Genomic DNA, 57,671 nt, shown 5'->3' on the forward strand with positions numbered 1-57,671 from the left:
GCGGTGCAATGCCCTTCGGTTATTGCACCCTACGCAAAAAGACCGCCAATCCGACAATAAAATTACCGCCAATCCGATGCCAAAATGACCGCCAACCCGACACATCGTAGGGTGCAATAACCGCAGGGCATTGCACCAACGACCAAACGAAGCGACGCATTTTTTCTTAGTCGGCCATTTTCGCCGCCCGCTGCTGCACGTCTCCCAGATTGCCACTGACAGCTGCCGTCAAGCGTGTTCCGAAGATCGGATCGGCCTTGTAGAAATGCGTCAGCATGATCTGCTTGATCTCGCTGTTACTCACTTTGCCCAAGTCCGACGCGAGGTTGCCGATCAGGTTGGTTTGCTGCTGGCTGTTCAGTCCACGGAAAAACGCGCCGGCCTGCGTGAAGTTATCTGTCTTCTTGATGGCAGCCTGGATGGTCGTACCCGTCAACGGTGTTTCGACATACTTGTAGTCCGGGTTGTCATTGGCCGTGCCGGCCTGACGGGACGGCTGGTAATTGACTTCACCGGAGCGTCCGCCCCGATTCCCCTGGCCATCCGAGTTGCCGTTGCTGACTTTGACCAGCGGGGCATTGATCGGCAAGGTTTTGCTGTTGGCACTAAGACGATGGTGTTGCGTATCGGCGTACGAGAACAAGCGTCCTTGCAGCATCTTGTCTTCCGACGGTTCGATGCCAGGCACCAGATTCGAGGGTGCAAAAGCGGCCGATTCGGTGGTTTCAAAAAAGTTGTCTGGCATCTTGTTCAGGGTCATTGTCCCCAGCAAGGTTTCGGGCAGGCCGGGCCATATCTTGGTGGCATCAAGCGGGTTGTAGGCGTACTTGTCGAGGTCCGCTGGCAGCATCGTTTGAACATACAAATCCCACTTTGGCAGGTCGCCTTTGCGGATCGCGCCGTACAGGTCCGTGGTCAGGTTGTTGAAGTCCTCGCCTTGCACACGCGCTGCCTCGGTACGAGTCAGGTTCTGTTCGCCTTGCCGGCTCTTCCAGTGGAATTTCACATAGGTCACGACACCGGCCTGATTGACCATCTTGAATGCATGCACGCCGTGGCCATCCATTTTCCGGTAGGACGCCGGAATACCCATGTCCGAGTACAGACGGGTCAGCTGGCTGGTGCTTTCCGGCACATGGCTGAAGAAATCAAAGAAGCGATTCGGGTCCTGCACATTGGTCACCGGGGAGGGTTTGAGAGCGTGAATCATGTCCGGAAACTTGATCGCATCACGGATAAAAAAGATCGGCAGATGGATACCGGCCAGATCCCAGTTACCTTCCTGGGTGTAAAACTTGGTGGCGAATCCACGCGGATCGCGCAAGGTTTCGGGCGAGCCTTTCGGATGGATCACTGTCGAGAAACGCACGAAGACCGGCGTCTTCTTGCCGGCGGCCGAAAACACATCAGCACGCGTCAACGCCGATGCATTGCCGGACGAAACAAACTCGCCGAACGCACCGGTGCCGCGCGCATGCACCACGCGCTCCGGAATCCGCTCGCGGTCAAAGCGCTGAAGTTTTTCTATCAGGTGGGAATCTTGCAGTAACGAAGGACCGTTCGGTCCGGCAGTTTGCGAATTCTGGTTGTCGCCGACAGGCGATCCGTTGTCGCGGGTCATGGTCTGGGCCTGGGCGCTACTGGCCAGTAAAGAGATGAGGCCAAGAACGGCTAGCCGGGATGCGGACAAGCGGGGGGATGCAAACATCATGTGACTCCAGGTGAACTGCGCAATGCTGCGCGATGGAATCTTTATAGCCTCATAGGGGGAAACTATATATTTGCAATTAGTGATTGGGTTTAAAGATTATGGCTATGAGTGGCAATCGGCGAGTAACTTTTGCGGTCACTGTTGCGTAAAAAGAAGTGTCTCGGGGCAGGCACGATACCGCCGGGTCGCCAGAAATGGCTACGCTACGATGCTTCAGGTGCCGCTTTTTTTATGCTCCATCGTCATTGGCATGACGGTGAGGCACGCGGTGCAATGCCCTTCGGTTATTGCACCCTACGCAAAAAGACCGCCAATCCGACAATAAAATTACCGCCAATCCGACACATCGTAGGGTGCAATAACCGCAGGGCATTGCACCGACGATCAAACGAAGCGCCGCATTCGCCAAGACATCATGCATCGCATTTTTTCACGATCCATCGCCGTCGGCATGACGGTGAGGCGCGCGGTGCAATGCCCTGCGGTTATTGCACCCTACGACCGAGCGTTTTTCAGATTCGCGAGCACAAATTTGCAACCGTTGTGAGGTCAGCCCTGCACGCCAAACTGCAACGCAGCCAGACTCGCATACAAGCCATCGAGTGCGACCAGTTCGGCATGCGTGCCCATCTCGACTATTTGTCCGTGTTCAAGCACGACGATGCGGTCGGCCCGTTTGACGGTGGCCAGTCGATGTGCAATCACGACCGTGGTACGCCCGACCATCGCGGCTTCAAGAGCGCTTTGGACCAGCCGTTCGGATTCGGCATCGAGTGCGCTGGTGGCTTCGTCGAGCAATAGCAGCGGCGGATTTTTCAGCATCGCGCGGGCAATCGCGATGCGTTGGCGCTGACCGCCTGACAGACGCACGCCGCGTTCGCCGAGGAAGGATTGATAGCCTTCCGGCAGGCTCTCGATGAACTCATGTGCGGCCGCCATCTTGGCAGCGGCAATGACCTCGTCATCACTGGCACCGGCACGGCCGTAGCGGATGTTTTCCATCGCGTTGGCCGAGAACACCACCGTGTCTTGCGGCACGATGCCGATGGCGCCGCGCAAGGTATGCAGATCGAGTTCGGTAATGTCGACGCCATCAAGCAGGACGCTGCCTTGTTGCGGATCGTACAGACGCAGCAGCATCTGGAACAGCGTGGTCTTGCCTGCACCGGACGGACCAACGATAGCCACTGTTTCACCGGCCGGGATCGTCAGCGACAAGTGCGACAGCGCGGGGCTGTCCGGGCGCGACGGATAATGGAACGTGATGTCGCTCAAGGTCAGCGTGGCACCGCCTGCACTTTGTGGCGGCAAGGGTTTCGGATGCGCGGGCGACTGGATCGGGGACTCTTCGGCCAGCAATTCAAGCAAACGTTCGGTCGCACCAGCGGCGCGTTGCGCCTCGCCCAGCACTTCGGATAACGCTCCGATCGATCCGGCGACGATGGCCGCATACAGGATGAACTGGCCGAGCGAGCCGCCGGTCATCGTGCCCTGAATGACCGCATGGGCACCCAGCCACAGCACGAACACGATCGCGCCAAACACCAGCAGGATGGCGATCATTGTCAGCAGCGAGCGGGCGCGAATGCGCCGCATCGCGGTCACGAAAGCGTTTTCAACCAGGCTGGTGAAGCGGCTGGATTCGATTTTTTCATGCGTGAAGGCTTGCACGGTCGGCATCGCATTGAGGATTTCGCCCGCCATCGCCGAGGCGTCGGCAATGCGGTCCTGCGTATCGCGTGAGAGCTTGCGTACACGCCGGCCAAAGATCACGATCGGCGCGACCACCAGAATCAGCGCGCCGAAAATGATGGCGGTCAGTTTCACGCTGGTGATGAACAGCATCACCATGCCGCCGATAAACAGCAGCACGTTGCGCAAGGCCATCGAGATGCTGGTGCCGACGACCGACTGGATCAGCGTGGTGTCGGTGGTCAGGCGCGAGAGCACTTCGCCGCTCTGGGTGGTCTCGAAAAATTGCGGGCTTTGCGTCACGACATGCGCATAAACGGCGCTGCGGATGTCGGCCGTCACGCGTTCGCCCAGCCACGACACCATGTAAAAACGCGCCGCTGTCGCGATGGCCAGCACGCTGGCGACACCGAACAGCGCCAGAAAATACAGGTCGATATGATCGGCACTCTTGGTGCCGTTGCCGCCAAAACCGAGATCGATCATCTGCTTGAACGCATACGGCACCGCCAGCGTGGCGCAGGCAGCGACCAGCAATGCGACACCGGCCAGCAGGAACTGGCGCAAATAAGGTTTCAGGAAAGGCAGCAGTTCGGCCAGCGTAGCGAGGCTGGCTTTTTTGGCAGCGGGTGCGATGGTCGCGGAATCGGTGGCGTTCGTGGTGGTCGTGGTCATAGTTTCAAAGGTTTTACGTAGCCGGTCATTTCCAGGTAACCGCGGCCTGCGGGTTGTCCTGCGCGCAGGATCGTCACACCACCTTCCCAATACACCGAACCGGTCGACAGGCGCGAATCAAGTTCCTGATCATCTTGCAGCGGAATCAGTTGCCAGATCGTGTCACCGGTCGTGATCCGTGTCGCCACTGGGTACGATGCGTTGGTACGCGGTGATCGCCACTGGCGATCCGGCGCGAAGTGTACTTGGTCCGGTGCGAATTGCGTGACGACGCCGGATTTATCGCGCAATGCCGCATGGGCCCAGAGTTTATCACCCTGCTTGTTGCGAATCTGAAAAGCCATCAGCGCCGCGCCATCGTCGAGGTTGGCACCAAGCCAGTCCCAGCCACTGGCATCGGCATCAAGCACGCTGGTCGACCATTCATGATCGAGCCATGCGGTGCCGGTGATGGCCACCGGCGATCCGTTGCGCGACAGTTGGCCGCTGACCTGCAATTGCGGCTGGCTGTAGTAATAGCTGGCCTGTTCGATGCGCGGTCCCTTGCGCGAATAGCCACCTTCGCCTTGGACTAGTGGCGGCTGGGTCGGCACCAGCGACAGCTTGAGTGTGAAGTCGCGCGCGCTGATGCTGGCTTCGTAACTGCCGTCGGCGTGCCGCAGCAAATGCCAGTCATCGAGCAGGATGTCGGTGTTGCCCTCGCGTGCGTAGGCCAGCCCGAGCCCGGCGCGTGCCGTGCGCTGATCGTGCACCAGTTTGCCCACCGCGGGATCGGACAACGCCGCATGCGCGATGATCAGTTGCGAGGGTGCGAACGCACTCGGATTGGCGCGGTCATGGTCGGTGGCCGAGCGGAAGAAGGTGATCTGGAAGCCGAGCGGCTTTTTATCCGGTGTCTCGATCCAGCCGGTGGCGTACCACCATTCGGTAAGGAAGTCCGGATGCGATCCGAAGTCGGCCGGGAATTGCAGCGGCACGTTGGGCTTGACGGTGGAGAACACCGGCGCGGCCGCGTGGCTCCAGCCACAGAAGGCGAGCAGGACAAGGAGCCAGCGCATCACCAGTCCTCCCGCACGGCGCGAATGGCGTCACCGGCCACCGCGCGCGAACCGGCGAAGACGGCCGTCGCGGCCGACGAGACCAGCAGCAAACTGGCCACCGACACCAGCATGATCCAGGGCATGTGCAATTGCATACTCCAGTGAAAAGATTGCGGATTGACGATAAAGATCAGCACCAGGCTGATGACCCAGCCGAGCACGAATCCGACGGCGATGCCGACGCCGGTCAGCAGTCCGCCTTCGATCCCCAGCACCAGCAGGATCTGGCGGCGCGTAACACCGACATGGCGCAACATGCCGAACTCCTTGGCGCGCGCCAGCGTCTGTGCCGAAAACGTCGCTGCCACGCCGAACAGCCCGATGACGATGGCGACGACTTCCAGCAAATACGTGACGGCGAAACTGCGGTCGAAAATTTTCAGGCTGAGGGCGCGGATTTCGCCGGGGTCGGAAAATTCGAGGGCGCTGCCGAAGGGCAGTGCGCGCACGTCGCGAATCACCGCATCCGTCTTCACGCCGGGCTTGAAAAACAGCGCCGCGTCGCTGACATCGCGGTCACCTGTAAGGCGCTGGTAATCGGCCAGCCGGATCTGCACGGCACCCGACTGACGCGCGTAATCGCGCCAGACACCGACCACCTTGAACGGTGGCGCGTTGGCACCGAGCGGCAGCATCACTTGCTGGCCGACCCGATAACCGTACAAGTCGAGCATCGCTTCCGAAGCCCACAGCGGCAGCACGCCGGGAGGCAGTTGCGTCGCGTCGATGACATCGTCGGTCAGCGGCAAGGTGCGTTCCGGTGCAGCGGCATCGATAGGGCGTGCCAGCAAAACCACGGCCGGACGCGTGGGCTCCAGCGTCAGCGGCAGCGTGCGTAAAAATTCAGCACGCTGCACGCCCGGTAGCGCGCTGAGCAAACGCTGTTCGGCGGGCTTGAGTGCGCCGGTGTCGCCACTTGATGCAGAGCGCACATACAGATTGGCCGACAATAATTGCACCAGCCAGTCATCGACCGAGACCCGAAAACTCGACACCATGATGGCCATCGCCACCATCAGGCTAAAGCTCGACAGCACGCCGCCCAATGCAATCGAGGCCTGGTTTGGCGCATTGGCCAGACGCGCCAGCGCCAGCATCGTGACGGGCTGTTGTTGTCCGTGCCGGCTCAGCGCCGCAAACACCAGCGCCGCGCAACGTGGCATCAGCGCGATTCCGCCGACCAGCAGCAAGGCCACTGCCAGATACCCGAACAGCGGCAATTCAAATACCGGCGGAAAAGTCGTCAACAGCGCCGCCAGCAGCAGGCATGCCAGCGCCGGCCACGGTGTCGACAGGCGCGCCAGCGCCACATCTTCGCTGCCGGACTTGAGTGCCGGTGCCGGTTGCGCGCGTGCTGCTTCGAGCGCCGGTGCCAGACTGCCGAGCAGTGCAATGCCGGTGCCAAGCACAAAGAAAATAATCGCTGTGACCCAATTTAATTGCACACTCGGCCGGATGCCGGGGAAGTAGCCACCCCCGAGATCGCCACCAAAAAACTGCAGTGCCAGCGCTGCCAGGACGTAGCCGCCGACCAGTCCGACCAGCGATCCGAGCGCGCCCAGCAAACCGCCTTCGAGCAGCACTTGTCGCAGCAGCAGACCGCGGGTCAGGCCGATCACGCGCAGCAGCGCGAATTGCGCGCGCCGTCTCAGCACCGACAAAGCCTGCGTCGAAAATACGAGGAAGGCACCGGTGAACAACGCTACCAGCGCCAGCACATTCAGATTGACCCGGTAAGCGCGTGACATGTTGGCGCTGCGCGCTTGCTGGTCGGCGCTCTCGGTTACCAGCAGCGCCGGGAAGTCGGCCGACAGCTTGCTGCGAAAGGTCGCACGCGTGACGCCGGTCGCGAGCTTGAGATCGATGCGCGACAACTTGCCGAGCCGCTCGAAGCGCCACTGTGCCGCCGCGATATCCATCACAGCAATGCGCTGGCCGGGTCGTGCCCGGACAATGCCGCCGGCCACGCGCAGGTCGACCAGTGCCGTGCCATTTTGCAGTTGCAGCTTGTCGCCAACCTTGACCTTGAGCCAATCCTGCGCCGCCGGCGACAGGAAGATCGCGTCATCGGCCAGCGTGTCGAACGGATGGTCTGCGGAGGGCACGCCGAGCAGGTCCGGGGCGAGGGCGGAGGCGCGGAACATATCGATGCCGAGGATTTTCAGCGCACCGCGCTGACCCGAAGTCTTGTCTGGAAGCGTCGCATCGATTTCCAGCACCGGATTGGCCAGCACGACACCGTCACGGTGTACCAGTTGCGGATAGACTTTTTCATCGAACAGCGGTTGCGCGCCGCGCACCTGCAGATCCGATTGACCCGTCAGGCTGCGCGCTGCCGCCGAAAATTCATTGAAGGCCGCGCCATTGATGAGGTCGATGGCGAAGCCAAGCCCGACCCCCAGCGCAATGGCCGCAATTGCTGCCAGTGCGCGCCACGGATGAGCGCGCCACTCTCCAAATACCAGCCAGCGCGTCAGCAGCGCGATCATGCTGCAGCAGTGACGGGTAACGGATGCAGGCCGGCGCTGGTCAGGATCAGCGTGCGGTCGGCGGTGGCCGCCGCCGCCAGCGAATGCGTCACCATGATGGCCGAGGCACCGTTGGCCTTGATCTCGCTGCGCAGCAAATGCAGCACGTCCGCAGCGGTGTCGGGGTCGAGGTTGCCGGTCGGTTCATCGGCCAGGATGAGCGTGGGGCGATGCACCAGCGCACGCGCAATGGCGACGCGCTGCATTTCGCCGCCTGACAGTTGACGCGGAAAATCATTGCCGCGACCAGCCAGACCAACCTTGTCGAGCATCTCGGTAGCGCGCGCGAGCGAGCTGCCGTTCAACAGCAGCGGCAAGCCAACATTTTGCGCCAGCGTCAGATGCGGCAACACGTGGAAGGCCTGAAAAATGAAGCCGAGTTTTTCACGTCGCAGACGGGTCGCGTCATCGTCACTCAAGCCCGAGATCGGCACGCCATCGATGAGCACGCTGCCACTGTCGGGCATGTCGAGTCCGGCGATCAGGTTCAGCAGCGTCGATTTGCCGACGCCGGATTCGCCCATGATCGCGATGTATTCGCCCGGTTGCAGCACGAAGTCCAGTTGCGCCAGCACGACGCGGCCATTGCCGTAGGCTTTGCGCACCGCGCGGCATTGCAGTGCGGGGTGGGTCGCGGGGAGGCTCACTTCCATCCGATCACCCAGACGGCGGCATCTTCGAGGTCGCGCCATGCAATGGTTTCAGTGCGTTGGGAATGGACAGCTTGCAAGTCGACGTGGGTCATTGGCGAACCATCCTCGGGAATGATCACACGCGAAACCAGAAAATGTTTTTCGCGATTGATCGGTGTCAAGGCAGTCCACTTTGAAAGAAGCAGTTTTTTGGGCGAGATCGGCATGCGGTGATTTATTGGTGGTTAGGCTAAACTCTCGCCAGTTTAGTGTGGATTGCAAAATAAGGTTGCTGCCCCCGGTGGCACCGCATTCGGCGACAGCCTAGTCAATATTTTCGTCAGGGAACATCATGGATCGCCGTACCTTTCTCAAAACTACTGCCATTGCTTCTGCTGTGTCCGTCGTGCCATTCGGTCGGGCTGCGTTTGCCACCGAAGGTCCGTGGCGCACGTTCGACGTGACGACCCGCGTCGAACTTAACAGCACCGGTGCGGCGAGCATCTGGTTGCCTATCCCGACCGTCAATACCGATTACCAGAAGGTCATGGAAACTACTTTCAAGACCGACGGTGGCAAAGCCCAGATCGTGCAAGACACGACTTATGGTGCCGGCATCCTGGTGGCCGAATTCACTGGCAGCGACAAGCCGGTCGTTGAAGTCACCACCCGCATCATGACGCGTGACCGCCTTGTCGATCTGAACGCCGCACCGAATAACGAACAACTTGATCCCGCCGAACGCAAGCTGGCGCTGGCACCGACCGACCTGCTGCCAACCGACGGCATCGTGCTCAAGACGGCCAAAGAGATTACCAAGGGTGCGAAGACGGACGTCGCCAAGTCACAAGCCATTTATGACTGGATCGTCGACAACACCCGTCGCGATGCCAAGGTGCGCGGTTGTGGTGTCGGCGATATCAAGTCCATGCTCGAATCGAACAACCTCGGCGGCAAGTGTGGCGACCTCAATGCGTTATTCGTCGGCCTGGCCCGTTCGGTCGGCGTGCCGGCACGTGATGTCTACGGCGTACGAGTAGCGGATTCGAAGCTCGGCTACAAGTCGCTCGGTAAAGCCGGTGACATCACCAAAGCCCAGCATTGCCGCGCTGAAGTGTATCTGGCCGGTTACGGCTGGGTGCCGGTCGATCCGGCCGACGTGCGCAAGGTCGTGCTTGAAGAAGACGGCGGCTTGCCACTGACCGACGCGAAGGTCGAGGCAGCCCGCAAGCGGTTGTTCGGTTCGTGGGAAATGAACTGGATGGCCTACAACTACGCGCATGACGTGCAACTGCCGGGCGACAAAAAAGGCAAGATCGGCTTCTTCATGTATCCGAACGCGATGATCATCGAAGACGGCAACGCCACGCGCGTGGACAGCCTCGATCCCGACAATTTCAAGTACAAGATCACCTCGCTTGAAATCACGGGCTGACCGGTTTTGATGCGCGCTTTGCTCCAAGTTTCGTTCCGGGTTTCGCTCCACATGTTGCTGTTGGCGGCGACGACCTTGCTGGCTCTGGCTGCGACACCGGCAGTACAGGCGCAGGCAGCCTGGGTGGCGTTTTCCGGCCAGGGCCAGCCGCCGATGCCGATGCTGCTCAACGATCTCGATGGCAAGCCGGTCGATCTCGCGAGTTTCAAGGGTCAGGTGGTACTGGTCAATTTCTGGGCCACCTGGTGCGAAGGCTGCCGGGCCGAAATTCCGGCGCTCAACCGCTTGCAGCAACGCTTCAAGCCGCCGAAGCTGCAGATCCTTGGCGTCAACATTGGCGAAGGCAAGGCGCGCATCGGTCAGTTCACGCAGCGCATTCCGATCCAGTACACCATCTTGCGTGATGCCGATTCGGTAGCCATGAAAGCCTGGCGCGTGCGCATCATGCCGTCCACCTTCCTTATCGACAAGCAAGGCCGGCTGCGTTACGAGCTGGTCGGTGAAGCCGACTGGGACGATCCCACCATTCAGGCACCTGTCCTCGACCTCTTGAAATAGGAGACTGACCTTGGCCCAATTCATTCAGCGTTTTCACGCCGACAAATCCGCCATTCGTGACGAACTGCTAATCGGCTTGCAAGCGCCGCAAGCCAGCACGTCGCCCAAATACCTGTACGACGCATTGGGCTCGAAATTATTCGAGGCTATTTGCGAACTGCCCGAGTACTATCCGACTCGCACCGAAGCGGCAATCTTCGACGCGCATGCCGATGAGATCGCTGCCTCGGTCGGGCGCGGCCGCACGCTGGTCGACCTCGGTGCCGGCAATTGTGCCAAGGCAGGGCGGCTATTTCCGGTGCTGCAACCAGCGCATTACGTACCGATCGATATCTCAGTCGACTTCCTGCGTGATTCGGTCGACACCTTGCAGCAGCGTTTTCCCGAGATGGAAATCACCGCGCTCGGCGTCGATTTTTCAGCGCCTTTTGCGTTACCCGACAACGTCGGTCCGGCCCAGCGCTTGTTCTTTTATCCGGGCTCGTCGATCGGTAATTTTTCTCCTGACGACGCGGTGGCGTTCCTGTCGCGACTGGCCCAGGCCGGCGACAACGATGGCGCTCTGTTGATCAGCGTCGACCTTGTCAAGGCCAAACCGGTGCTCGATGCGGCATATGACGACGCGCTCGGTGTCACGGCATCGTTCAACCTGAATCTGCTCAATCACCTCAACGAAGTGCTCGAGGCCGACTTTAATGTGCGTGGCTGGCAGCATGTCGGATTTTTTAATGCCGAACTCAGTCGCATCGAAATGCACCTCGAAGCCAAGACCGCACAGACCGTGCGCTGGCGCGGTGGTCACCGCGACTTCGCTGCCGGCGAGCGCATTCACACCGAGAACAGCTACAAGTACACGGCCAAGGGATTCACCGCATTGCTGGAACGGGCCGGCTACACGCTGCAACAGGCGTGGATCGATCCGCTGGGCTGGTTCATGGTCTGCCACGCGAAGGTCAGCGGAAACCAATCGTGAACGCGCCAGCCGAATTGCGCTGGCAACTGGCGACCGACTTTGTACTCACGCGTGAGCGCACCGTCGCGCTGGCCGCCCCGCTGTCGGTCGAAGACGCCTGTGTGCAATCGATGCCGGACGCCAGTCCGGTGAAATGGCATCTGGCCCATACCACCTGGTTTTTCGAGACCTTCATTCTCGAGCGTTTTGAAGCTGGCTTTCAGCCCCATCACCGGGCCTTCCGGGTTCTGTTCAATTCGTATTACAACGGCGTCGGCGAGAAGCATGCACGCGCGCAGCGCGGCATGATCACGCGGCCATCGCTGGCCGAAGTGCTGGCCTACCGCGCGGCAGTTGATGCACGCATCATGGCATTGCTGGAGACGGCCTCGCCAGAGCTGGCAGCGCTGATCCGTCTCGGTGTGCAGCACGAGCAGCAGCATCAGGAATTGCTGCTGACCGACCTCAAGCATTTGCTGTCGTTGAATCCGCTTTCTCCGGTTTATGCACACGATGCGACGTTGCCGTCAGTGCGGCATTCACTGCCGGGCTGGCATCGCATTGAGGCGGGCATTGTCGAGATCGGTGTCGATGATGAGGGATTTTGCTTTGACAATGAACGGCCGCGTCACCGGCAATTTGTCGAATCCTTTGCGCTGGCCACGACACTGGTAAGCAATGGCGACTATCTGGCATTTATCGATGCCGGTGGGTATGGTGATGCGGCGTTGTGGCTTTCCGAAGGCTGGGACTGGGTCTGCAACAACGCACTCACGCAACCGCTGTACTGGCGCCGTGATGCTGCGGGCCGGCAGGAATTCACCTTGCGCGGTTTGCAGCCACTGGACTTGCAGCGTCCCGTCATCCATCTGTCGTACTTTGAAGCCGATGCCTATGCGCGCTGGGCTGGCGCGCGCTTGCCGACCGAAGCGCAGTGGGAATCGGCGGTGCTATCGGCCAGCCCCGGTACCTTCGACGATCTGTTCGGCGCGTGCTGGCAATGGACCTCGAGCAGCTACGCACCGTATCCGGGTTTCGCCGCCGCCGACGGCGCGCTGGGCGAGTACAACGGCAAGTTCATGGTCAACCAGTACGTGCTGCGTGGCGGTTCATGCGCCACGCCGGATGGCCACACCCGAGCGACGTACCGGAATTTTTTTCCGGCGACGGCGCGATGGCAGTTCACGGGTATTCGGCTGGCGCAGTAGTTCGGTGCAATGCCCACGGTAGCTGATTCTGTATGCGCTCCGTCATGACCTAGCCGGGGGCGGCCCGGCAGCCGGTCACTTCTTTTTGCTTCGCCAAAAAGAAGTAACCAAGAAAAAGGCGACCGCGAAGCGGCTGCCCTTCGGGTTCCCAAAAGCCGGAGCCAGTCAGGGGGAGGGCCGCAAACTCGCTTCGCTCAGACATGCGTCCCTCTGATCCCCTGCCTGACTCCGACTTTTGGCAGCTGCTTCAATGCGGAACAGGTCAACGTCAACTGCCACGTCAACATCAACATCAACATCAACATCAACATCAACGGTCGGTTGTAGGGTGCAATAACCGAAGGGCATTGCACCGAATGCACTGAATGCGATCGCCAAAATCGAGCAGTAAAGTTACATGAAACGAAGGCATTAGGATACCGTTGTCGTGTCTATCGTGATGCATCACTGCCCCCGCAACTTCCGCCACAACGTCGTCCTGCTGACCCCCAGATACTTCGCCGCCGCTTCCCGGTTGCCGTCAAACCGCGCCAGCACTTCCGTCAACGACTCCGTCGGCGCTGTGCTCATCACCATCGGTGCGACGGCTCCTGCGCGCATTAATTCCGGCGCGACTGCCAGCAACAATCCCGGTGACAGGGCCTGCAGCGGTTCGGCTGCCAGATACAGCGCAACGCGTTCCATCATGTTGCGCAGTTCACGTACGTTGCCCGGCCAGCCATAACCGGCCAGCAGGGTCGAGCAGGCCAGCAGTTCTGCATGCAGGTTTGCATGCGGACGTAAACCCATCGCAGCCAGCGCATTTTTGAGGCACCAGGCGGCCAGGTCGACCTGGTCATCGGGCCGCTCGCGCAGCGGCGGCAAGGTCATGCGCAAGACGCCCAGCCGGTAAAAAAGATCGGGCCGGAAGCGGCCTTCCTGCACGCGCAAGTCGAGGTCGCAATGGGTGGCGCTGACGATGCGTACATCGACCGGGATCGGCCGGGTGCCGCCGACGCGCACGACTTCGCGTTCTTCGAGCACGCGTAATAAACGCGTTTGCAGTGGCAGCGCCATCTCGCCGATTTCATCTAGAAATAGCGTGCCGTGCTGCGCCGCTTCAAACAATCCCGCGTGACCGCCGCGACGTGAACCGGTGAACGCGCCTTCTTCATGGCCGAAGAGTTCTGCTTCCAGCAACGACTCGGCCAGCGCACCGCAATTCAAGGCCACAAACGGTTGGCGCGCGCGCGTGCTTTCGCGGTGGATGGCTTGCGCGGCCAGTTCCTTGCCGGTGCCGGTTTCGCCCTGGATCAGCACGGTCGCCGGGGAGCGGGCGAACAGCGTGATGGCTTGCCGGGCGCGCTGCATCGCCGCCGATTCACCGCGCAAATCATTGAGGCCGTGACGCGCGCGCAAGGTGTCGGCGGGCGGTGCAGGGCGACGCCGGTTACTGTCGATGCGGGTGAAGCGGGCGATGTCGAGTGCGTCGTCGAACGCATGCCGGATCGACGCCGCCGAATAGACGAACACGCCGGCCAGCCCGGCTTCTTCGGCCAGGTCGGTGATGAGACCGGCACCGACGATGGCCTGGATGCCGGCGGCTTTCAATTCGCTGATTTGCGCACGCGCATCTTCTTCGGTGACGTAGCTGCGCTGGACGATGTCGAGGCCGAAGGTGGCCTGAAACTCGGTGAGCTCCGACATCGTCTGCTGGTAGCTGATCAGCCCGATCCGCGGCGTGATCTTGCGGGCCCGGGCCAGCGCCTGCAGGACGTCGAAGCCGCTGGCCTTGGCGATGATGACTGGCACCGACAAGCGGCTTTTGAGGTAGGCCGCATTCGAGCCGGCGGCGATGACGGCGTCGCAGCGTTCCGTCACAAGGCGCTCGCGGATATGGCGCACCGCATCTTCAAAGCCGAGATGGATCGGTTCGATGGTCGCGGCGTCGCCGTACTCAAGCATGATGTCGCGGAACAGGTCGAACAGGCGCGAGATCGAGACTGTCCAGATGACCGGCTTGTCGTTCGGGTCAATGGAGGCAGGGAGGTTGGGACGGTGCATGTTTCACCTTGGCGTTTCAGTGTTGCGAGTGTAACGCAGTTTGAAACGATTCCTGGCGAATGCAAAAGCCCAGGCGAATGCGCCCCTTGTTGCACTGCAAGGGTTGGCAGCGATGCGTCGCAAGGTGGCACGGCGATTGCACTAGTGGGCGCAAGCAATTCCGATGAAACACACTCGAAAGTGACCCTCCCATGTCCCAGTATTCCGCAGGTGCTGCGTTCCGCAAGGCGATGCAAGAAGAATCCCCGTTGCAAGTCGTTGGTGCCATCAATGCCAATCATGCGTTGCTGGCAAAACGTGCCGGCTTCAAGGCCATCTACCTGTCGGGTGGCGGCGTGGCAGCCGGTTCGCTGGGCTTGCCGGACCTGGGCATTACCACGCTTGATGATGTGCTCACCGACGTGCGCCGCATCACCGATGTCTGCGACCTGCCGCTGCTGGTCGATGTCGATACCGGCTTCGGTTCGTCGGCTTTCAATGTAGCCCGTACCGTCAAGTCGATGATCAAGTTCGGTGCCGCTGCGATGCACATCGAAGACCAGGTCGGCGCCAAGCGCTGCGGTCATCGTCCGAACAAGGAAATCGTCACGCTGCAGGAAATGGTTGATCGCATCAAGGCTGCCGTCGATGCCCGTACCGATGAGAACTTCGTGATCATGGCGCGTACCGATGCACTCGCCGTCGAAGGACTGGACGCCGCGCTCGAACGCGCGATCGCTTGTGTCGAAGCCGGTGCCGACATGATCTTCCCGGAAGCCATTACCGAACTGGCGATGTACAAGCAGTTCGCCGCCGCCGTCAAGGTGCCGGTGCTGGCCAATATCACCGAGTTCGGTGCCACACCGTTGTTCACCGTGGATGAACTCAAGTCGGCTGATGTCGGGCTGGTGCTGTATCCGCTGTCGGCTTTCCGCGCCATGAACAAGGCCGCCGAAAACGTCTACACCGCGATCCGCCGCGACGGCTCGCAGCAAGCCGTGGTCGACACGATGCAGACCCGCAAGGAGCTTTACGACCGCATCGATTACTACTCGTACGAAGACAAGCTCGACGCGCTGTTCGCTGCACAGAACGCCAAAAAATAATTCAGACATCATTCAAGAAGAGAGACCCGCCATGACCGAATCCGTACCTGCTTTCAAGCCGAAAAAATCCGTTGCATTGTCCGGTGTCACCGCTGGCAATACCGCACTGTGCACGGTCGGCAAGACCGGTAATGATCTGCACTATCGCGGCTACGACATTCTCGATATCGCTGACACCTGCGAATTTGAAGAGATCGCGCATTTGCTGGTACACGGCAAACTGCCGACCAGCGCCGAACTGCATGCTTACAAGACCAAACTGAAAGCCCTGCGCGGCTTGCCTGCCAATGTGAAGCTGGTGCTCGAAGCGTTGCCGGCGTCGTCGCATCCGATGGATGTGATGCGCACCGGCGTCTCGGCGATGGGTTGCATGCTGCCGGAAAAAGACGATCACAACACGCCGGGTGCACGCGATATCGCGGACCGCCTGATGGCGTCGCTTGGCTCGATGCTGCTGTACTGGCATCACTACAGCAGCAACGGCAAACGCATCGAAACGCAGACCGAAGACGAATCTATTGGCGCGCATTTCCTGCATCTGCTGCACGGCAAGAAGCCATCCGAAGCGTGGGAAAAAGCGATGCACACGTCGCTGATCCTGTACGCCGAACACGAATTCAATGCCTCGACGTTTGCTGCCCGCGTGGTCGCTGGCACAGGCTCGGACATGTTCTCTGCGATCACCGGCGGCATCGGTGCGTTGCGCGGACCCAAGCATGGTGGTGCCAATGAAGTCGCCTTTGAAATCCAGAAACGCTACGACAATCCCGATGAAGCCGAAGCCGACATCCGTCGCCGCGTCGACAACAAGGAAGTCGTGATCGGTTTTGGTCATCCGGTCTATACCGTTTCGGACCCGCGCAACAAGGTCATCAAGGATGTTGCCCGAGCGCTGTCGATCGAAGAAGGCTCGACCAAGATGTTCGATATCGCCGAGCGTCTCGAAACCGTGATGTGGGAAGCCAAGCGGATGTTCCCTAACCTCGACTGGTTCTCGGCGGTGTCGTACCACATGATGGGCGTGCCGACCGCGATGTTCACGCCACTGTTCGTCATCGCACGGACGTCAGGCTGGGCCGCGCATATCATCGAGCAACGCATCGACAACAAGATCATTCGCCCGAGCGCCAACTATGTCGGTCCTGATGATCTGGCTTTTGTGCCGATCAGCAAGCGCAAGTAAGAACGCGTTAGCGCCTCCACACCTTCTCTAAAGGACGCCATGAATAGCGAATACCGCAAGCCCCTGCCGGGCACCAAGCTCGATTATTTTGACACCCGCGCCGCAGTCGATGCCATCACCCCCGGCGCATACGCCACGCTGCCCTACACCTCGCGTGTACTGGCCGAAAACCTGGTCCGTCGCTGCGATCCGGCGACGCTCAAGGCGTCGCTGTTGCAACTCATTGAGCGCAAGCAGGACCTGGATTTTCCGTGGTTCCCGGCCCGCGTGGTCTGCCATGACATCCTCGGTCAGACCGCGCTGGTCGACCTGGCTGGCCTGCGTGATGCGATTGCTGCCGAGGGCGGCGATCCTGCGCTGGTCAATCCGGTGGTGCCGACCCAGCTGGTGGTGGACCACTCGCTGGCGGTGGAATTCGGTGGCTTCGACAAGGATGCGTTCGAAAAAAATCGCGCCATCGAAGACCGTCGTAACGATGACCGTTTTCATTTCATCGACTGGACCAAGAAGGCGTTCAAGAACGTCGACGTGATCCCGTCAGGTAATGGCATCCTGCATCAGATCAACCTCGAAAGCATGAGCCCGGTGATCCAGGTCAAGGACAACGTGGCCTTCCCGGATACGCTGGTCGGGACCGACTCGCATACTCCGATGGTCGATGCGCTGGGCGTGCTGGCCATTGGTGTCGGTGGCCTCGAAGCCGAAAGCGTGATGCTGGGACGCGCCTCCTACATGCGTCTGCCGGACATCATCGGCGTCGAGCTGACCGGCAAGCCGCAGCCCGGTATCACGGCCACCGATACGGTGCTGGCGCTGACCGAGTTCTTGCGCAACGCCAAAGTCGTGTCGTCGTACCTCGAATTCTTCGGTGCCGGTGCGGCCCACTTGACGCTGGGTGACCGCGCCACGATTTCAAACATGGCACCGGAATACGGCTCCACCGCAGCGATGTTCTACATCGATGCGCAAACCATCACGTACCTGAAGCTGACTGGCCGCGACGACGAACTGGTCAAGCTGGTCGAAATTTATGCGCGCGAAACCGGCCTGTGGGCCGAGACGCTGACCGAGGTGAAGTACGAACGTGTCTTGCACTTTGACCTCAGCACTGTCGTGCGCAACATGGCCGGACCATCGAATCCGCACAAGCGCGTGCCGACCTCGGAACTGGCTGCACGCGGTATCGCCGGCAAGGTCGAGAACGAGCCGGGGTTGTTGCCCGATGGTGCCGTGATCATTGCCGCCATCACCAGTTGCACCAACACCAGCAATCCGCGCAACATGATTGCCGCCGGCCTGCTGGCACGCAATGCCAACCGGCGCGGCCTGACCCGCAAGCCGTGGGTAAAAAGCTCGCTGGCCCCCGGCTCGAAAACGGTTGCGCTGTATCTGGAAGAAGCCAAGCTGTTGCCCGAACTGGAAACCCTCGGCTTCGGTGTGGTCGCCTTTGCCTGCACGACCTGCAACGGCATGAGCGGCGCGCTCGATCCGGTGATTCAGGAGGAGCTGATTGCACGCGACCTGTACGCCACCGCCGTGTTGTCGGGCAACCGCAATTTCGACGGTCGTATTCATCCGTATGCGAAGCAGGCATTCCTGGCGTCGCCGCCATTGGTGGTGGCCTATGCGATTGCCGGCACCATCCGGTTTGACATCGAAAAAGATGTACTCGGTCTGGATCAGGAGGGCAAGCCGGTACTGCTGGCCGATATCTGGCCGCTTGATGAAGAGATCGACGCCATCGTTGCTGCCAGCGTCAAGCCGGAACAGTTCCGCAAGGTCTACACACCGATGTTCGCGCGCCAGGCCGACGATGGCGTGAAGGTCAGTCCGCTGTATGACTGGCGCCCGACCACCACCTACATCCGCCGTCCGCCGTATTGGGAAGGCGCGCTGGCAGGAGAGCGTACGTTGAAGGGCATGCGTCCGCTGGCGGTCCTCGGTGACAACATCACGACCGACCACTTGTCGCCCTCGAACGCGATCATGCTCGACAGCGCAGCCGGTGCGTATCTGGCAAAAATGGGTTTGCCGGAAGTCGACTTCAATTCGTACGCCACGCATCGCGGCGATCACCTCACAGCGCAGCGTGCGACCTTTGCCAATCCGACGCTGAAGAATGAAATGGTCCTGGAGAATGGCAAAGTCAAGGCCGGTTCGCTGGCCCGTATCGAACCCGAAGGCCAGGTCACCCGCATGTGGGAAGCGATCGAAACCTACATGGAACGCAAGCAGCCGCTTATCATCATTGCCGGTGCCGACTATGGCCAGGGCTCGTCGCGTGACTGGGCGGCCAAAGGCGTGCGGTTGGCTGGTGTGGAAGCGATTGCGGCCGAAGGCTTCGAGCGGATTCACCGGACCAATCTGGTCGGCATGGGCGTGTTGCCGCTGGAGTTCAAGGCGGGCGTGAATCGTCTGACGCTGGCCATTGACGGCACCGAAACTTTTGATGTGATCGGTGACCGTACGCCGCGTACCACGATGACGCTGGTCATCACGCGCAAGAATGGCGAGTGCGTCGAGGTGCCGGTGACCTGCCGTCTCGATACGTTTGAAGAGGTGGCCATTTACGAAGCCGGCGGCGTGTTGCAGCGCTTCGCACAGGACTTTCTTGAATCGACCAAAGCGGCGTAATTTGCGCTGACCCTTCGTATCCGGCATCAGCCTCGCGGGGTGGCGCAGCACTGTGCCACCCCGTTATTTTTTAGGAGAACCATTCATGTATTACCCACCCCAGATCAAGATTGCTGCCACCTACATGCGTGGCGGCACCAGCAAAGGCGTGTTCTTCCGTTTGCAGGATTTGCCGGTTGCCGCCCAGGTCCCCGGCGCGGCACGCGATGCGCTGCTGCTGCGCGTCATCGGCAGTCCCGACCCGTACGGCAAGCAGATCGACGGCATGGGTGCGGCCACGTCCAGCACCAGCAAAACCGTCATCCTGTCCAAGAGCAGCAAGCCCGAACATGATGTCGATTACCTGTTCGGTCAGGTCGCCATCGACAAGGCCTTTGTTGACTGGAGCGGCAACTGCGGCAACCTGTCAGCCGCTGTCGGCGCGTTCGCGATCAGCAGCGGCTTGGTGCATGCGAGTCGTGTGCCCCGGGACGGCATCGCCATCGTCCGCATCTGGCAAGCCAATATCGGCAAGAGCATCATCGCGCACGTGCCCGTCACTAACGGCGAAGTGCAGGAAACCGGTGACTTTGAACTCGATGGCGTGACCTTTCCGGCAGCCGAAGTGCAGCTCGAATTCATGGACCCGGCCGCCGACGAAGAAGGCGGTAGCGGCGCGATGTTCCCGACCGGGAACGTGATTGATCAACTGGAAGTGCCCGGCTTCGGCACGTTCACAGTGACGATGATCAACGCCGGCATTCCCACCATTTTTGTCAATGCCGACGCGCTCGGCTACACCGGCACCGAACTGCAGGGCGCGATCAATGGCGACGCCAAGGCGCTGGCCATGTTCGAGACCATCCGCGCCTACGGTGCTGTGCGCATGGGCCTGATCCAGCACATCGACGATGCGGCCAAGCGCCAGCACACGCCGAAGGTGGCATTCGTGGCGAAGCCGGCGGCCTATGTGTCGTCGAGCGGCAAAGCGGTTGCAGTAGCTGACATCGACTTACTGGTGCGCGCGCTGTCGATGGGGCAGTTGCATCACGCGATGATGGGCACGGCAGCAGTCGCCATCGGTACGGCGGCAGCGATTCCGGGCACGCTGGTCAATCTGGCAGCGGGTGGCGGGGCGCGCAATGCAGTGCGCTTCGGCCATCCGTCAGGCACCTTGCGGGTCGGTGCGGAAGCCAGTCAGGTCGATGGCGTGTGGCGCGTCGCGAAGGCGATCATGAGTCGTAGTGCGCGGGTGCTGATGGAGGGGATGGTGCGGGTGCCGGGGTAAAGTGCATTGCGGATGGCTTGCCTAGGAGCCTGTCGGACTTAGGGAATCGAAGCGAAAAAATAGCTGGGCGAGGACAGATTTTGCCGGTTTCGCAGTGCCAATAGCGAGCTATTGGCCAAGAAAGTGGTGAAATATGGACCGTCCAGGTATTTTTGCAGCCGATTCTCCCTAAGTCCGACAGGCTCCTAGTGTGCATAGTGCGTCTCGTTGTTGATCAAGAGACTAAGTGCACAGTCTTTACCAAATGGGGTAACTATGTAGAGCATTACCCCGATACAAATGAGAACCTGCGCCTGTGTGTACCACGGCGTTCCTGACCATCGCCGCACTCATAAGCCGCCACTTTCCGGACCGGTTTTCTTGCTGCGGATGCGTTGCGGCAGTTGCTGGTCCATCAGTGCCAGTCCCAGTTCGTCCTCTCCGGTATCGAGCAGCGTAGTGATCCTGGTCAGTTCGCCCATCACTTGCATGGCGCGCACAACGGTGCCCCATGCTACGGTGCCATCGCCTTTTTCCAGACGGCGCAATGTCGCCACCGAAATGCCGACACGTTCCGCCATCGAGACTTGTGAATAGCGCCGGCGGCGGCGGGCGAGAGCGAGATCGTGGCCGAACTCGACGAGGGCGCGGCGGACAGGTAATGGCTGCGGCAGTGCTCCGAGTTTGGCGCTCGTATTTGATCGGTTAATTGGTTTAATCGCTTTCATACAAGCGATTGTCGTGCAAGCGATCCGCCATTGCAAGTACGCTGATGCCCCCGCGTCACCTTCCCGCTCACCCTATGCCAGAATGGTGCCCCCATCACCGCACCCCGGAGTTCCCTTGAGATCAACCCGCGCCACTGCCGCCGTCGAACGCCTGAAAGCGCGCAGCGGCAATCCCGATTACGCGATGATGCGTACCTCCGCCGGCCTGTTTTGTCTGCTGCTTGGGCCGGCTGCGGACCCGGCGTCGCGCTTGTCCGACTTGCTTGAACTCGACGCGTTCGTGGCATTCGTCAATACCTTCGGCCCGCAGATTCCACGTCGCATGACAAAAAACGATGCCGCGTTCGAGAAGCAACTGGTTGGAAAAAAGCCACTGGTCTAAGTCGCTCTACGGCGTTGACCGCCGGGTAAGTGAGTCGCCGCACATAAGCGAGCGATTAAGTGCCGCAACTTGCGCAATATCGGGACTGACGTGCGTGGTGCCCGTCATACTGGCGGTTGGGCCACGGCCCGGCTATCCGCGCCGCTGGCCTTTCTCAAGCACTACTGACCCATTCAGCTTACGGAGAACACATGAACAAACTTTCCCTTGTCATCCTGATGACCCTCGCCGGCCTTGCCGGAACCGCCAACGCTCAGAGCTCCAGCGGAATCACCGAGAGCACCGACCCGGCAAAGATCGCCGCCATCGAGCAGCGTGCGCAGGCACTCGGCCACCAGGCATCGGCACCTGCGTCCGGGGCGATGATGAACGACGGTAAACACCACGGCGACATGCAGCACGACAAAATGCACGATGGTAAAAAACATCACGGCAAGAAGCACCACCGCATGATGCGTGGAGATAAGGCAGCGGCAGCGCCGATGCCTATGCCACCCGCAAAGCCGTAACCACGAATGCCGGAGCAACGCGTGCATTGCTGCGTGCGTTGCTCCGGCTTTAGCGTAGTAGACAAAAAAATTGTTTCGATGAAAAAGAAGGGTCGGAGAAATATTTTCCGTAAGGCTCCTTTGGAACCTGTTCAGTTTTCCAAGGATGAAGCCGTCTAAGAATCCTATTCTCTCCCTGCAAAACAAAGTATTATTCAACGATAAAAAAATGGGATACAAAAAGACTGCATTGTTCGAGAAACAAATGATCTGTCTTTATCACGTTGGAATAACCCTGAGGCATCTCGGCCCCAACTCGCCAGTAAATCCACGGCAACGTGCAGCCATCAGAGCCACCAATCAGCCCAACTCAATCGTCGCCACCACCGGCGTGTGATCCGAAGGCTGCTCCCATTTGCGCGGTACCTTGTCGATCACGCAGGACGTGCACGCCGCCGCCAGTTCCTTCGACAGCAAGATATGGTCGATGCGCATGCCGGCATTGCGGCGGAACCCCATCTGCCGGTAATCCCACCAGCTGAACAATTTATCGGCCTGCTCGAACAGCCGGAACGCATCCGTCAGCTCCAGCGCGATCATGCGCTGGAAGGCGGCCCGTTCCGGCTCCGACACCAGGATCTGCCCGACCCATGCGGCCGGATCGTGGACGTCGCGGTCTTCCGGCGCGATGTTGTAATCGCCGAGCAGAGCAAATTTCGGATGCGCCGCCATCTCCAGTTCCAGCCACTGCTGCAAGCCATCGAGCCAGCGCAATTTGTACTGGTACTTGTCGGAATCCGGCGACTGTCCGTTCGGGATATACGCGCAGATCACGCGCACGCCATCAATGGTTGCGGCGATCAGGCGCTGCTGCTCGTCGGCAAAATGCGGGTTGTTGCGCACCACGTCGGTCATCGGTTGCTTCGACAGGATGGCCACGCCGTTATAGGTTTTCTGGCCGCTGAACGCAACGTGATAACCGGCTGCCTCGATCTCGGCCTGCGGAAATTTTTCATCGATGGTCTTGGTCTCTTGCAGGCACAGCACATCAATGGGGTTGTCGGCCAGCCATTGCAGAACTTGCGGCAGGCGGACTTTGAGGGAGTTGACGTTCCAGGTGGCGATTTTCATGTGAGGTGGTGTGAGTAGATAGTGTGGCGAGGTTTTATCACAGATTGGGCAAGTGAATTTTGTTGGACAGGTGGGTTTGCAGCTTGATACGGATTGCTGACAGAGCAAAAACTAAAAGTAATAAGATTGGTACCTACGGTGGTAAGCTCAATCTCCGTTTTCCAGGAACGGGTCGTCAATCTACATAACGCTTTTCGAGGACCCTTTGGTTGCATTTCACGATGGTGAGATGGCGTCCATGCAGACGACATCTGCAAGAACAATGGGGCCAAAAAGGTTGACGTATTGTGAGGTTTGACTGTGGGCTTTGAAACCAGGTACGCAGACATTAATAAGTCTTTATAGGGGAAAAAAATGGAAATGGAGTCCCGTCGTATGCATCTATTGGCGAAGATTGCCGCTGTCGTGATTGGTTTGGTAATGGTGTCTTTCATTGCGCCGTTTGCTACTGTTCCGGCGGGCAATCGCGGTGTCATGACGACCTTTGGCCGCCCGTCAGAGGAGGTGTTTTCGGAAGGGATACATTGGCGCTGGCCCATTGCTCAGACCATGCATCTTGTTTCCGTCGCGATCAAAAAAGGCGAAGGGGATGGTGATGCCGCGTCGAAGGACCTGCAAACGGTGCATACCAAGGTGGCGATCAATTATCACGTGCGGCCGGATGCGGTTGTCTCGGTCTTTCGTGATCTGGGTAATGAACCTGGCGAGCGCATCATTATTCCGAGCGTACAAGAGGCCGTCAAAGCGGTGACAGCGAGATTCACAGCCGAAGAGCTGATTTCAAGACGATCCGAGGTGCGTGACAACATTGTGTCGGCGCTCAAGGAACGTATGACCAGGCACGGACTGATCGTGGATGAATTTTCCATCGTCAACTTCAATTTCAGCCGGACTTTTAATGAAGCGATTGAAGCGAAGACAACCGCTGATCAGCTCAAGATGAAAGCCGAGCGTGATCTTCAGCGGATCGACGTGGAAGGGCGGCAGAAAATTTCGCGGGCCCGTGCAGAAGCTGACTCGCTGGCACTCCAGCGCGCGCAGGTCACGCCAGAGCTACTTCGCCTGCGTGAAAACGAGAATCAGGCGAAGGCCATTGAAAAGTGGGATGGCAGGTTGCCGACCATGATGAGTTCGGCGGTACCTTTACCTTTTATCAGCGCGAGTCCCGCAAAGTAGACGGCTTGTTTGGCAAGCAGGTGTCACTGACTGTGGAGTGACACGGATACTGCTTGCGAATTATGGAGCGCAAAGTCGATGAGCGAACGTCAGCGCTGCACAACTTACTCCCGGCGTTGGTTGGCCGTTCGGTGCAATGCCCTGCGGTTATTGCACCCTACGATTTTGGTGAAGCCGGCTGCATCATCACGAAAATATCCACGGCCTCCCGTAGGGTGCAATAACCAACGGGCATTGCACCGAGCGCACCACCGATCGACGCCAAGAGAGCTAGCGCATCCGGTGCAACGCCCTGCGGCTATTGCATGGCTCGCAAAATATCACTCCACCACCAGCACCACCCGATGCTCCCGCCCATCATTAACCATCCCCACCGTCACCCCATCCTGCACCACGCCATCCACCGTCAATCCCGCCACCGTCCCGCGACGCACCGTGATCAGATACAGGCTGTCGCGAAACCGGTAGCGCAGCGTGAAGGTGTCCCATCCCGCCGGCAGCAACGGTGCCAGATGCAGGCGATTGATTTCCAGCGTGATGCCCAGCAGCGATTCGATGATCAGCCGGTACATCCAGCCTGACGAGCCGGTGTACCAGGTCCAGCCGCCGCGTCCGACATGCGGCGATACGGCATAGACATCGGCGGCGACCACGTACGGTTCGACCTTGTACAGCGCCACCTCCTCGGCGGTACGCGCATGGTTGACCGGGTTGATCATGTCGAGCAATTCCCAGGCGCGCGCGCCGTCGCCGAGTTTGGCAAACGCCATCGCGGTCCAGATTGCCGCGTGGGTGTACTGGCCGCCGTTTTCGCGTACGCCGGGAACGTAGCCACGGATGTAGCCGGGATTCAGGTCGGAGGTGCTGAATGGCGGATCGAGTAGCTGTATCAACGCCGCGTCGCGTCGCACCAGTCGCTGGTTGACCTGTTCCATCGCGTGGGCCGCACGGGTTGGGTCGGCGGCACCGGACAACACGGCCCAGCTTTGCGAGATCGAGTCAATCTGGCATTCGTCGTTGCTGGCCGAGCCGAGCGGCGTGCCGTCATCAAAATACGCGCGCCGGTACCAGTCGCCATCCCAGGCGTGGGCTTCGACATTGGTGCGCAACAGCGCCGCCTGTTCAAGGCAGCGCGTGGCGAACGGCAGGTCGTCGACCAGGGTGGCGACCTCGGCAAAGCGCTGCAATACGTCGAGCAGAAAGAACGCCAGCCACACGCTTTCGCCTTTGCCGTGTTCGCCGACCTTGTCCATGCCATCGTTCCAGTCGCACGAGCCGATCAGCGGCAAGCCGTGGCTGCCAAAGCGCCAGCCATGTTCGATGGCACGCACGCAATGCTGGTACAGGCTGGCGGTTTCACCGGAGCGTTGCGGCAAGTCGTAATACGAGTCCTCGCCGGTAGCGACCGGCCGCCCTTCGAGGAAGTGCGTGACTTCGTTGAGCACGCCATGGTCTCCGCTGGCCATGACGTAGCGATGGGTCGCCAGCGGCAGCCACAGGTAATCGTCCGAGCAATGCGTGCGCACACCGCGATCGGCCGGCGGATGCCACCAGTGCTGGACGTCGCCTTCGACGAACTGGTGCGCGGCGCAGCGCAGCAGCTGTTCGCGCAGCAGGTGCGGTTCGGTGTGGATCAGGGCCATCGCATCCTGCAACTGGTCGCGGAAACCGTACGCGCCGCCCGACTGGTAATACCCGCTGCGGGCCCACAGCCGGCACGCAATGGTCTGGTACATCAGCCAGCCGTTGGCCAGCACATTGACGGCCGGATCAGGTGTGTCGATCTGCACTGCGCCCAGCACGTGATCCCAGTGCGCGTGCACCGCATCGAAGGCCGCGCGGGCCGGGCCAGAGCCCCGGTTACGCTGCACGAGGTCGCTGACATCGGCGCTGCGCCGGCCTGCCACGCCGAGCATGAAAATGACTTCGCGCTGCTGGCCATCGACCAGCTCCATCGGTACCTGGATCGCCGAACACGGATCGAATCCGGCACCGGTCTTGCCGGATAGTCGCACCCGGCCGAGTGCAGCCGGATTCTCCAGCGTGCCGTTACGACCGATGAATTCGGTGCGGTCGCCGGTGACGCTGCACTGGGCCGTGTCGACATCGAAGAAGGCGATGCGCTCGGCGAATTCGGTGTTGTACGCATTGCGTGCGAACAGGGCACCGGTCAGCGGATCAAGCTCGGTGACGATGTGCATCGCCGACTTGGCGCGCAGGTCGGCCAGCACCCATTCGACATAGCCGGTGGCCGACAGGCGGCGCGGCCGGCCCGAGCGGTTGGTGACTTTCAGCACCGAATACTTGATCGCCGCATCGAGCGCGACATAGACCCACAGTTCAGAATGGATGCCGTCCTGCTGATGCGAAAAAACGCTGTAACCGAAGCCATGCCGCGTCTCGTAGGTGCCACTACCGCGACACGGCAGCGGCGTCGGCGACCAGAACGCGCCGCTGTCGTCGTCGCGTAAATAAAACGCTTCACCGCTGCTGTCCGAGACCGGGTCGTTGTTCCAGGGCGTGAGGCGGAACTCATGCGCGTTCTCGCTCCATGTGTAGGCTTGTCCGCTCTCGGAAATCACGCTGCCGAAATACGGGTTGGCCAGCACGTTGCTCCACGGTGCCGGCGTGCGCTGGCTGGCGGAGGTGGTGATCAGGTATTCGCGGCCATCCGGGCTGAAGCCGCCGAGCCCATTGTCGAGTATCCGGTCAAGCGCGGGGACGACCACCGGCGGCAGCGCGGCCACATCGTCCGTCGCGCGCAGCGGCACCAGGGCCGGCAGGCGCAGTTCTGGCAGGTTGCGCCGGTTGATCTGGTCGGCCAGGGTGCCACGCTGGTCGCTCAGGATGGCGCGTGCCACCGACTTGATCAGGATGCGGTCTTCCGGCGCGATCTGTTCGGTCTGGCGCACGAAGATGCCACCGGGCCGGTCAATCGCTTGCGTACCGACGCCGGAAGAAACCAGCCCGATGATCTGTTCGTGCAGTTGCTGGTGATAGCTGGCGTGGTCTTCGTTCCAGATGACGAGGTCGACCGCCAACCCTTTCAGGCGCCAGTACGCGTGCGCCTGCACCAGCTGGCGCACCAGTTCGATGTTGGCCAGTTCCTTGATCTGGACCAGCACGATGGGCAGGTCGCCCGAGATCGCATGGCTCCACAGGCCGGACTGGCCGCGCCGGTTCCTGATCAGCACGCTGGCGTCGGCGCGCAGGGCCGGGTTCATGCTGACGATGGAACCGGCCAGCCGGCCATACAGCTGGGCATCGGTTTCGCTGGCATTGAGCTGGCGCAGTACGACCTGACTATGGGTCCAGGCCAGCTCGAAGACGCGGTCGGCCAGGTAGCGATCGCGGTATTTGGCGATCAGGTAGAGCGCTGCGTCGCGGGTCTCGACTACGCCGGTGACGATGTCGATGATGACCGATTCTTCGGGATCGAGTGTGATCTGGTAGCGCACCGCGACCACCGGATCGAGTACCGAGCCGGCGCTGTTCGACAGCGGCTGGACGGGCGATGTCAGTGCCACCGGTGCCTTCAGTGTATTGCCGCGACCGATGAATGCCAGCCGGTCGGTCTCGAACGACACCGTGCCGACGGCGCGGCCGTGCACCACGATCTGATGCAGCATCCATGGCAGCTGTTCACCCAGAGAACGCGGGCGGCGCGTGCACAGGATCGCGCCGCTTTCCTTGAGCAGTTCAGTCTGCACGAACAGGTTGCTGAAGGCCGGATGGGCGGCGTCTGCTGCTGCCGGTGCCAGTACGACTTCGGCATAACTGGTGACCTCGATCGTGCGGCGATGGTGCGAGCGGTTGGTGATTTTGCTGCGACGGATCTCGATGTCGTCTTCGGGCGAGACCACCACTTCGGTATGCATGTCGATGTCGCGGTCGGTGCGGCGGAACTCGGCCCGGCCTTCCGAAAAAATCACTTCGTACTGCTGTGGTTCGGTCAGCGTCGGCTGGTAGGTGCTGGACCAGAAATAGCCATCATCGACATCGCGCACATAACAGAAGGTGCCCCAGTTGTCGCGCGTGCTGTCGGCACGCCAGCGCGTCACGGCCAGATCTTTCCAGCGGCTTTCACTGCCGCCGGCATGGCTGATCATGACGTGATAACGACCATTCGAGAGCAGCTGGATTTCAGGGATGCGGCTGTCGGTGCGACGGAATACCCGCATCGGCATCGATTGCTCGCTGGCGCTGGTGCGGATGTCGGAGAGCTCGGTCGTGTTGGCATAACCGGTCAAGGCTTTCGGGATGCGTTCATGTAGCAGCAGCATGGTGGCCTGCAAGAGCGGGTCGGCGGCGAAGCGGCGTTGCATCGGCTGATCGCGCAGCAGATAGGCAAGGCTCAGAAAACCCATGCCCTGGTGATGCACCATGTACGACTGGATCACCGCAAAGGATTGCCCGCGCGGGAGTCGCGAAGCGGTGTAGTCGATCGCTTCGAACATGCCGTAGCGACCTTCGAAGCCGGCATCGGAGAGCCGTTGCAGGTTCAGGCAGGCCGCCTCGGGGGCCACCATCAGCGCCATCATCGTGGCATAGGGCGCGACGACGAGGTCATCGCCCAGCCCGCGCTTGAGGCCCAGGCCCGGCACGCCGAACGCGCGGTACTGGTAGTTGAGCGCGGCGTCGAAGGTGTTGTAGCCGGATTCCGAGATGCCCCACGGGACATCGCGCTGTGCGCCGTAATCGATCTGGCGCTGGACTGCAGCGCGGTAGGTCTGGTCGAGCAGCGTGTTGTCAAAGGTAGGCATCACCAGCAGTGGCATCAGGTATTCGAACATTGAACCGCTCCAGGACAGCAGGATCGGATCACCACCAGCGATCGTCAACTGGCGACCCAGCGCGAACCAGCTAATCTGCGGTAACTGGCCCTGGGCGATGGCAACGAAGGTGGCCAGCCGCGCTTCGGAAGCCAGCAAGTCGTAGAAGCTTTCGTCACGCCGGCGCTCGCTGACGTTGTAGCCGATGGCCAGCAGCTTGGTGGTGTGATCGACCAGGAAGTCGACATCGGCCCGGGCAAATTCGCTGGCCTGCAGGGCCAGCCGCTCGAGTTCGGCGATGCGCTCGGCGGCGCAGCGACTGCCTTGGTCCAGTGCCGTCAGCAGCAGGCGCAAGGTGTGCTCATCGTGTTCATTGGGCTCAGCCGGCAGGCTGGCATACTGTGCATCAAGCAGCGGCTGCAGTGTGCCCCGCAGGCGAGCAAGGCTGGCGAGCGTCGGGATGGTATCGAGCGCGCTGCGCAGCGCTGGCAAGCACGCCTGCTGCTGCAGCATCGGCATGAGCAGCCACGGTGCCAGCACGATCAGTTCATCATGCAGTTCGCGGCACTGGTTGGCCAGCGCATCGGCCCACCAGTGCAGCTCGGTATTGGCGCTCTCTGGCAGGCCGGTCCGGAAGGCCGCCGCCTCACTGGCCAGTTCGGCGAGCATCGCGCAGGCGCCATGCAGGCTGACCGGGGGAGTGCCGGCTGCCTGTTCGATCTGAGCGCGCAAAGTGGCCAGCGGTGCCAGCACGGTCGCGTCGCCACAAGCCACCAGGCTTGCCAGCGTATCGGCCAGGCCATCGATACTTTGCGGTGGCAGGATAGGCGCGTCAACCAGCATCAGCAGGCCGGGACGCAGCGTCAGCAAATGGCCGGACAGGTTGCCGCTGTCGACGCTGGAGACATACGTCGGCGCGAGCGGCTTGAGTTCTTGCGTGTCGTACCAGTTATAGAAATGGCCCCGGTAGCGTTCCAGCAAATCCATCGTGCGCAGCGTGTTGCCGGTGCGTTCGAGCAGCCGGCCCAGTGTCAGGTAACCGAAGTCCCAGGCGGCCAGGTTGGCCAGCAGCGACAGGCCGATATTGGTTGGCGAGGTGCGCCGCGCGATTACGGCGACGGGCTGCTCCTGCACGTTGTCAGGTGGTAGCCAGTGATCATCGGGACCGACGTAGGTCTCGAAAAAGCGCCAGGTCTTGCGTGCTAATTGGCGCAGGTAAGCGTTCTGTTCTGTCGTCAGTGTGGCCGTGCGAGGTTGTTGCGGCCGGCTGATCCACCAGGCGATGGTCGGCGACATCAACCAGAGCAACAGCAGCGGCGCAGCCAATATCAGCGACATCGGTTGCACCGCCAGCAGCCAGACGGCCATCGCCAGGGCCAGTGCCGGTGCTATCCACATCGCGCGCCAGCTCTCGCGCAGGCTAGCGCCTTTGCGGTCCACCACGCTCCCCGAGGGCTGCCATTCGAGCAGACGGCGTTTTGATATCAGCATGCGCCACAGCGTACGGCCAATCGCATCGAGACTGTAGGCCGCTTCGTGCGCCAGGAAAGTAAGTTGCAGGGCGCTGTGGGCGAGGTGCTGACCGGCACTGCGGCCAACTTCGTTGAGATGCTGGATCAGCACCACTTCGGCCGGCTTGCGCAGCAGGGTGATCAGTACGGCGATGCAGCTTGGTGTCAGCACGATCAGCAGGGCCACCAGTGTCCAGAACCAGCCGCCATCGCGTAGCGTCCAGCCGACCAGCAACAGCGCCGTCAGTGCCGGTGCCTCCAGGCTGCGACGCAAGTTGTCGAGTATTTTCCAGCGTGCCAGTGCCGACAGCGGATTGCGCTGACGCGGTGAACGCGTGCCGGTTGCGGTCGTCGGTCCGGGCACGCTCGGCAACAGCCATCCCAGCAATTGCCAGTCGCCGCGTATCCAGCGATGGCGGCGCTTGACGTCATCGCTGTAGCGCGATGGATATTCTTCGTGCAGTTGGGCGTCACTGATCAGGCCCGCGCGGGCATAGCAGCCTTCAAGCAGGTCGTGGCTGAGGATCTGGTTGTCGGGCAGCCGACCGTCGAGCGCTTGCTCGAAGGCATCGACGTCGTAGATGCCTTTGCCGATGAATGAACCTTCGTGAAATACATCCTGATAGACATCCGACACAGCACGTGTGTACGGATCGATGCCGGGAACGCCGGTGCAGAGTTTTTCGTAGAGCGATGCGTGGATGCCGGGCAGGCTGGAGGTCACGCGTGGCTGCAGGATGCCATAGCCTTCGGTGACCCGTTGCAGGCGCGGGTCGTAGCTGGCGCGGTTTAGCGGGTGCGCCAGCGTGGAGATGAACTGGCGGGCCGCATCACGCGGTAGCAGCGTGTCGGTATCGAGCGTGATCACGTAGCGCACTTGCTGCAGCGGTTCGGTATTGCCGACGATGCACGAGAACGCGCCTTCGGCACCGCCGCGCAGAAAATGGTTCAGGTCGCCCAGCTTGCCGCGCTTGCGCTCGTATCCCATCCAGAGCTGTTCATTCGAATTCCAGCGACGCGGCCGGTGCAGCAGTATGAACGGACTACCGGACTGATCCGCGTATTGGCGGTTCAGTGCGGCGATGGTATCGGCGGCATAGGCGATCAGCGCGGCATCACCGGGCAGGCGTTCGCTGGCGGCGTCCGGCAGATCGGTCAGCAGGCAAAAGCGCAGATGCGGATCGCGATTGGCCAGGTAGCGCACTTCGAGGGCTTCGCCCAGGCTGTCGATATTGGCGATGGAATACAGCATCGTCGGCACCACGACCAGCGCCCGCGCATCGGCCGGTATGCCCGCTGAAAAATCCAGCCGGGGCAGCGGTTGCGGTATCGCCAGCATCGTTGCCAGCCAGTTCACCAGTCCCAGCGCAAGCTGGCTGCTGCTCTGCGCAGCCAGAATGATGATGAGGATGAGTGTCCAGCGGGGCACGTCGCCGGTTTGCAGCACGATGGCGGTACAGGTCAGTGCCAGCAGGACCAGCATCGCGCCAAGGTAGCAGCTCAGCGGCCAGCACTTGACGATGTGTCGTAGTGCTTGCGGGAGTGTGCGGCGCAAGCCGATATCGCGTTCCAGCGTCGCCAGGCCGGGACCGAACAGATAGGTGCCGACATGAGCATTGCGGTGGTCGGCACCATGGAGGATGACGGCTTGCTGCGCCAGTGCGATGGCACGGGCAGCGACGTCCTGCTCGGATAGCGCGGTGCCACGGGCGAGTTGCTCGACGATGTGTCGGTAGCCATCACGCGTCGCAAAGTCCATCGCCCGGTAGCTCTGGTGGGGGTCTTGCTGCAGCGTTGCCTCGACGGCGCTGAGCGTCTCGACAAAATCGCGCCAGTCCATCGCGCCGAGAAAGCGCAGGCTGCCAATACTGTTGCTCATCGAGACCTGGTCGCGCGCCTGGTGCCGCGTATCGACCTGCACCAGGTGCTCGATGGTTTCGCCGCACTCCGACAACCGTTGCGCGATCCACGCCAGCGGCAGCGCCAGCGCCGGACTCTGGCCCTGCAGCCGGCGCGACAGTTCGGCCACGAATGACGGCACCAGAGGCTGGGCGGAACGGGCCATGTCGGCCACGACGAGGATCAGATCGCCGGGCTGCTTGTCGGCGGTCTCGGTCATGCGGTCGGCCCAGTTATTGGCCAGTGTGCGGTTGAGCAAGCTGACGTCGAGTCGCGCGGCGACGCGACGCAGGTTGTCGATCAAGGCCAGGCGCAGCATGATCGGGATCGCCCAGAGTTCGCCCAGTTTGAGGGGCAGCACGCTCTGGTAGGCCGCGATAAACAGCCGCAGGCTTTCCGGATCAACCCGGCCGTCGCCATGGGCAATGGTCTCCAGCGCGAGGTCATAGACGCGCGGCCAGCCGGCCGAGGGGCCGGTGGCGAGACGTGGCAACTGCTTGCTGTAGGGCTTTGGCAGATGACGCTTGGCGGTACGTATCTGCTCCTCGATCAGGTAAAAATTATCCAGCAACCATTCGGCCGCAGGCGTGATCTGGCGGTTCTCGCGGACTGCTGCCGTGAGCAGGTTGCAGGCACCGATGATGGTGGTTTCATTGCTGGCCAGCCGCGCCAGCAACTGGTCGACCCCCGGTTCTTCACTGATGCTGTGCGAGGCCGCCAGGACGGCACCATGCTGTTCCATTTGCGCTGCACCGTAGAGTTCGGCCCGCAACGGCGGTTCATCGTCAGTCGTGGCGCTGGCCACATCGGCAGGTCGTAGCGTCGCCATCGCAGGTGCCAGATCGAACAGCAGTTTGCGCAGTGCATTCATCAAGGTCGGACTTCTCTTTCTGGAAAGCGACTCCTGATGCGTGCACGACGGGCGCAAGACTGCTTGCGGCAGTGCTGGCGCACGAGGCGGGTCGGGACATGCAGGCGTCGAGGGTGTTCGGGGGAGAGGCGCGTATGAAGCGCGTCGATATCGGAGGAAGGCTAGCGCGGGGTGACAGACCGGGCTGTGCGACAGCGCACTTAAGGACGGACTTGTCGCTTGTCGCGAGGGTGGGTGATCAGAGCTTTTCGGCGAGTCGCCCGGTAACGTACTTGTGCAATACGCTGGCAATCAACGTCTGATAAGGAATGCCTTGCTCGAGTGCCTTGGCCTGAATGGTATTGAGGTCATCAGATGAGAGCCGGATATTGACTCGCCGGTCCTTGATACCAGTCGCTCGTGCAACGGCTTTGAATCTGGCGAGTTCGCTTTTCGTGGCGATTGATGCCAGCTTTCCTTTTTCATAGGCGTTCAGGATTTCGCGTTCGTCATCATCTATCGGCATCATGGTGACTCTCCTCGGACAAGATAGTCGCGGGTCGCCTTGCGACTCGGGATGATTGTTTTCAGAAAAATGAAAGCGTCGTCTTCTACAAACGGCACCAGATAAACATAGATTTCCCATACAACGACAAATATCTTCTGCCCTGGATATTTGGTTCGGTTTGGATGAGTCAATATATCAAGCAGTCCATCCGAGTCGATCGTGAGGACGACATTCTCGAAGGATATTCCCCTGTCCACTTGTAAAGAGGCGTTTTTCTCGGGGCTCCATCGAAATGATTTCATACAACGGTGCTACTTATGTGTATGTCGTTTGTCCTCGACTATATCGACTTTTATTCACTTCGATCAAAGAGTTTTGCGCCGGATCACATCATTGAGTCAACTTGGCGTGCGTCATCCCGACGCACGCCATTTTTTGCTTAGTGCACGTATGTCCACAACCGCGCCAGCTCAGCGCTGCCATCACGCGCCTGCAGCGTCTTCAACACAGTCGCCGCACGCGCCTTGTTGCCCGACTGTTGCAGCGCGATGCCCAGATGCAGTGTCGCTTCGTCAGGACGTTTCAGTCCGCCCTTGGCGATGCCTTGATCAAGCAGGGCAATGGCACGCGGATAGTCTTTCTGGCCGAGGTAGTTGGTACCGATGTTGACCAGTGCGATGCCGGTGCTGGCCTTCTGTGCGGCGGCTTCGCTACTGGCGAGTACTTTCTGATCCGCAGCGGACTGGCTGCGTGCCTGCGTGCGCAGTCTGGTGTGGCGCGCGCTCTGCGAACCGGTGCCGAGCAGGTTGGCGGCGTAGCCTTCGTCGAGGACTGCCAGCGCTTCTGCCGGCAGGTTGGCCTGCAACGCCAGTTCGGCCAGGTCGGCGTAATCGAGCGCGTTGGCCAGCGTGCCGGTGGCACGCTGCAGGCGCAGCACATCGAGCGTGTAGCGATCGGAAAAACCGGCCTGACGCGGCACGCGGTTGATCAGGTCGGTCCAGTATGCCGGCTTCGGATAGGTTTGCAGCAGGCGTTCCAGCGTCGCTACATACAGCGCATCGTCGCTGGTTTTGCGGGCGCTGTCGGCCAGCATCTGTAACTGGATTTCCGGTGTGGTGCGACCGGCCTGATCGTCGGCTTGCACGCTGGCTTTCAGGCTGGCGACGACGCCGGCATGGTCGTTGATCAGGTATTGCGATTGCACCAGCATCGCGGCGACGGAGGCGCTGGTGCCGCCTTGCTTCTGGTAGCGCTGGGCCCAGACGATGGTCTTCGGATAATCCTTGGCATTGTAAAAACTGCCGGTGACGCCTTCGATCAGTTTGAGTTGCTCGTCGGCCGGCACACGACCGCTGTCGAGAATGCGGGCGAAGACGGTACCGGTCAGTTCGGCATTGCCGGAAGCCGCCGCTGCCGCGCCGCGCGTGCGGTCGATTGAATAGATTTCAAAGGGCGTGCGGTCGGGCAGGGCATCGATGCTGTCGAGCTTGGCGAAGGCTTCGTCGTATTGCTTGGCCTGAATCATTACCTGGGCTTCCTGCAGCGGCTTGCCGACGATGGCGCGCACTGTTTCGGTGGCGGCCGCAGCTGGAGCAGGAGCAGGAGTTTGCGCATGGAGCGCCGGAACGCTGGTGGCGAAAGCCAACGCCAGCAGCGTTGACAGCAAATGGGAACGTGATTTCATGACGGGGTTTCCTGAATTGAAAACGGCGTTCGCAGTGCATGGGTGATGCCTGCGAACGCCGTGATGAGCCGGTCTGGATTACTTCGCGGCGGTGACCCGATTTTGCAGGAAGGTCGTCAGCAGTGGCACTGGCCGTCCGGTGGCACCTTTGGCGGCACCGCTTTTCCAGGCAGTACCGGCGATATCAAGGTGAGCCCACGTGTATTGCTGCGTGAAGCGTTCCAGGAAGGCGGCGGCGGTGATGCTGCCGCCGCCCGGTGTACCGATGTTGGCCATGTCGGCGAAGTTGGACTTCAACTGTTCGTTGTAGGCTTCTTCGATCGGCATGCGCCAGGCGGTGTCGCCTGCGGTCTTGCCGGCGGCCAGCAATTCTTCGGCGAGGCTGTCATGGGCTTCGTCGTGACGGGTGAACAGGCCGGTGTTGTGGTTGCCCAGGGCGACCACGCAGGCACCGGTCAGTGTCGCGATATCGACGACGGCGGCTGGCTTGAAACGTTCGACATAAGTCAGTGCATCGCACAGTACCAACCGGCCTTCGGCGTCCGTGTTGAGGACTTCGATGGTCTGGCCGGACATCGACGTGACGATGTCGCCCGGACGGGTTGCGCTGCCCGATGGCATGTTCTCGCAGGTGGCGATGACGCCGATGACGTTGAGCTTGAGTTTGAGTTCGGCGATGGCACGGAAGGTGCCGAGCACGGTGGCTGCGCCACACATGTCGTACTTCATTTCATCCATGTTGGCACCCGGCTTGAGCGAAATGCCGCCGGAGTCGAACGTGATGCCTTTGCCGACCAGCACCACCGGCGCGTCTTTTGCCTTGCCGCCCATGTGCTTGAGGACGATGAATTTTGGTGGCTCGATGCTGCCATTGGTGACCGACAGGAAGCTGCCCATCTTGAGTGCTTCGAGCTGTTTGCGGTCCAGCACTTCGATGCCGAGCTTGAAGTCCTTGGCCATCTTGCGCGCGATCTCGGACAGATAGGTCGGGGTGCAGATGTTCGGTGGCAGGTTACCGAGGTCCTTGGTCAGGTTCATGCCGTGGGCCAGCGCGACGCTGCTGGTGATGCTTGCCTTGGCGGCATCGGCATCCTCGGCGCTGACAGCAAAAATGACTTTCTTGACGCTTTCTGGCAGCGGGTCTTTCTTGCTTTTCATTTCGTCGAAACGATAGGCATTGCTCTCGATGGCGATGACGGCGCAGTTGATGGCCCAGGCGGTGCTGCTGTCCTTGACGTCGTCCAGTGGCAGGGCGATGACGGCATCGCTGGCACCGATCGCCGCGAAGACGCTGGCGACGGCGCGCACGGCGCTGCCAAAATCTTTTTGCGACAACGGATTTGCTTTACCCAGTCCGACCAGCAGGACGCGCTCGGCTTGAACGCCGGTGACGCTGCGCAGCATCAGCGTGCTGCCGGCCTTGCCGGTGATGTCGCCGGATTTGACGGCGGCGGCGAGTGCACCGCTGGTGTCGAGTGCCTTGGCGGCGCTGGATAATTGTTTGCCTTCGAAGACACCAACGGCGATACAACCGGCCTTGATATTGGCCAACGTGGTCTTGGCGTCAAAAGTTTTTATGCTAAAGTCCATCGATTCTCTCCCAATTTGCGTAAACGATTATAGCCTCCAGATGATTTTCCAGCGCGCGCTCCGACGCGAATTGATCAGCACAGCCGGCGCGGTCTTCACTACTCTTTTTACGATCACCATTACCGTGATGCTGATCAAGATCCTTGGTCAGGCAGCGGGGGGCAAAGTCGCCTCCGAAGATGTGCTCGCCCTGATCGGCTTTTCGGCACTCAATTACATGCCGATCATTCTGATCCTGACCACGTTCATTTCGGTGTTACTGGTGGTGACCCGCAGCTATCAGGATTCCGAGATGGTGGTCTGGTTCGCTTCCGGACTGAGCCTGACACGCTGGATTCCGACGGTGCTCACGTGCGGCTTGCCGGTGGTGCTGGTCATTGGGTTGCTGAGCTTTTATGCCACGCCATGGGCCAACCGCTCAAGCGCTGAATTCCGCGATCGCTTTGAAAAACGCGCCGATATCGCCAAAGTCTCACCCGGCAAGTTCCAGGAATCGGCTTCCTCAAACAGAGTGTTTTTTGTCGAGGGCGTCACTGGTGATGCGATGCGGGTGCGTAACGTGTTCGTCAATACCTTCCGCGATGGCAAGAACAGCATCGTCGTCTCGAAGGAAGGCCGTATCGAAATTGATGCCCACGGCGATAAATTTCTGGTGTTGTCGAAAGGCCGCCGGTATGAAGGGACGCTCGATGAGAACGACTTCCAGCTGATGGAGTTTGAAAGCTATGGCGTGCTCATCTCCAGCACCATGCCGTCGGTGATGGCCGATCTGTCGTCGCGCTCGCTGAGCACGGCTGCCTTGCTGGCCTTTCCGGACAGTTTTAACCAGGGCGAGCTGTTATGGCGCTTGTCGTTGCCGCTGATGTGTCTGTTCCTGATGCTGCTGGCCATTCCGCTCGGCTTTGTCAATCCGCGCGGCGGGCGTTCTGCCAACCTGATCATCGCGTTGTTGCTGTTTGTTTTTTACAGCAACATGATCAGCCTGATGCAGGCTGCGGTGGTGCAGAACCGGTTGTCGATCTGGCTGGCCTGGTGGCCGGTGCATGTGCTGGCAATCACGATTATCGTGCTGCTGTTTTCCTGGCGCCTGAAAATGAATAGTGCGCACCACCCGCTGCGTTGGTTCGCCAACATCAGGCATCGGTCTGTCGGCAAACGGAGTGCGACATGACTGTCTTGCAAAAGTACTTCGGCAAGGAAATTCTGCGCGCCGTGCTGTTCGTGCTCATCGCATTCCTTGCCCTGTTCGCTTTCTTTGACCTGATCAACGAATTGCCATCGGTCGGGCGCGGCGGCTACCAGATTCATCATGCCTTCCTGTACATCGCGCTTGGCTTGCCCGGTTATACCTACGAGCTGATGCCGATCGCGGCATTGATCGGCAGTATTTACGTGCTGGCCCAAATGGCCTCGAATTCCGAATTCACCATCATGCGGGTGTCGGGCTTGTCAACGATGCAGGCCGGCTTCATGCTGGCCCGCATCGGGCTGGTGTTCGTGTTGCTCACCTTCTTGTTCGGTGAGGTGATCTCGCCGCTGACGGCCGAGCGGGCTGAACGGCTCAAGCAACAGGCGCAAGGCACGAGCTCAAAAGAATTTCGTTCCGGTTTGTGGACCAAAGACCAGATCCGAAATGACAGCGGTGCCGTGATCGGCTCACGTTTTGTCAATGTCGGCGAGTTGCTGCCCAACGGCCAGCTCAACGACGTCAAACTCTACGAGTTCGATGAGCAATTGCGTCTGACCATCATGGTAACGGCGCGCACGGCGGTCTTTCAGGGCGACCGGCGCTGGCTACTCAACGAGGTAGCGACAACCCGTTTTGCGCGCACCGTGTTTAATCTGGCGGTACTGCCAGATGCCACCTCGGGTATCGCTACCGTCAGGACACCCAGTCGCGAGCTGATCTCTGACATCACGCCCGATATCCTGTCGGTCACGTTCGCCGATCCGGACCGGATGTCGGCCTTCGACCTTGCCACCTATACCCGCCACCTTCTTGAAAACAAGCAGGTGACCGAACGCTACGACATCGCGTTCTGGAAAAAAATCATCTACCCGTTCGCCGTCTTCGTGATGATGGCGCTGGCCTTGCCGTTTGCCTACTTGCATGCCCGCAGCGGAGGCGTCAGCCTGAAAATTTTTATCGGCATCATGATTGGTGTCAGCTTCAAATTGATCAACAGCCTGTTTTCTCACATCGGCCTGCTCAACACCTGGCCGCCACTGGCCACAGCGATCGCCCCTAGCCTGTTATTTCTGGCCGGTGCGATTGGTGCGTTGTGGTGGGTCGAACGCCATTAACCGCTTATCACCGAACACTGACACCATGACCCGGAAAGCCTTGATCCTGTTTGCCCACGGTGCCCGCGCTGCGGGCTGGGCCGCTCCCTTTGAACGTCTGCAGCACATCACCAGTGCGCAGCTGCCGGAGGTGGAAGTGCGCCTGGCGTTCCTTGAACTGATGACCCCGCAGTTGCCCGACACCGTGGCGGCACTGGCGGCCGATGGATGCAGTGACATCACGATCGTGCCGGTCTTTCTGGGCCAAGGCAGCCATTTGCTGCGCGACTTGCCACTGATCGTCGAAGAGTTGCGGTCGACCCATCCGCAACTGCTGATCCGCGTCGCGGCAGCCGCCGGCGAAGACCCGGATGTACTCGGTGCCATCGCGCGCTATTGCATTGTCAGCATGGATTAGCTAATGCAGGCTCAGTGAGGGTTGGTACGTATTGCCATCCATGGGCATGAGCGCCGGTGCTCCGGCGTCTAGCCAACCATGCAGCGCCTGCGCCCGCTCGTTGAAGCAGGCAAACCAGTAGCCCAGCATCGCAGCACTGGCTTCACCAGGCACCATGCGTGACCAGATCATGACGTTTCCCGGGGCTTCGGGCAGCAGGCCGACGCTGATAACGGGCAAGTTTTCCTGATATTGATTTTCTGCCAGCAGTGTCGAGAGCGTTGCCATGGAGGGCTCGATCAGCACGCCCGGATAACATTGCATGGTCAGACAATGTGCGTCCGACTCGGTGAGTTCGATATCAATGTCGCCGACGGATAAAGTGCAACTCATGCCGGATGGTGTGGTCAGTGGTGATTGTTCCAGGCCTAGCTGGCTCAGGAGCAAAGTGATGATGCGAGGGGATATTGACTGGATCATCATGGCAGTCTCTCTGGAGTGAAGTCTAACTATAGGTTTGTCTTGGGTGTGGCTTGGTTCCCTGTTGGTGCAATTGTTATCCTGCGTTCAGGACGGATCTACCACGCAGGCCAGTACTAACGGTTCCGGCTCACCGACGCCGCCAAAGCCTTGGGCATAATCGACGCCCATCGCGCGCAGGCAAGCTAGTATTGCATCGTTTTCAACGAATTCGGCAATGGTTTGCTTGCCCATGACATGGCCAATGTTGTTTATTGCATCAACCATGGCCCGGTCAGTGGGGTTCGTCAGCATGTCTTTGACGAAGCTGCCATCGATTTTCAGATAATCGACCGGCAAGTGCTTGAGATAGCTGAACGAGGACATGCCGGTGCCGAAATCATCGAGCGCGAAACGGCAACCGAGGTCGCGCAAGCGGTGAATCAGTGCGGCGGCCCTGGACAGGCTCGCAATCGCGGCGGTTTCGGTGATCTCGAAGCACAGCATTGACCACTCCACCTGATGCAGACGCTGTTGTTCCAGCAGATAGGCAAAAAAATGGTCATCGTCAATCGAGCTGCCAGAGAGATTAATCGCACAGGTGCGGATGCCGATACCGGGACGGGCGAGCAAGTTAAACGTATTGCGAATGACCCAGCGATCGATCTGGGTCATCAGGCCGTAGCGTTCGGCAGCCGGGATGAAGGCCATCGGCGCAATGGGCTGGTCGTCGTCACCGAGCATGCGCAACAGGATTTCGACATGCTTGTCACCCGCCACAGCACCGTTCTGCAATGATACGATCGCTTGGGTATACAGGCAGAAGCGGTCGCGCTCCAGCGCATCCTTGATCCGTGCAATCCAGGTCATTTCATGATGACGCACCGTCAGTTCGACATCGTCGGCACGATACACATGCACCCGGTTACGACCTTTTTCCTTGGCCATGTAGCACGCCGCATCGGCGGATTTCATGACTTCCTTGAGCGTACTTCCATCGTGCGTGACAGCGACCATGCCGACGCTGACGCCGACGGCAAAATACTGTCCGGTCCAGGCAAAGCGGATGCTGGCGACGCTGGCACGTAATTGTTCGGCAATCCGGATCGCATCACTGTCGTCGCAGTCCATCAGAACGATGCCGAATTCGTCACCGCCCAGTCGTGCCAGCAAGTCACCAGCGCGCACATTCTGCTGCAGGATCATGCTGATCTGGCTGATCAGTTCGTCGCCGGCGGCGTGGCCGCACGTATCGTTGACGACCTTGAACTGATCGAGGTCGAGATAGAGTACCGCCAATGGTTGCTGCGGGATGGCCGTGCGGATCAGCGTAGTGAGTTGCGACTCGAAGGCACGCCGGTTGAGTACGCCGGTCAGGGCGTCGTGGTTGGCTTGATAGGTCAGTTCGGCAGCATGCTGGCGTCCTTCGCTGACATCGTGCAGGACGACCACAGCGCCGATGATGGTGCCGGAAAAATTGCGGATCGGCGCGACCGAATGATCGATCGGAATAATCCGTCCGTCCAGTGCGTGCAGCAGCAGCGTGTCTTCGAGGTCGGGATAATCGATGCCGTCAATGGACGGGCCGACCAGATCGCTGATTTGCTGGCCGCTGGTTTCGCTGAAGATGCGGCAAGCCAGTGCCAGAGGCCGGTTGCGCAACGAAGCGATCGGTCGCCCTAGCAGCGCTTCGGCAACCCGGTTGCAGTAGGTGATGTTGCCGGCGATATCGGTGGTGATGACGGCGTCGGCGATGGCGGCCAGTGCCACCTGGGCCAGCTCTTTTTCGCTGAATGCCAACGCTTCTGCCGCCTTGAGGTCACTGATATCGGTGAGCGTGCCGACCATGCGCACGGGTGTGCCACTGTCATCCCGGACGACTTGCCCGCGCGAGCGGCACCACAGGTAACCGGCATCGCCGGTTTTCAGGCGAAACGCGACGTCATAGCGTGCCGACACGCTCAAGTGCAAGGCGGTTGCTTCCTTGCAGGCAGCGCGGTCGTCCGGGTGCATCAGTTCGATAAAGGCCGCTGGCGTGTTGTCGAGCGACCCTTCTTCGTAGCCCAGCAGCTCGCTGATCCACGGTGAGTAATAGACGCTGTCGGAACAGATGTCCCAGTCCCACAGGCCGGCACCGCTACCGACGAATCCCAGCGTCAGGCGTTCTTCGCTCTTGCGTAACTGCGATGCGAGCCGGGCACTTCTGGCACCGACCAGCCGGACCAGCAAAAGGCAGGTGCCGATGGACAGCAAGGCGATGCTGCTCAAGCCGATCAGGAGCGCATTGCGGATCAGTCGCGACGCGTCATCTGGCGCGCTCGAAAAGATGGCTTCGAGGGGCGCGAGGATAGCGTTGACCTGGTTGATCCTGATCATGACATCGGTCTGAGGCAGTTGCTGCGGAATGCTGGTGAAGCCCGCATGCCGCGTACTGTCGATGTATCGCAAGGTGGCCATTGCGATGCTGAGGACGACCAGGGTGACCAGTATCACCCCGACAGCGACCAGTAGCGTCACAACAAGCGAAGTGCGTTTGGTCACGGTGCCGGCAACGTGAGTCCGACCAGTACAGGATCATGGTCCGACGCGCGCCATGGCGTTGCGGCAAAACGGTCATCCGGTTTTGATTCGGTGTGGTAGTCGAATACGGCAGGCTCGTCGGCATTGCTATGCCAGATCGTCATGCCGCTGACCGACGGTGCCAGCGACTTGCTGGCGAAGCCATGGTCGAGCGCGCCGGCCTGACCGGCGAAGACGTACGAATAGCGTTCGGCAGGCGGCAGGCGACGTAGCAGATCGTCATAGCCGGCAGCTTCGAGCGTGCGGATCGGATCTTCATCGAGATAGGCATTGAAGTCGCCCAGCATCAGTACATTGCTGTCGCCGGAGCGGGCCACCAGCGTGTTGACCCACTGCGTCAGCGTGCCTGCTTGCCGCGTACGCGTCGCGTTCCAGCAGCCCTGACCACGATCGCGCTCGACGCTGCGCGAATCGGTCGGACAACTGCTTTTGCTTTTGAGATGGCTGACAACCATCCAGAAAGAGGCGTTGTTATCGCGGGCCACAAAGTGCTGTGCCAGTGGCGGTCGCAATCCGCCATCGATCAGGAAGCCGCGTGTCGGCGGCAGTTCATGGTTGCCGAGCGGAGCGACGCGTGCGGGTTTGTAGATCAGCGCAACCTTGATGGCATCGCTGCCGGGTGTGCCGCTGTCGATGGCGGCGTAGGTGTTGCGACCGAGCTGCGCGTTGATCGCGCTGACCAGGTTATCGAGCGTGGCCGGATTGTTTTCGATTTCCATCAGGCCCAGTACGTCGGCATCCAGTCCGGCAATGGTGGCGACGAGTTTGTCTCGCTGGCGGCGCAGTTCGGTACGGGTCGTGGCTCCGCGCACGTTGAGGGTAGTGAAGTAGTTGAGCACGTTCATGCTGGCCACGCGTAGCGTGCCGCCGACCGCTTCGGGTTCCGGCGGACGCGGGTTGGTCTGCGCGAAGGTGACTGTTTCGGTCGGCACGATGCGCCAGCCGCTGGTGCTCCACGTCAGGATGCCTTGCAGGTCGCTAACCGTGTCGCCACTGCGGCGTGTGCCGTTGCTGTCGGAGGCCGACAGATACGGCATCGGCGAAGGCGAGACCACATTGGCACCGTCGTCGAGCAGGATCTGCGAACGCGCATTGAGGGCGCTGACGGTCGCCGCATCGCGCTGGTCGGGATCATTGTTGGGTTGCCACAGGCGTCCGTTGGCCGAGAGCAGGATTTCGCCGTGGCGGCCGAGGTCGTGGTTGTCGGTGACGGTCAGGGTTTGTGGCAGCCGGACCAGCATGCCTTCGAGTGCTTCAAAGTCCTTGTTGCTGGTGACCGGCAAGCGCAGCACCTGCGCCGTGATGCGCGGGCCGCTGCCGCACACCGAGATCGTACTGACAGCACTGATGCGGGTCAGCCGCTCCGGGTCGGCACTGCTGCTTTTGTATTCTTCGACGGTGCCGCTGACCTGCACGTACTGGCCGCGTGCGACGTGGCGCGCGCCGGATGGCAGGTAGACAAAGATCCCCTCGGAGGTGCTGGCCTTGCTATCGGGCTCGGCTTGCTGCAGAAAAAAGCCGTGTAACTGGCGGGTTTCCTGGAAGTCACCCGTGACAACGCCGCGAAGCGTCACCAGTTGGCCGGCTCTCGGACTGAGGCGGCTGCTGCCCTGAACCGTCGTGATATTGCGCAGCGGATTGGGTGCGGCAGGACAGGGTGGCGCACCGGACACCGTGCGGATGGCACTGGTGAGCGTCAGCGGTGCGGCCTGGCTGCTGTCGCTGCTGTTGCTGCTGCTGTTGCTGCCGCCGCCGCAGCCGGTCAGCAGGGCGGTGCAAAGTACGGTAATGCAAGAAAAGTAGGTCACGCAGTCTCCCGGATGCAATCGTCAACCGCACCTGGCAGGCGCGTTGACGCATTACATCCCGGTACCACCCGCGGCGACAACCATCGTGGTCATCGCGCTGATGTCACGACACAAAGACGTGATAAAGCGGTGTCACTCTGACGAACTATCGCAACAGATCGCGCATTACCACCACATGCGCTGGAACACGCCGTCTTTGTCGACCAGCAAATGCTTGAGTCCGGCCAGCGCATGCAACGCCACCAGGGCGACCAGCACCCAGGCGGCGATCGAATGGATGCCAAAGAATTGTTCGGACAAGTCATGGTTGGGGCTGGCCCAGACCGGCAGGGCGATACCAAAAAACGCCACGCCATCCTTGCTCAGCGACGCACCGAGAAAGCCGGTCGTCGGCATCACGATCATGCAGGCGTACAGCAACCAGTGGGTCAGGACCGCGACTTTCATTTTCCATTGCGGCAGGTGCGCCGGCAGCGCCTGCGGTGCATGACTGACGCGCCACAGCAGTCGCAGCACAACGAGGGCGGCAACGATCAGCCCGATCGATTTATGCAGGTTGAAATACCAGTCACTGCCAGGGGTATCCTCGATGTCGAGCATGTACCAGCCCAGCGCGACCATACCGGTCAACAAAATTGCCAGTAGCCAGTGCAGAAAAATGGCCGGCCCGCGATAGCGCCAGCTGGAGTTCAGTGCGGAGAAACCGGTCGAAGCCTTGATCATGCTGAATCCTTGATGAGCGAAAGAGAGAAATTGCGAGACGGAGTTTATCGTAAGCTTCCGATAACGTCCGCATCTTAAATGTCAGCAAGGCAGGCGCGAGGGCAGGATAGGTGATGGCAGCGAAGCGACCGCGGAAAAGCGCCGTCAGGGTGCGTATTTTTTCAGCAAGGCAACGAAGTGATCGGTCTTGAAGGGTTTCGACAGATAGTCATCCATGCCGCTGGCGAGACATCGTTCGCGGTCACCCTGCATCGCATTGGCGGTCATGGCAATGATCACGGTCCTGGGTTGCCCTTCCTGTTCGCGGGCGCGAATCCCAGCCGTTGCTTCGATGCCATCCATCAGCGGCATCTGCAAGTCCATCAGGATGAGATCAAAGCGTCGCTGCGCGTGCAGCACCAGCGCTTCGATACCGTTGTTGGCGACCGTAACCTGGTGGCCCCATCTCGTCAGCAGCGTCACGGCCAGTTGCTGGTTCAGGATATTGTCTTCGACCAGCAGGATGGACAGTGCCGGCATGGTTCGGTCCGTCACTACAGGCGGCATCGTCGTGGTGTCGACAGGATGAGCTGGCAATTTATCAGGCAGGGTCTGCTGTGTGCTGGCCAGCACTACGCCGGGCTCGATGTCGATCGGTACCGTCACGACGAACGTGCTGCCGTGGCCGACTGTGCTGTGCAATGTGATCTCTCCCGCCATCAACGTGACCAGCCGGCGCGTGATCGACAGGCCTAGCCCGGTTCCGCCAAAGCGACGACTGGTCGAACCATCTTCCTGTTCGAATGCGTCAAAGACCGTGGACTGCTTGGCGACCGGAATGCCGATGCCCGTATCGGTGACGCTGATTTCCACCACGGCGCCATGCGTGGTCTGACTGGTTAGCCGGACGCCAACCCGTACTGCGCCGGCCGGGGTGAACTTGATCGCATTACCGATCAGGTTGGTGAGGATCTGGCGAAACCGTCCGGCGTCGCCGACCACCTCGGCTGGCATCACCGGATCGATATCGAGCAGCAACTTCAGCTTGCCCTGTCGAGCCCGTAATGCATGGGCCTGTACCGTCTCGGTGACTAGCTCGCCGAGGTTGAAGCCGACGCGGTCTAGCGTCATCTTGCCGGCTTCAATTTTCGAAAAATCGAGGATGCCATTGATGATCTGCAGCAGCGCATCGGCAGACGACTTGACCATGTCGAGTTGTTCGCGCTGGTGCGCTTCGAGTGGCGAGTCGAGTACCAGGTCGGTCATGCCGATGATGCCGTTCATTGGCGTGCGGATTTCGTGGCTCATGTTGGCCAGGAATTCACTCTTCGAGCGATTGGCTGACTCCGCTGCATCGCGTGCTTGCAGCATCGCGCGCGCGGCCGCTTTCTGGCTGGTGATGTCGACGATGGTGCCGACCAGACCCCGCAGCGATCCATCCTGATTCAGCAACGCCACTTTACTGTAGAGCACGTTGACCTGGCGGTCGTCACGCTGGAATATGCGTTCATTGTTTGTCATGCTGCCTTGACTGATCACCTGACGGTCCACGTTGCTTGCGCTGAGCGCTTCGTGCGGCAGCAGCAAATCGAACACGGTCTTGCCCATAAAATCGTCGACACGGATGCCGAAAAATTCGCCGAACGCCCGGTTCATGCGCAGGTAACGGCCTTGCGGGTCTTTCAGGAAGACCGGCAGCGGAATCGATTCAAGCAGCGTATCGACAAAATCGAGATGGTCCTTGAGCTGGGCGGTGGCCTGGCGTTGCTCGGTGATGTCCGACAGGCTGCCGGTAAAACCGCTGATGCGGCCATCGCGTTCGAGTTCGGGCCGCAGCCGAAAATCGACCCAGCGCTGGCCGTTATGCCGGCTGTCTATGCGCAGTTCTTGCTGGCAGGACGGCAGACGTCCCTGCGCCATTTCATCGAGGGCTTGCTGCAGCGGGGCCTGATCGCGCGCATCGAAGGCCTCGACCAGCGACTCTCCAAGCGCGGCAAGGGCACGCTGACCGGTAATGGCGTGCCAGGCCGGATTAAGAAAAGTCCAGTGGCCGGACAGGTCGGCGCGGAACACCACCTCGTTGAGACCATTGACGACGTGGCGGTACTGGCGTTCGCTGGTCGTGATTTTTTCCGCCATGTGCTTGCGTTCGGTGATGTCGGTGCGGATCGCGATGAATTGGTAGGGCTTACCCTCTGCGTCAAGAAACGGCACGATGGTCGCATCAACCCAATAGGTCTGGCCTTGCTTGGTGAGGTTGCAGATTTCGCCGTGCCAGACCTGACCGGCGTTGACGGTTTGCCACAGCGTCTTGAAAAAAGCCGCATCCTGCTGACCTGACTTGATCATGCGATGACTGTGTCCGATCAGTTCGTCGCGGCTAAAGCCACTGATATCGCAGAATTTGTCGTTGACGTCGACGATATTGCCGGCGATGTCGGTTATGTCGACAATAGCGTGCTGGTCCAGCGCAAAGCGCTGCTTGATCAAGGCAATGCGGTTGGCCTCCTGCTCCCTGACCAGATGGGGGAGCAGCGCGGAGAGTCCTTCGAGGTCATGCTCGGCCGGCAGCGACAGGCCGGACTGGCTGCTCACAAGCAAGCCGGTCGCAGCCTCACGCAACGAGTCCAGCACCCGGTTGCGGCCGGCCAGATCGTCGCGCATGCGATCGTTGGCCGCGCACAGCTCGGTCGAACTCAGTTCCAGACTGCGTGAACGCAGCACCAGATCACGTTCGTTTTGTTGGTAGCTGGCATCGACGCGCGCCATCAACGTCCCCAGATTGGCCAGCAGCATCTGTAGTGGCGGCGGCAGATCGGGCTGGGTGGCATGGGCGGCGGCGAGTGAAACCAGCTGCTCCAGGGCGAGATCGGTGTCGATGCCTAGCAGGCGGCGCAACTGGCGCGACAAGGTCCGGTTCATGCGCTGAGTTCGGACAGCCAGGTAATGGTCATGGTCTGGTTATGTAGCTGGCAATCATCCCCCTAGCCCGAACCGGTAATCTCGCCGTTGGAATAATAACCGCAGATCGTCGTACTTTTACCCAGAATCCCGGCGACGGCCTCGACTTCTTCGTCGGTGCGGTCGCCCATGACCAGTTTGCGACCGACGCAGCTGACCAGAATAGCCAGGTGCGGGGCTGACGCGTGGTCGTTCAGGTCCGCTTCCGGGTTGGCTTTCAGGGCCTCCTGTGCGGCTGTTTCAGCGCCGCGGATCAGGGCTTCGGTCGACGAATGCATCAGCTTCAGGTAACCCTGCGGATCAATGTCACCTGCCAGTATTAGTGACCCCTCGATCTCGTCGATACCGAGAATGGTACGGAAGAGATTACTTTTCTCGCGGTTCGGACCCAGCATCTCGAACGGGAACAGCAGTCCTGATGCGGGCAGCCCTGTTGCGTAGTCGCCGAGGTAGGATTTGTAGATATCAAGGGCGCGTACGCCATCGAGTTCGAACAGCACATTGTCGACGCAGCGGGTGACCTTGCGGGCCGGTCCGAACGGCTCCCAGCCGGCAAAGTTGCCGTAGCCCAATCGGATGGCGCTGCCATACAGACCGACCGCAACAATCCGGTTATCGGCGGCACCGTCCGGGCCGAGCGTCCAGGTCTGGAGAAACCGGCCACTGTCGGCGGCCAGTCCGCCCGAAATCGTCACGCCGGGTTGCAACCCGGGCTGCAATCCATCGACCAGCGCGCTGCCATTGATTGCTACACCGGTGCCGAACAACAGCACGGCCGTCAGGTTATCTTGCGGTAATGTGGCGGCCAGACGCTGGCCGGCCCCTAGCGAATCGCTCATGCCATCGATGATCGTGCTGCAGGTATTGACGCCGGTGCCGTCAAAGCGCAAAGCGGTAATGACACAGGTCCCGTCATAGACGCGGTCCTGGACGATTTCTCCTGCAGTGGAACAGCCTGCCAGCGCCGCCGATGGCAGCAGGTGCTGCAATTGCGACGTCAGTTCCGGTGTCTCGAAAAAAGCCACGTCACCGAAGACAAGCACCAGATCAGGTTGCAATGCGACCAGTGGTGCGAGCTGATGGGACAGGTTGATGCGGTTGGTCAGGATGAGCTGATGGAGTTTCATTCGTCTCGGCGGCGGAAGGTGATGGTGTTTTCGTCAAAAAATTCTCTTAGGAAACATTTATAGCATATTAAAGAGATTGTTTCCGACAATTTATGACTATCCATCAATTTTCATGATTAATTCAGAGCGGTCACCACCCACGCGCCGTCCCGGTACACCTCTTCGCCGTCCAGTCGGACTGATTGCGTGACAGCAAAGACATCGACGTGATGCCGCACCACGCCACGCTTGAATCCTGCTTTCGGATAAATGCCATGTTTGGCACCCAGCGACAGATGGATCCCGCACATGCGTTCGAAGGTGCCGATATCGCTGACCGTGCAATCCTTGCTGAAGGCGCGGTTCATGCCGAAGCCGAGTTCGCGCAGCCAGACTTCACCTTCGTCGGCGCGGATATTGGCCAGCACCTGATCAAATTCGGGCGTGCTGTCGATGGCCTCGATCACGCGCCCCTTGCTGATGACCAGCGTGATCGGCTGCGCCGGTTGATTGACCGAGAACGCGGTATCGCCGAACACGAAAATGCGTACCCGGCCATTGACGGCTTCAAGGTCGCGCGCTTCGGTGAACACTTCGCCGATCGGGAACTGTCCGCCGACATTGGTCATGGTGCGGTAATCGCCGATGTTGATCTTGGCCGATTCCAGCGGGCCGCCGAAGACCAGCAGTTCGCCACCGCTGTCGATCTCGGCCGACCCAGCGCGGTCGATACGTTCCTTCAGTGCCATGCCGGTACCGCGGTAATAGGCCTGATCGTAGGCGAGGGCGGCGATGTAATGCAGCGATTGCTCGCCCGGCATGCGTGCCAGATGCGGATGCTCGATGACTTTCAGGCCGCGCTTGAACAGTTCGACGCGGATGCGGTAGGCGTCCAGCCGGAAGTTGGTCGACTGCACCAGCACCACCAGATCGCCGGCCGACAGCGTGGCGAACAAGGCCTGGATCTGTTCGGGCGCGACCGCCTCGAAATCGATGAACGTCGCGTCGGGCAGGCAGCGCCGGTAGGCCGTGGTGAGTGCCTGCGCCAGTGCGCAGCCCGCATCGGAGACTACGACGGCGGCGTGCTGCGGCGTGTATTCGATAGCCAGACTCAGTACATCACGCAGATGGATGGTGGCGGCATCGATGGCGCTATCGGGGAGCAGCTCGGTGGACAAATCAGGCAGGGTGGAAAGCATGGGCGAGGCCGGTAAAAAAGGGATGCCACATTTTACCTTCCGTCGCGCCGGTTCGTCTGACATGTAAGCAGTTGACTCAATTGCACCCAATTCAATTTGACCCGATATAGTGGTGTCATTAGCGTCCAGGGAGACCACCATGAAGCGCATCTTGTTTGCTGCTGCAGCAATGATTTTGAGTACCGCCGCACTGTTGCCCGGCACCGCCTCGGCACAGGTTGGTGTCAACATCATCATCGGCAACGCCCCGCCGCCGTTGCGTTATGAAGTCCGGCCGGGACCACGCCGCGGCTACGACTGGGCACCGGGTTACTGGAACTGGAATGGTCGCAGTCATATCTGGGCGGGTGGGCACTGGGAGCGCTCGCGTCCCGGCTATCTGTATTCGCAGCCGCAGTGGCAGCGCGACGGTGAACGCTGGCGCCTTGATCGTGGTGGCTGGCGCCAGGGTGGCGGTCCGCGTGCCGAACACCACGGGCGCGGCCACGGCGGGCGTGACCGCGACCACGATGGCCGGGGAAATCGCCGTGATCGTGACGGCGACGGCGTGAGAAATCGCGACGACCGCCGTCCGGACAATGGCCGCCGCAACTAATGCGCAGGGCAGCGCCTAGGCTAGCGAAAATTTCCCAAGGATTTTCGCTGCTTCATCGCTGCACACGAGCACCAGTTTCAGGCTGGCGCGCGTCATCCCGACAAACAGCTTGCGCACGGTGCGCTCGTCGAGTTCGGTGAAATCGAGTTCGGTAAAAATTACCGCCGGTGCCGACTGGCCCTTGAAGCGATACACCGATTCGGCCAGCAAGCCGCCCTTGCGAAACATCGGATTACCGAGCAGGTCATAGCTGCCGGTGAACGAATGCAGCGCATGCTGGCCGAGCTGGTCGAGCTTGAGCAAGGCCGACTTCTCGCGTCCCTTGAACGACAGCAGCACGATATCGTTGCGTGAAAATCCGGCACCGAGGCAATGCGTGATGGCTTCCTTGGTCGCCTCGTGCAAGCCGTCGTTGTCGCCGCTGGCATAAGTGAACAAGGTCAGTCCGGCACTGGCGAACGGACTGGCTGCAATGGCCGGGGCTGCTTCTCCGGTGATCGCTGCCAGCAGGTCGACGATCTCGCGCGGATTGCGGTAATTGGTATTGACGCGCAGCGTGACCCAGTCGGGTAGTTCGACCGGTGCACGGCCATACAGGTTTTGCATCGGGTCTTCCAGCCACAGCACACGTCCCGGTGCGCGAACCAGTCGCAGCACTGCATCGCGCCAGCTCTCTGAAAAATCCTGTCCTTCGTCGATGATCACGACGTCATGTTGCCAGTGTTCGGGCACCGCGCCGTTGTCGAACACGGTCTCCATGCTTTGCCAGGTGGCCGGATTGCTGTAGTCAGGTGCCGAGCCCTGTTCGCGGCCATAGGCATCACACAGCATGTGAAAGTTGGCGACCCGGCCATGCGGGCCGAGCAGGTCGCGCATGTGGTCGGCCAGCGGCCGGTTGTAGCAGACATACAGCGGTTGCAGGCCGGCCTCCAGCGCCGCACGGAATTCGGCCATCGCCAGCTGGGTCTTGCCACTGCCGGCGGTGCCGATCACGCGCAGGCGAAACGGCGTGAATTCGATTTGCCGCGCCCAGGTTGCCAGCCCATCGGCCAGTCGTGTGACCAGCGCATCGGCACGGCCGACCATCGCGCTGGCGTCCGGGATCAGGCGCAGCGTGTCATTGAAAAAACGGCTGACAGCCGCGCGTTGCGGCGTCATGTCGGTCAGCGGCAGCAGTTGCCGGATCACAGCGATGAGCTGATCTGCCTTGTCGGCATCGACGATGCGGGCCGGATCGAGCCCGGCCAGTGACGGTTGCAGCACGTGATAGTCGGGGCAGTACAGCAGATAGTCGATATCGAGCGTGCCACCGGTTTGCGCGAAGCGACTGCGCAAGGTGCCGATGGTGCGCACTAGCGCCAGGTGAACTTTTTCGGAACGCCCCGGATAGCGCTTGATCAAGCCTTCGTCGGTTTCGGTCAGGAAGCCGGCTTTCTGTTCGATCACCAGCACGCGGCCGTTCGGTGCCACCACAATGAAATCGATTTCGCCATAGACCGAATACTGGTCTTCGATATTGGTCCAGTGCACGCCGTGAAAGATCAGGTAAGCGCTGTCGAGGTGCTCGGCAAAACGGTGCAAGGTCGCGATTTCGCGGGCGGCAGCGCCGGTGGTAGCCAGCTCGCGCCAGCCGGAAGGGACGATATTTGGCATGAAAAGTGGGGCGGAAAATTGATCGGAGCGTTGACTGGATTGTAGGCGATTTGATTGTCGATGCGGGAGTCGACATTGCTGCCCGTCGGGTTGCCAGAAACGGTCACCCGTAGGGTGCAATAACCGCAGGGCATTGCACCAAATGCACCTCCTGCGGCAACTGAAACTGTCGTAGCTCCGTCATGACCAAGCCGGGTGCGGCCCGGCAGCCGGTTACTTCTTTTTGCTTCGCCAAAAAGAAGTAACCAAGAAAAAGGCGACCGCGAGACCGCTGCCCTTCGGGTTCCCAAAAACGGTAGCCAGTCAAGGGGAGGGTCGCAAACTCGCTTCGCTCAGACATGCGCCCCTCTTATCCCTTGCCTGACTACCGTTTTTGGCAGCTGTCTCAATGCGGAACAGGTCAACATCAACATCAACGTCAACGTCAACGTCAACATCAACATCAACATCAACATCAACGGCCACATCAACAGCAACATCAACTTCACTCGCGTAGGGTGCAATAACCGCAGGGCATTGCACCAGGCGCCCTGCAGGTGTCAATTCCATGCCTGCACCGCACCAGCCAATTCAGCGCGCCGGTATCGGGTAACTGGCAACGCTGGCATTACCCTCCCGGTTGACTGCCTGCACGCCGAAGAAGAAGTTGTCCTTGGAGCGACCTTTGACCGTGTACTGCGTCACATTGCCGACGTCGAGCCCATCCTGCCATTGCGCTGCGGTTGTCTCGCGCCAGACGATGCGGTAACCGAGCAGGTCCGGCTCGGGGTTGGCTTGCCAGCTCAGGGTCGAGTCGTTTTCCAGTTTGGCGGTGCGCATCAATACTTGTTGTGGTGCGGCCGGTGCCATGGCCAGCGAGGCGAGTGCCGCTGCATTCACGCTAGCGACACGGGCAACGTAAAGCGGATCGACGAACTCCGTCAGATCACCGAACTGGGTCGCTTCTTCGACTCGCACGAACTGGTGCTGATGCCGGAAATCCTCGTTGGGTTCAGTGAAGCGCAGCGCCGCATAGCCGCGCTCGAGGAAGGGAATATGGTCGCCGCCGCGCAAGTAGCGATCGCGGCGCTGGATCACCGTGACCTTGAAGTTGTTCACGTAGCGTTCGCCGACTTCCTTGACATGGCGCGCCAGTTGTCGCGAGACCGAATCGTTTTCGCCGCCGGTGGCAATGAGGCCGCGGATGGCATCGGGCATCTCGCTCACGGCGGGAATACCCTCGGCGAACAGGCGCACCTGGGTGCCGTCGACCCGACCGTCGTCGGCGCGTGAACTGCCGATGATGTCGTTGGTGAACATGCCGGCGATGTTCATTTTTTTCTGGCGCGCGCTTTCGGCCCAGTGGCTCGAGCCGAACAACCCTTGTTCTTCGCCTGCCACTGCCATGAAGACCAGCGTCGCATCGAATTGGTAATGCGCCATCACGCAGGCCATTTCGATGACCGCTGCCGTACCCGACGCATCATCGTTCGCGCCGGGTGCGGCCGCATTGACGTTGAGCTGGTCACCATTGATCGAGTCATAGTGGCCGCTGACCACATAGACCCGTGCGCGCTCGGCGGGCTGGGTGCCCGGCAGTGTCGCTACCACGTTGACGATCTCGGTCGGTGCCACCAGTCGCGGGCCAGCCGGCTGGATGAAGGCGTCCATGGTGACTTGCAGACGCCCACCGGCAGCGGCGCCGCAGCGCACCAGCTCGGATTGAATCCAGCGTCGCGCCGCACCAATGCCACGGGTGTCGGACACCGTTTCGGAGGCCGTATGTCGGGTCTCGAAACTCACCAGCTTGTCGACATAGGCAGCGATGCGCTGCGGCGAAATGTTCGCCACGATCTGTTCGATCTGCGGTTGCCGCGCTTGCGTATCGACGCTGGCGGCAGCGGCCGGTAGAGCGACCGCCAGCATCAGCAGAGCCGTGGTCGGTTGAAAGATCGGACGCAGCAGCGGGCGGTGGACATTGAAAGCCATGGATATTCCTTGTCGGAGGGAGCGTGCAAATAAATCTGCAGGCTGGCAAGAGTGCCAGCCCGTGGCAGGGTAGAGCATTTCGGGTTCGGACGCGTTAGCTGCGTTACCAGTTAGTAATGTACTTGGCGAGACAGCAAATTGCATGCCCGACATTCCACCCGGTTTGGTGTTTCGCAGGGAACGCTTGCACCAGTTCAGCGGGCCTTCCGCACCAGGTGCACGCGTGCGGCGCATCGCTGTCGCGCTACCAGAACGTGCAGTGCAGTACGGAGGTGACACGTCTAAGTAGGTTTTCATATGTGGAAGGCATTTTTTTGACTGGCAAGTAGGAAAAGTTACATTCAGGCACAATGCTTGCTGAGAGGGTAACAGGAAGACGACTTTTATAGGCGACCTCAAAATACGTCAATGCCGCCAATGCAGTGTTTGATTCGTGACACTTCCACCGTGGCCGGGGCAACAGCAACAACTTTTTTACCCGTGTTAACCGTAGTACTGATGCCCACCCAAGGAGTTCACCTGCATGTCTGCATATAAGTTCAAATTAAAAAAATCTGCTCTGGCCGTCGCCGCCACCCTGGTGCCATGTCTGATCTTGCCTGCAATGGCTTTCGGTCAGGTAGCCGACAACACGTCGGCCAAAATCGAACGGGTTGAAATTACCGGTTCGTCGATCAAGCGCATCGATGCCGAAACCGCGCTGCCGGTGCAAATCATCAAGCGCGAGGATATCGAACGCAGTGGTGCCACCTCGACCGAAGATCTGATCCGCCAGATCAGCGCGTTCAGCAGCGCCGGTCTGGTGTCGAGCGCGGCGGCTGCGGGCAGCTCGACCGGATCGATTTCTGCGGTGTCGTTGCGCGGGCTGGGCAGCGCCCGCACGCTGGTACTCATCAATGGCCGTCGCACCTCGGTCTACGGCGGCGGCTCGGGTGGTCTGGCCGGCGCGGCGGTGGACGTCAACAGCATTCCGCTGTCGGCCATCGAGCGGGTCGAAATTCTGAAGGACGGTGCCTCGGCGGTGTATGGCAGTGACGCCATTGCCGGCGTCGTCAACTTCATCTTGCGCAAGGACTTCATCGGTACCGAAGTCACGGGTTCGTATGGCTCACCGACGGCAGGCGGCAACGGCAGCGAAAAGAAAGCCTCGATCTTCGGCGGCATCGGCAACTTCAGCGAGCAGGGCTTCAACCTGACCTACGGCGCGACCGTGCAGAGAGTCGCTCCCATCTTCGGTGCCGACCGCTCGTATGCCAGTCGCATCAATACGGATCAGGGCAATGACTCCTTGTCGTCGATTACTTTTCCTGCCAATGTGCTGATCCCCAAGACCGGTGCCTTACGCAATCCGAATCTGGCCAATTGCGGACCGGTCTCGCAAGTCTCGCCATACAGCCTGACGCGCTGCAGTTTCGACAACAGCCCTTACGTGTCGCTGCAGCCAGGCTCTGAAAAAATCAACTTGCTGTTCAACGGCCGCATGGCATTGGGCACCAATGCAGAAGCCTATTTCGAGAGCGGTTATAGCCAGAACAAGACCACCACTTCGGTCCAGCCGGTACCACTGAACTACAGCAGCAATCTTCCGGCCAGCAATCCTTACAACGCGTTTTTCAGAAATCTCATCGCCACCCAGTACCCCGGGCTCGGCACCGTACCGTTCGCCAAAACTTTCGGCGCGCAGTATCCGGGGGCCTTCCTGCTGCCGCCGTCATCGCCCTATTATCCGCAAGCTTTTGCTGCGGCCAATGGTTTGAGCGGCCAGCCTCTGATCCTGAATTATCGTGACGATGCCAACGGTCCGCGCAGACAGACCGATCAGTCCGATGCCAGTCGTTTCGTCACCGGTGTGCGTGGCAGCTTTGCTGGCTGGGACTACGATACCGGCTTCCTGTATAGCCAGAGTGTGGTCAAGGAAGTCCTGTGGAGTGGCTTTCCGCAGTATTCGAAGATCCTGCCGCTGCTCGACAGCGGAGTCATCAATCCGTTCGGGCCAACTGCCGATCCGGCTGCGCTGGCGGCAGCCCGTGCCGCCGAATTCGTGGGCGCTGTGTACCGCTCCAAAACGTCCGTCATGAGCGTCGATGCCAAGGCTTCGCGCGAACTCATGACTTTGCCGGCCGGCCCGCTGAGCGTGGCGGTGGGAGCCGAGTTCCGCAAGGAGCGATTCCAGTACGATCCGTCGCTGGCGGTACAGAACGGCGACATTGCCGGTCAGGGTGGCAACCAGCTGCCGGAAACCGCGCAACGCAACGTCAGCTCCAGCTATGTCGAACTGAGTGTTCCGCTCATCAAGAAACTTGATGCGGACTTTGCAGTGCGTTACGACAATTACCAGAACGTCGGCAGCACCATCAATCCGAAGGTGTCGCTGCGCTGGCAGCCAGCCAGCAATCTGCTGTTGCGCAGTGCAGTAGGCACCGGCTTCCGCGCGCCGTCCCTGACAGACCTGTATGCGTCACAAGCCTCGAGCGTCACTGCCAACGGTGCCCGCGATCCGCTGCGCTGCCCGGTCATCGCGACCGGTCTGCCGTCCGACTGCAACAATCAGTTCGCGGT

At 60.4% G+C, this 57,671-nt stretch carries 39 protein-coding genes (1 of these 39 running past the window's edge); 16 read left to right on the forward strand and 23 right to left on the reverse strand.

Annotation, left to right across the window (positions count from 1 at the left end; all coding sequences use genetic code 11):
- Window positions 1-166: 166 nt before the first annotated feature.
- The 6 genes from QN370_RS15700 to QN370_RS15725 form a co-directional block, all read right to left on the reverse strand.
- Entirely contained in the window at window positions 167-1,621 is a 1,455-nt protein-coding gene (locus QN370_RS15700) for a catalase (protein WP_416172134.1), read from the reverse strand.
- Window positions 1,622-2,260: 639 nt separating this feature from the next.
- Window positions 2,261-4,078: an ABC transporter transmembrane domain-containing protein gene (locus QN370_RS15705; protein ID WP_322126784.1), complete on the reverse strand. Its 1,818-nt coding sequence runs from the start codon at window positions 4,076-4,078 to the stop codon at window positions 2,261-2,263.
- Complete coding sequence (locus tag QN370_RS15710) at window positions 4,075-5,136, reverse strand: carotenoid 1,2-hydratase (RefSeq protein ID WP_322127232.1); 1,062 nt, start codon at window positions 5,134-5,136, stop codon at window positions 4,075-4,077. The genes QN370_RS15705 and QN370_RS15710 overlap by 4 nt, the downstream gene beginning before the upstream one ends.
- Window positions 5,136-7,667, reverse strand: coding sequence for an ABC transporter permease (locus tag QN370_RS15715; protein WP_322126785.1), 2,532 nt, complete (start codon window positions 7,665-7,667; stop codon window positions 5,136-5,138). Before QN370_RS15715 ends, QN370_RS15710 begins: the two co-directional genes overlap by 1 nt.
- Window positions 7,664-8,359 (reverse strand): ABC transporter ATP-binding protein, encoded by a 696-nt coding sequence (locus tag QN370_RS15720; protein ID WP_322126786.1) that lies wholly within the window; start codon window positions 8,357-8,359, stop codon window positions 7,664-7,666. Before QN370_RS15720 ends, QN370_RS15715 begins: the two co-directional genes overlap by 4 nt.
- Complete coding sequence (locus QN370_RS15725) at window positions 8,350-8,565, reverse strand: TIGR02450 family Trp-rich protein (protein WP_322126787.1); 216 nt, start codon at window positions 8,563-8,565, stop codon at window positions 8,350-8,352. Before QN370_RS15725 ends, QN370_RS15720 begins: the two co-directional genes overlap by 10 nt.
- A 125-nt stretch (window positions 8,566-8,690) precedes the next feature.
- On the opposite strand from QN370_RS15725, the gene QN370_RS15730 reads away from it, so the two are divergent.
- Genes QN370_RS15730 through egtB form a run of 4 tightly spaced genes read left to right on the forward strand, consistent with a single transcriptional unit; the run spans window position 8,691 to window position 12,491 of the window.
- Window positions 8,691-9,773, forward strand: a complete 1,083-nt coding sequence (locus tag QN370_RS15730; RefSeq protein ID WP_322126788.1) for a transglutaminase-like domain-containing protein — start codon at window positions 8,691-8,693, stop codon at window positions 9,771-9,773.
- Between the two features lie 9 nt (window positions 9,774-9,782).
- The gene (locus QN370_RS15735; protein ID WP_322126789.1) at window positions 9,783-10,331 is read left to right on the forward strand and encodes a TlpA disulfide reductase family protein; all 549 of its coding nucleotides are present in this window, start codon (window positions 9,783-9,785) and stop codon (window positions 10,329-10,331) included.
- Window positions 10,332-10,341: 10 nt separating this feature from the next.
- Complete coding sequence (egtD, locus tag QN370_RS15740) at window positions 10,342-11,304, forward strand: L-histidine N(alpha)-methyltransferase (RefSeq protein WP_322126790.1); 963 nt, start codon at window positions 10,342-10,344, stop codon at window positions 11,302-11,304.
- Entirely contained in the window at window positions 11,301-12,491 is a 1,191-nt protein-coding gene (gene egtB / locus QN370_RS15745; protein ID WP_416172117.1) for an ergothioneine biosynthesis protein EgtB, read from the forward strand. The genes egtD and egtB overlap by 4 nt, the downstream gene beginning before the upstream one ends.
- A 444-nt stretch (window positions 12,492-12,935) precedes the next feature.
- Here egtB and prpR read toward each other — a convergent pair whose 3' ends face one another.
- A complete protein-coding gene (prpR, locus tag QN370_RS15750) occupies window positions 12,936-14,534 on the reverse strand; it encodes a propionate catabolism operon regulatory protein PrpR (protein ID WP_322126791.1) in 1,599 nt (532 codons plus the stop codon).
- A gap of 191 nt (window positions 14,535-14,725) precedes the next feature.
- On the opposite strand from prpR, the gene prpB reads away from it, so the two are divergent.
- The 4 genes from prpB to prpF all read left to right on the forward strand — a co-directional run bounded on the left by prpB (window position 14,726) and on the right by prpF (window position 20,703).
- Window positions 14,726-15,619 (forward strand): methylisocitrate lyase, encoded by an 894-nt coding sequence (gene prpB / locus QN370_RS15755; RefSeq protein WP_322126792.1) that lies wholly within the window; start codon window positions 14,726-14,728, stop codon window positions 15,617-15,619.
- A 31-nt stretch (window positions 15,620-15,650) separates the two neighbouring features.
- Complete coding sequence (gene prpC, locus QN370_RS15760) at window positions 15,651-16,802, forward strand: 2-methylcitrate synthase (protein ID WP_322126793.1); 1,152 nt, start codon at window positions 15,651-15,653, stop codon at window positions 16,800-16,802.
- Between the two features lie 39 nt (window positions 16,803-16,841).
- Window positions 16,842-19,436: a Fe/S-dependent 2-methylisocitrate dehydratase AcnD gene (acnD, locus tag QN370_RS15765; protein WP_322126794.1), complete on the forward strand. Its 2,595-nt coding sequence runs from the start codon at window positions 16,842-16,844 to the stop codon at window positions 19,434-19,436.
- Window positions 19,437-19,521: 85 nt separating this feature from the next.
- Entirely contained in the window at window positions 19,522-20,703 is a 1,182-nt protein-coding gene (gene prpF, locus QN370_RS15770) for a 2-methylaconitate cis-trans isomerase PrpF (RefSeq protein ID WP_322126795.1), read from the forward strand.
- 329 nt (window positions 20,704-21,032) lie between these two features.
- On the opposite strand, the gene QN370_RS15775 is transcribed toward prpF, so the two are convergent.
- Complete coding sequence (locus tag QN370_RS15775) at window positions 21,033-21,410, reverse strand: helix-turn-helix transcriptional regulator (RefSeq protein WP_322126796.1); 378 nt, start codon at window positions 21,408-21,410, stop codon at window positions 21,033-21,035.
- A 115-nt stretch (window positions 21,411-21,525) separates the two neighbouring features.
- On the opposite strand from QN370_RS15775, the gene QN370_RS15780 reads away from it, so the two are divergent.
- Window positions 21,526-21,792, forward strand: a complete 267-nt coding sequence (locus QN370_RS15780) for a hypothetical protein (RefSeq protein ID WP_322126797.1) — start codon at window positions 21,526-21,528, stop codon at window positions 21,790-21,792.
- A gap of 191 nt (window positions 21,793-21,983) precedes the next feature.
- Window positions 21,984-22,301: a hypothetical protein gene (locus QN370_RS15785; protein WP_322126798.1), complete on the forward strand. Its 318-nt coding sequence runs from the start codon at window positions 21,984-21,986 to the stop codon at window positions 22,299-22,301.
- Window positions 22,302-22,640: 339 nt separating this feature from the next.
- On the opposite strand, the gene xth is transcribed toward QN370_RS15785, so the two are convergent.
- Window positions 22,641-23,411: an exodeoxyribonuclease III gene (xth, locus tag QN370_RS15790; protein WP_322126799.1), complete on the reverse strand. Its 771-nt coding sequence runs from the start codon at window positions 23,409-23,411 to the stop codon at window positions 22,641-22,643.
- A gap of 354 nt (window positions 23,412-23,765) precedes the next feature.
- Between xth and QN370_RS15795 the strand changes: the two genes are divergently transcribed.
- Window positions 23,766-24,587 (forward strand): prohibitin family protein, encoded by an 822-nt coding sequence (locus QN370_RS15795; protein ID WP_322126800.1) that lies wholly within the window; start codon window positions 23,766-23,768, stop codon window positions 24,585-24,587.
- 320 nt (window positions 24,588-24,907) lie between these two features.
- On the opposite strand, the gene QN370_RS15800 is transcribed toward QN370_RS15795, so the two are convergent.
- The 4 genes from QN370_RS15800 to QN370_RS15815 all read right to left on the reverse strand — a co-directional run bounded on the left by QN370_RS15800 (window position 24,908) and on the right by QN370_RS15815 (window position 37,401).
- Complete coding sequence (locus tag QN370_RS15800; protein ID WP_322126801.1) at window positions 24,908-33,640, reverse strand: GH36-type glycosyl hydrolase domain-containing protein; 8,733 nt, start codon at window positions 33,638-33,640, stop codon at window positions 24,908-24,910.
- Window positions 33,641-33,878: 238 nt separating this feature from the next.
- Window positions 33,879-34,148, reverse strand: coding sequence for a CopG family antitoxin (locus tag QN370_RS15805; RefSeq protein WP_322126802.1), 270 nt, complete (start codon window positions 34,146-34,148; stop codon window positions 33,879-33,881).
- 418 nt (window positions 34,149-34,566) lie between these two features.
- Complete coding sequence (locus QN370_RS15810) at window positions 34,567-35,811, reverse strand: hypothetical protein (RefSeq protein WP_322126803.1); 1,245 nt, start codon at window positions 35,809-35,811, stop codon at window positions 34,567-34,569.
- Window positions 35,812-35,889: 78 nt separating this feature from the next.
- Entirely contained in the window at window positions 35,890-37,401 is a 1,512-nt protein-coding gene (locus QN370_RS15815) for a leucyl aminopeptidase (RefSeq protein WP_322126804.1), read from the reverse strand.
- A gap of 40 nt (window positions 37,402-37,441) precedes the next feature.
- On the opposite strand from QN370_RS15815, the gene lptF reads away from it, so the two are divergent.
- The 3 genes from lptF to QN370_RS15830 are packed head-to-tail and all read left to right on the forward strand — an operon-like array spanning window position 37,442 to window position 40,102.
- Complete coding sequence (lptF, locus tag QN370_RS15820; RefSeq protein ID WP_322126805.1) at window positions 37,442-38,572, forward strand: LPS export ABC transporter permease LptF; 1,131 nt, start codon at window positions 37,442-37,444, stop codon at window positions 38,570-38,572.
- Window positions 38,569-39,705, forward strand: coding sequence for an LPS export ABC transporter permease LptG (gene lptG / locus QN370_RS15825; protein ID WP_322126806.1), 1,137 nt, complete (start codon window positions 38,569-38,571; stop codon window positions 39,703-39,705). The genes lptF and lptG overlap by 4 nt, the downstream gene beginning before the upstream one ends.
- A gap of 25 nt (window positions 39,706-39,730) precedes the next feature.
- Window positions 39,731-40,102, forward strand: coding sequence for a CbiX/SirB N-terminal domain-containing protein (locus QN370_RS15830; protein WP_322126807.1), 372 nt, complete (start codon window positions 39,731-39,733; stop codon window positions 40,100-40,102).
- On the opposite strand, the gene QN370_RS15835 is transcribed toward QN370_RS15830, so the two are convergent.
- From QN370_RS15835 to QN370_RS15865, 7 genes are all read right to left on the reverse strand, one after another.
- The gene (locus tag QN370_RS15835; protein ID WP_322126808.1) at window positions 40,103-40,564 is read right to left on the reverse strand and encodes a hypothetical protein; all 462 of its coding nucleotides are present in this window, start codon (window positions 40,562-40,564) and stop codon (window positions 40,103-40,105) included.
- Window positions 40,565-40,648: 84 nt separating this feature from the next.
- Entirely contained in the window at window positions 40,649-43,081 is a 2,433-nt protein-coding gene (locus tag QN370_RS15840; RefSeq protein ID WP_322126809.1) for an EAL domain-containing protein, read from the reverse strand.
- Entirely contained in the window at window positions 43,078-44,928 is a 1,851-nt protein-coding gene (locus QN370_RS15845; protein ID WP_322126810.1) for an ExeM/NucH family extracellular endonuclease, read from the reverse strand. Before QN370_RS15845 ends, QN370_RS15840 begins: the two co-directional genes overlap by 4 nt.
- A 165-nt stretch (window positions 44,929-45,093) precedes the next feature.
- Window positions 45,094-45,651 (reverse strand): cytochrome b, encoded by a 558-nt coding sequence (locus QN370_RS15850; protein ID WP_322126811.1) that lies wholly within the window; start codon window positions 45,649-45,651, stop codon window positions 45,094-45,096.
- A gap of 144 nt (window positions 45,652-45,795) precedes the next feature.
- Entirely contained in the window at window positions 45,796-48,552 is a 2,757-nt protein-coding gene (locus tag QN370_RS15855; RefSeq protein ID WP_322126812.1) for a PAS domain S-box protein, read from the reverse strand.
- Window positions 48,553-48,614: 62 nt separating this feature from the next.
- On the reverse strand, window positions 48,615-49,718 hold the full coding sequence (locus tag QN370_RS15860; RefSeq protein WP_322126813.1) for an FIST signal transduction protein: 1,104 nt from the start codon (window positions 49,716-49,718) through the stop codon (window positions 48,615-48,617).
- A 116-nt stretch (window positions 49,719-49,834) separates the two neighbouring features.
- Window positions 49,835-50,896, reverse strand: coding sequence for a hypothetical protein (locus QN370_RS15865; RefSeq protein WP_322126814.1), 1,062 nt, complete (start codon window positions 50,894-50,896; stop codon window positions 49,835-49,837).
- 139 nt (window positions 50,897-51,035) lie between these two features.
- Between QN370_RS15865 and QN370_RS15870 the strand changes: the two genes are divergently transcribed.
- The gene (locus QN370_RS15870) at window positions 51,036-51,491 is read left to right on the forward strand and encodes a hypothetical protein (protein ID WP_322126815.1); all 456 of its coding nucleotides are present in this window, start codon (window positions 51,036-51,038) and stop codon (window positions 51,489-51,491) included.
- 15 nt (window positions 51,492-51,506) lie between these two features.
- Here the strand turns inward: QN370_RS15870 and QN370_RS15875 are convergent, their stop codons facing one another.
- The 3 genes from QN370_RS15875 to QN370_RS15885 all read right to left on the reverse strand — a co-directional run bounded on the left by QN370_RS15875 (window position 51,507) and on the right by QN370_RS15885 (window position 55,112).
- Window positions 51,507-53,144, reverse strand: a complete 1,638-nt coding sequence (locus tag QN370_RS15875) for an ATP-binding domain-containing protein (protein WP_322126816.1) — start codon at window positions 53,142-53,144, stop codon at window positions 51,507-51,509.
- A 303-nt stretch (window positions 53,145-53,447) separates the two neighbouring features.
- Window positions 53,448-53,693, reverse strand: coding sequence for a hypothetical protein (locus QN370_RS15880; protein WP_322126817.1), 246 nt, complete (start codon window positions 53,691-53,693; stop codon window positions 53,448-53,450).
- A 21-nt stretch (window positions 53,694-53,714) separates the two neighbouring features.
- Window positions 53,715-55,112: a M28 family metallopeptidase gene (locus tag QN370_RS15885; protein WP_322126818.1), complete on the reverse strand. Its 1,398-nt coding sequence runs from the start codon at window positions 55,110-55,112 to the stop codon at window positions 53,715-53,717.
- Window positions 55,113-55,635: 523 nt separating this feature from the next.
- On the opposite strand from QN370_RS15885, the gene QN370_RS15890 reads away from it, so the two are divergent.
- Window positions 55,636-57,671, forward strand: the 5' portion of a protein-coding gene (locus QN370_RS15890) for a TonB-dependent receptor (protein WP_322126819.1). It continues 793 nt past the right edge of the window; the window shows 2,036 of its 2,829 coding nt (coding positions 1-2,036); it begins with the start codon at window positions 55,636-55,638; its stop codon lies off the right edge, out of view.

It is taken from the genome of Actimicrobium sp. CCI2.3 (assembly GCF_035019065.1).
GTDB lineage: Bacteria > Pseudomonadota > Gammaproteobacteria > Burkholderiales > Burkholderiaceae_D > Actimicrobium.

Excerpts from the sequence above, each read along its gene's own strand:
- QN370_RS15875 (WP_322126816.1), bottom strand. The coding sequence starts at position 53,144 with ATGCCAAATATCGTCCCTTCCGGCTGGCGCGAGCTGGCTACCACCGGC.
- acnD (WP_322126794.1), top strand. The coding sequence starts at position 16,842 with ATGAATAGCGAATACCGCAAGCCCCTGCCGGGCACCAAGCTCGATTAT.
- lptF (WP_322126805.1), top strand. The coding sequence starts at position 37,442 with ATGATTTTCCAGCGCGCGCTCCGACGCGAATTGATCAGCACAGCCGGC.
- QN370_RS15860 (WP_322126813.1), bottom strand. The coding sequence starts at position 49,718 with ATGAAACTCCATCAGCTCATCCTGACCAACCGCATCAACCTGTCCCAT.
- QN370_RS15735 (WP_322126789.1), top strand. The coding sequence starts at position 9,783 with ATGCGCGCTTTGCTCCAAGTTTCGTTCCGGGTTTCGCTCCACATGTTG.
- QN370_RS15880 (WP_322126817.1), bottom strand. The coding sequence starts at position 53,693 with ATGGAATTGACACCTGCAGGGCGCCTGGTGCAATGCCCTGCGGTTATT.
- QN370_RS15800 (WP_322126801.1), bottom strand. The coding sequence starts at position 33,640 with ATGAATGCACTGCGCAAACTGCTGTTCGATCTGGCACCTGCGATGGCG.
- QN370_RS15785 (WP_322126798.1), top strand. The coding sequence starts at position 21,984 with ATGAACAAACTTTCCCTTGTCATCCTGATGACCCTCGCCGGCCTTGCC.
- prpC (WP_322126793.1), top strand. The coding sequence starts at position 15,651 with ATGACCGAATCCGTACCTGCTTTCAAGCCGAAAAAATCCGTTGCATTG.
- prpF (WP_322126795.1), top strand. The coding sequence starts at position 19,522 with ATGTATTACCCACCCCAGATCAAGATTGCTGCCACCTACATGCGTGGC.
- xth (WP_322126799.1), bottom strand. The coding sequence starts at position 23,411 with ATGAAAATCGCCACCTGGAACGTCAACTCCCTCAAAGTCCGCCTGCCG.
- QN370_RS15855 (WP_322126812.1), bottom strand. The coding sequence starts at position 48,552 with ATGAACCGGACCTTGTCGCGCCAGTTGCGCCGCCTGCTAGGCATCGAC.
- QN370_RS15730 (WP_322126788.1), top strand. The coding sequence starts at position 8,691 with ATGGATCGCCGTACCTTTCTCAAAACTACTGCCATTGCTTCTGCTGTG.
- QN370_RS15830 (WP_322126807.1), top strand. The coding sequence starts at position 39,731 with ATGACCCGGAAAGCCTTGATCCTGTTTGCCCACGGTGCCCGCGCTGCG.
- QN370_RS15775 (WP_322126796.1), bottom strand. The coding sequence starts at position 21,410 with ATGAAAGCGATTAAACCAATTAACCGATCAAATACGAGCGCCAAACTC.
- QN370_RS15795 (WP_322126800.1), top strand. The coding sequence starts at position 23,766 with ATGGAAATGGAGTCCCGTCGTATGCATCTATTGGCGAAGATTGCCGCT.
- QN370_RS15885 (WP_322126818.1), bottom strand. The coding sequence starts at position 55,112 with ATGGCTTTCAATGTCCACCGCCCGCTGCTGCGTCCGATCTTTCAACCG.
- prpB (WP_322126792.1), top strand. The coding sequence starts at position 14,726 with ATGTCCCAGTATTCCGCAGGTGCTGCGTTCCGCAAGGCGATGCAAGAA.
- QN370_RS15700 (WP_416172134.1), bottom strand. The coding sequence starts at position 1,621 with ATGACCCGCGACAACGGATCGCCTGTCGGCGACAACCAGAATTCGCAA.
- QN370_RS15870 (WP_322126815.1), top strand. The coding sequence starts at position 51,036 with ATGAAGCGCATCTTGTTTGCTGCTGCAGCAATGATTTTGAGTACCGCC.
- QN370_RS15805 (WP_322126802.1), bottom strand. The coding sequence starts at position 34,148 with ATGATGCCGATAGATGATGACGAACGCGAAATCCTGAACGCCTATGAA.
- QN370_RS15710 (WP_322127232.1), bottom strand. The coding sequence starts at position 5,136 with ATGCGCTGGCTCCTTGTCCTGCTCGCCTTCTGTGGCTGGAGCCACGCG.
- prpR (WP_322126791.1), bottom strand. The coding sequence starts at position 14,534 with ATGCACCGTCCCAACCTCCCTGCCTCCATTGACCCGAACGACAAGCCG.
- QN370_RS15810 (WP_322126803.1), bottom strand. The coding sequence starts at position 35,811 with ATGAAATCACGTTCCCATTTGCTGTCAACGCTGCTGGCGTTGGCTTTC.
- QN370_RS15715 (WP_322126785.1), bottom strand. The coding sequence starts at position 7,667 with ATGATCGCGCTGCTGACGCGCTGGCTGGTATTTGGAGAGTGGCGCGCT.
- QN370_RS15705 (WP_322126784.1), bottom strand. The coding sequence starts at position 4,078 with ATGACCACGACCACCACGAACGCCACCGATTCCGCGACCATCGCACCC.
- QN370_RS15850 (WP_322126811.1), bottom strand. The coding sequence starts at position 45,651 with ATGATCAAGGCTTCGACCGGTTTCTCCGCACTGAACTCCAGCTGGCGC.
- QN370_RS15720 (WP_322126786.1), bottom strand. The coding sequence starts at position 8,359 with ATGGAAGTGAGCCTCCCCGCGACCCACCCCGCACTGCAATGCCGCGCG.
- lptG (WP_322126806.1), top strand. The coding sequence starts at position 38,569 with ATGACTGTCTTGCAAAAGTACTTCGGCAAGGAAATTCTGCGCGCCGTG.
- QN370_RS15815 (WP_322126804.1), bottom strand. The coding sequence starts at position 37,401 with ATGGACTTTAGCATAAAAACTTTTGACGCCAAGACCACGTTGGCCAAT.
- QN370_RS15725 (WP_322126787.1), bottom strand. The coding sequence starts at position 8,565 with ATGCCGATCTCGCCCAAAAAACTGCTTCTTTCAAAGTGGACTGCCTTG.
- QN370_RS15865 (WP_322126814.1), bottom strand. The coding sequence starts at position 50,896 with ATGCTTTCCACCCTGCCTGATTTGTCCACCGAGCTGCTCCCCGATAGC.
- QN370_RS15835 (WP_322126808.1), bottom strand. The coding sequence starts at position 40,564 with ATGATGATCCAGTCAATATCCCCTCGCATCATCACTTTGCTCCTGAGC.